Below are 55,253 nucleotides of genomic sequence, written 5' to 3'. Positions count from 1 at the left end.
CACCGCGCGGTCCAGCACGGCCTGACCGAAGGCGGCGGAGAGTGCGGTCAAGCCGAGAGATGCACCGTGTGTCATCAATGCCTCGTAGTGACGCGCGAACAGCGCAAAGGCCGGCAGCGGCGCGCCGGTCCGGTACGCGTCCGCCGCGGCTTCCAGTGCCTGCTGGAGGTGCTGCACGTTGTTGGCCTGGCTGAAATCTTCGCGCTTGTCGAACCAGCGGGGCACCATCAGTTCCGCGGCCCAGCCCTCGGCGGCGCCGTGCGTGCCGCAGTCGACGGTGGCGCGCACGAACACCTGGGGACAGCGCGTGAGCGTGACGGCGCCGAACTTGAACGGCAGGCGCAGCGTCATCGGCCGCACGCCGAATTCGACGGCCAGCACTCGAACAGGCGGCGCGAAGGATGAAGTCACAGCAGACACGGCGGAAGCCCTAGTGCGCGTCGAGGTTGCCCTGCGCGAAGAAGTGCGCGCGCAGGGTGCGGGCGTAGGAGGCAAAGCGTTCGGTGCCCATCACATCGATCGGGCGAGTGCGCGGCAGATCGATGTCGTAGATGGCGGCGATCGAACCGGGGCGCTCGCTCATCACGATCACGCGATCCGAGAGGAAGATGGCCTCCGGGATGCTGTGCGTGATGAGCAGCACGGTCTTCTTCGATGCGGACCAGATGCGCTGCAGTTCGAGGTTCATCTTCTCGCGCGTCATCGCATCGAGTGCGCCGAAGGGCTCGTCCATCAGCAGCACGGAAGGATCGTGCAGCAACGCGCGGCAGATCGAGGCGCGTTGCTGCATCCCGCCGGAAAGCTGCCACGGGTACTTGTTCTCGAAGCCCGTGAGCCCCGCCATCTTCATCAACTCGCGTGCGCGTTCGCGCGCGGCCGCCTTGGGCAGATGGCGGATCTCGGCCTGCAACAGGATGTTGTCCTCGACGCTGCGCCAAGCCAGCAGCAACGCGCTCTGGAACACGATCCCCACGTCCTTCTGCGGACCCTTGATCGGCTGGCCGGCGAGGCTCAGCGTGCCGCCGCTGATCGGCAGTAGTCCTGCCACCATCTTCAGGAGCGTGCTCTTGCCGCAGCCCGACGGGCCGACGACGGAGACGAATTCGCCTTCGCGGATCGAGAAGTCGAGCGGCTTCAGTGATTCGACCGGGCCGTCCTTGCTTTGATAGGTCTTCGAGACGCCGCGCGCTTCGATCAGTTTTTCATGGGCCATGGAAAGCGGGGAAGTGAGAGCGCGCGGAGGCAGGATCAGTTGGTCGGCAGGAAGTCGAGCGTCACGTAGTCTTCAGGCTTGCCGCGCGTTGCCGCGTCCATGCCGCCGTACTGCACGAGCAGGTCGAGCGAGTCGTTGACGTCCTTCATCGAGACGCGGTACGGGCGCTGGTTGGTCGTGTCCTTGGTGTGATAAAGCGCCACGCTTTGCTTCATGCCGACGATGAGCGTGTCGCGCACGCCGGCCTTCGGGTTGGCCTTCAGCATTGCGTCGACCGCGGCCGCCGGGTCTTTCTCCGCGGCTTCGGCAGCGCGCGTGGAGGCGCGCATGAAGCGCTTCACGAGATCGGGGTTCTCGGTCAGCAGGTTCTTGTTGGTGATGATCCCGGAGCTGATCTGGTTGACGCCGGAGTCGGCGAAGCGGATCGGCGTGACGGACTTGCCCGTCGCGTCCTGCAGCTTGATCGCCTGGTCCATCACGTAGCCAAGCAGCAGGTCTGCCTGCCCGGTTGTCACCGCATTGAGCTTGGTCTGGGCGTCGCCCGAGACGATCTTCACCTGGTCGGCCTGGATGTTGTTGGCCTTCAGGAAGAGTGGCCACATCTGCGACATCGAGTCGCCCGGCGTGACCGCCACTGTCTTGCCGATGATGTCCTTCGGGGTCTTGATGTTCTTCTCGGAGAAGCCCATCACGGACATTGGGCTGACCTGAAACAGCACGCCCGTCGACTTGAGCGGTGCGCCCTTGGCGGCTGCCTTGATCATCGTCGTGACGTCGATGTAGCCGAAGGTCGCCGACTTGGCGGCCACGGCCTGTGCGGTGACGGCGGAGCCCCGGCCTTCCTGGATGTCGAGATCGATACCTTCTTCCGCGTAGTAGCCGCGTTCCTTGCCGAGAAAGAAGGGTGCATGCTCGCTGTAGAGATACCAGTTGAGCATCAGCGTGACCTTGTCCTGCGGCTTGTTCTGCGCGTGCGCGGGAGTCATGGCGAGCGCCAGGGCCGTGGCGGCGCCTGCCAGCAGCGAAGGAAGCAGTTTCTTCATGGTTGTCTCCTGGTTGGATGTTGTTGCGACGGGACTCACTGGGCGTGGCGCTGCGAGGCGTGCCACGGAATCATCAGCCGCTCGACCAGGTCGACGGCCACGAACAGGATCACGCCGATGCTCGAGAGCACCACCAGCGCGGCGAACATCAGCGGCAGGTCGAAGTTGCCGTTGGCCACCTGCAGCACGTAGCCGATGCCGGAATTGGAACCGACGAACTCGCCGACCACGGCGCCGACGACGGCCAGGGTGACTGACACCTTCAGGCCGCTGAAGATCGCGGGCAGGGCCTGCGGCAGGCTGATCTTGAAGAAAGTCTGCAGGCGGCTGGCGCCCATCGAGCGTGCGAGGTCGAGCATGTCGGGCTCGACCGACTTGAAGCCCATCACCGTGGAAACCACCACCGGGAAGAAGCCCAGCAGGAAGGCCGAGATCACCTTCGGAAAGATGCCGAAGCCGAACCACACCACGAAGAGCGGCGCGATCGCGACCTTGGGAATGCTTTGCGAAAACACGAGCAACGGATAGACGAAGGACTCCACCACACGCGAGTAGGCGATCACCATGGCCATCGGGATGCCGATGACGATGGTGAGGCCGAAGCCGCCGAGCGTCGCCAGCGTGGTCTTCCAGCTTTCGGAGAGGAGGCGCGGCCACTCGGCGACCAGCTGTTGCACGACCTGCAGCGGCGGGGGAATGAGATAGGCCGGAATCCTGAACAGGCGGATCGCGAGGTCCCACAGCACCAGCAGCATCAGGATGAGCAGGAAGGGCCGCAATGCAGGCGAAAGCAGGACGTTGCGAAGCATCGGCAGGACTTTGTTGGACCGTGAAACCGGTGGCTTGGATGGCCGCGCCGTGCTTCCAATTCACCGGAAAGTGAATTAAAGATTCTAGAAAGTCCACCGGGCCCGTCAACCGGCGGGCCCCTAGGAGATACCCGTATCAGCGCAGCACGTAGCCGAGGACGAGTTCGGTCATGTGCGACAGACGCTGCGCCATGGCCTTGGGCGCGCGCAGGTTCCGGCCGAAGACGGCCGACAGCGTGTCGTTGTTCGACAGGTAGAAGTAGCAGAGCGAGGCGATCGAGATGTAGAGCTGCACGGGGTCCACGCCGGCACGAAAGAGGTTGTCGCGCTTGCCGCGCTCCAGCACGTCGTCGAGCAACTGGACCAGCGGCGAGTTCATCTCCTGGATGCGCTCGGAGCGCTTGAGGTGGGCGGCGCGATGCAGGTTCTCGCTATTGAGCAGGGTGATGAATTCCGGGTGCTCGAGGTAGTAGTGCCAGGTGAAGGAGATCAGCCTTCGGATGGCCTCGACCGGTTCGACCTCATCGAGATGCAGGCGTTGCTCGGCCTGGCGGATGTCAGCGTAGGTGCCCTCAAGCACCGCGAGGAAGAGATCGTCTTTGCTGCCGAAATAGTAGTAGATCAGCCGCTTGTTCAGTCCCGCGCGCGCGGCAATGCTGTCCATGCGGGCGCCGGCCAGGCCACGCTGTGCGAATTCATCGCGCGCCGAGGCGAGGATCGCGAGTTGCGAGCGGTCGGCATCGCGCGAACGCGGCTCCGCGGGTGCCGTGGGTTGGGCTTTCATGGGAGCGAATTTAACCAATTGGGGAATTAAGGCAAGCTGATGCAAGGCGCGCAGATAATCCGCGCAACCCTATTGCAGCAGAGAGGCGCAACGCACATGAACTCATCACAACCCGCAGGCCACCTGATCGTCGAATGCCTGGTCGAACAAGGTGTCGAACTGGCCTTCGGGGTCCCGGGGGAGAGTTTTCTCGCGGTGCTCGACGGCTTTCATGCCTACGGCGAGCGCATCCGCTTCATCGTCAATCGCCAGGAGGGCGGCGCCGCGTTCATGGCCGAAGCGCACGGCAAACTGACAGGCCGGCCAGGTGTCTGCTTCGTCACGCGCGGGCCGGGCGCCACCAATGCATCGATCGGCGTGCACAACGCCTTCCAGGATTCGACGCCGATGGTGCTGTTCGTCGGCGATGTCGGCAGCGACTTTCGCGACCGCGAGGCTTTCCAGGAAGTCGACTACGGCAGTTTCTTCGGTCCGAGCACCAAGGGTTTCGCCAAGCGTGTGGAGCGCATCGACGACGCGAACCGTATCCCCGAATACATCGCACGCGCCTTCGCCACGGCGATGAACGGACGCCCCGGCCCGGTCGTGGTCGTGCTGCCCGAGGACATGCTGCGCGCCACGACGACGGCTCGGCCGCTGCGGCGGGTGGAGGCGGTGGAGCCATGGAGCGATCCCGGCGCGTTGCGCACCTTGCGCGAGCTTCTGCTGAAGTCGCAGCGCCCGCTGGTGATCGCGGGTGGCGGTGGATGGACGCCGCAGGCCGCGCAGGCCCTCCAGCGCTTCGCGGAGAACTGGAAGCTACCAGTCGCGAATGCCTTCCGCTTTCAGGACACCTTCGACAACCATCACCCGCTCTACGCAGGCGACGTCGGCATCGCGATCAATCCGAAGCTGGCCGAGCGTGTCAGGCAAAGCGATCTGGTCATCGCGATCGGCCCGCGGCTCGGCGAGATGACGACCAGCGGCTACACGCTGCTCGAAGCGCCGAAGCCGAAGCAGACCCTGGTGCACATCCACGCGAGCGCTGAAGAGCTCAACCGGGTCTACCAGGCGGACCTCGCCATCAACGCCGGCATGAGTTCGGCCGCGCGAAGCCTCGAAGTGCTGAGTGCGCCGACCGAGTTGCCCTGGGAGGCTTGGACCGCCGCAGCGAATGCCGACTACCTCGCGAATCTGGAGCCGCAAGCGCTGGCCGGACTTCCGCCGGAGACGCCACGTGGCGCGGTCGACATGGTCGAGGTCGTTGCGCTGCTGCAGAAGCACCTGCCGCCGGACGCGGCCATCACCAACGGCGCAGGCAACTTCGCCAGCTGGGTGCATCGCTACTTCCGCTACCACGGCCTGGCGAAGGGCCACAAGACGCAGCTCGCGCCCACCAGCGGCGCGATGGGCTACGGCGTGCCCGCAGGCATCGCGGCCAGCATCGCGACCGGCCGCATCGCCTTCACCATTGCCGGCGACGGTGACTTCCTGATGAACGGGCAGGAACTGGCGACGGCTTCGCAACATGGCGGCAAGAGCATCATCGTGCTGCTCAACAACGGCATGTTCGGCACGATCCGCATGCACCAGGAGCGGGAGTACCCGACGAAGGTAAGTGGCACAGCATTGCGCAACCCGGACTTCTGCGCCTTGGCCCAGGCCTACGGTTACGCCGCCGAGCGCGTGACCGAGACCGCGCAGTTCGAGGCGGCGCTGCTGCGCGCACTGGCGGCCGATACGGGCACGCTGATCGAGATTCCGCTGGATCCCGAGGTGATCACCACGCGCGGCACGCTCAGCACGATCACCAAGGCGGCGCAGGCTCGGGGGTGAGGGGGCACCCGCATGGGCGAAAAAAAGCCGGCAGATGCCGGCTTTTTGATTCAGGCGGGTGAGGCGCCCGAGGCTTACTTGACGTGCTTGCCGATCAACGAAGCCAGTTCGAACATCGACACTTGCGGCTTGCCGAAGATCTCCTTCAGCTTGGCGTCGGCGTTGATGTTGCGCTTGTTGGCCTTGTCTTGCAGGTTGTTCTTCTTGATGTAGTCCCACAGCTTGCTCACGACAGCGGTGCGCGGCAGAGGCGTCGAGCCGACCACAGCGGCGAGCGCCGGGCTGGGGGTCAGTGCCTTCATGAACGCAGCGTTGGGAGTGCGCTTTTTTGCGGGAGCAGCCTTCTTCGCAGCAGCCTTCTTGGCCGGAGCCGCCTTCTTGGCGGGTGCTGCCTTCTTTGCAGGAGCCGCCTTCTTTGCCGGTGCTGCCGCCTTCTTGGCCGGAGCGGCCTTCTTCGCGGGAGCTTTCTTGGCCGGAGCCTTCTTTGCAGTTGCCATGGTTGATTTCCTTTTTTGGTTGGACACTTTCACCAATGAAAAGCAGTGTCTCCATCGGCATTGCGGATGCTAAAGGAGAAGAAACGCGTTTCCAAGGGAAAAAGCGGTTTTTTCATTGGGAGCTGTTGTTTTTTCAGAGGGGAGAAGAGGCGCGTTTTCCCTAGGGAGTGCGCTTCGATGGCATCAGACTCTGCGCGCCGGCCACGTCGCGAGCACCACGCCGAGCAACGCGAGTGCGAATGCAAGCACCTGGGGGGTCGACAGACTTTCGCCCAGCACGAGCACGCCGACGACGGCGGCGCTCACCGGCAGCATCACCGTGAAGACGCCCGCCTGCGAAGCGGGCACGCCCTTCAGGCCGGTCATCCAGAGCCACACCGTCCAGATGCTCGCTGCCAGTGCGTAGACGACAAGCAGGCTCCAGACGCCGAAGGGGACGGCACCGAAGTCGAAGTGCAGGGCGAACCAGATGCCGAAGGGCGTCGACAGCGCGAAGCCCCACAGGTTGATGAGCGACGAGATGCGCTTGGGTCCGAGCCGTCCCGTGAGCGACTTGCCGATGACCGCATAGGAGGCCTCGCAAACCACGGCGCAGAAGACCAGCAGATTGCCGAGCCATGGCATCTGTGCATACGTTGCATTGCTCGCATGCCCCGTGGCTTGGCCTGGAGCGAGCGCAAGGAGCCCGATGCCGACTGCGGCGCAGGCGATGGCCAACCCGACACGCGGCGTGATCCGCTCGCGCAGGAACATCCAGCTTCCGATGGCCACGACCGCGGGAATGGACGCCATGATCACGCCGGCCGACACCGCGCTCGTGAGGCTCACGCCGAAGAGCATGCAGATCGAGAACATGAAGTTGCCGAGAAAGGACTCGAGGAAGACCAGCCCGCGCGTGTGTGCGGTCATCACGGGCTCTTCCGGTGGCCGCCGAAGCCAATGCGGCATCGCCAACGCTGCGATGCCGAAGCGCAGCCACGCGAGCAGCAACACGGGAAACGCAGCGACCAGCGGCTTGGAAAGCGCGACGTAGCTGCCGACGAGTGACATGCTCAAGGCGAGGCAACCGTAGGCCACCAGGCGGCCCGGTGCAGGGAATGCGGTGTTCAATAGACTGGGAGCGTTGAGAGGACTGATTCGATGATGCCCCAATCCACCAACATGCCTCGGTATGTGTTTGTCTACGGCACGCTCCGCAGCGGGGGGCGCAACGACATCGCACGCTTCCACCCAAAACCGGAGCGCGTGGCCGACGCGCGCATTGCCGGCACCCTGTACGACCTGGGCGCCTACCCCGGAGCGGTGCTGGGTGGACCTGGCGAGGTGTTCGGTGAGATCTATCGCATCACGCCAGAGCTGGAAGCCCAGCTCGATGCGCTAGAGGAGGTCAAGCCGGACGGCTCGGGCGAGTACATCAAGCGCGAAGTGCCGGTCGAACCCGACGCAGGTGGCGAAGGGCTGTCTTGCCTTGTCTATGAGATCCATCCTGAACGCGTCCGTGGCCGCAGAGTCATCGCCGGCGGCGATTGGTTCGGCGTGCGCTAACGCGTCGACCTGCGGTTTTCACGCACGAAAAGTTGATTGCGCATTGCGGAATGCTCGAGTGCTGCGCCGCAATATTTTTTCTCAATACAAGAAAATTTATTTCGTATTGAGAAAAAGTCGTGTAACTCATTGATTTTGCTTGATCAAAAATATGTCTTCTATAAGACATAAGAGTCACGACCTTGCCGTACAGTTACTCCCACGGCGCGACAACGCCACCTCTCAATCAACCCTCGGAGTGACCATGCCCCAGACCATCACAGAACAACTGAGCCGCGAACAACAGATTGCCGCCCTCGAAAAAGAATGGGCTACCAATCCTCGCTGGAAAGGCATCAAGCGCGGCTACAGCGCGGCCGACATCGTGCGCCTGCGCGGATCCTTCCCGATCGAATACACGGTCGCTCGCCGCGGCGCCGAAAAGCTCTGGGACCTCGTGAACAACGAACCGTACGTCAACTGCCTCGGCGCCCTGACCGGCGGCCAAGCGATGCAGCAGGTCAAGGCGGGCGTCAAGGCGATCTACCTGTCGGGCTGGCAAGTCGCCGCCGACAACAACAGCTACGCCTCGATGTATCCAGACCAGTCGCTGTATCCGGTGGACTCCGTGCCGTCCGTGGTCGAGCGCATCAACAACACCTTCCGCCGCGCGGACGAGATCCAGTGGTCCAAGGGCACGAATCCCGGCGACCAGGGCTACGTCGACTACTTCGCTCCGATCGTGGCCGACGCAGAAGCAGGCTTCGGCGGCGTGCTGAACGGCTTCGAACTGATGAAGGCCATGATCCGCGCCGGCGCCGGCGGCGTGCACTTCGAAGACCAACTCGCCTCGGTCAAGAAGTGCGGCCACATGGGCGGCAAGGTGCTGGTTCCGACCACCGAAGCCGTGCAGAAGCTGATCGCCGCACGGATGGCCGCCGACGTCTGCGGCACGCCGACGCTCGTCATCGCACGGACTGACGCCGAAGCTGCTGACCTGCTGACCAGCGATTACGACGAAAACGACAAGCCCTTCCTGACTGGCGAGCGCACGGCCGAAGGCTTCTACAAGACCAAGAAGGGCATGGACCAAGCCATCTCGCGCGCCATCGCCTACGCCCACTATGCCGACCTGGTGTGGTGCGAGACCGGCACGCCCGACCTGGAGTTCGCCCGCAAGTTCGCCGAAGCCGTGCACAAGGTGCACCCCGGCAAGATGCTGGCGTACAACTGCTCGCCGTCGTTCAACTGGAAGAAGAACCTCGACGACGCGACCATCGCCAAGTTCCAGCGCGAACTGGGTGCGATGGGCTACAAGTACCAGTTCATCACGCTGGCCGGCATCCACTCGATGTGGTTCAACATGTTCGACCTTGCCCAGGACTACGTCGCCCGCGGCATGTCGGCCTATGTCGAGAAGGTGCAAGAGCCTGAATTCGCAGCGCGCGACCGCGGCTACACCTTCGTGTCGCACCAGCAGGAAGTCGGTACGGGCTACTTCGACGAAGTGACCACCGTGATCCAGGGTGGCAAGTCGAGCGTGACGGCCCTGACGGGTTCCACGGAAGAAGAGCAGTTCCACTGATTTTCTCGTGCCGGCTCGCCGGCACGAGTGATCAAGAAGCGCCCGTAAGGGCGCTTTTTCGTTGTTGCCCCAATCAATTGTTGGCCCGCAATTCGCGCACGCTGCGGCCGATGCGCTGGCGAAGCAGCGACCGAAGCGTGACGCCATCGGCATAGCCGACCAGTTCGGCGATTTGCTCGAGGCTCTTTTCGCTGGTCTTGAGCATGTGGACGGCCCGCTCGACCCTCAGATCCTGAAAGTACGAGAGCGGGCTCTTGCCCAGGATCCGGTGCATGCGCCGGGCGAGGGTGCGCTTGCTCGTACCTGCTGCCGAGGCGGCCTCGTCGAGCGAAAAGCCGTCCGCGAGGCGGCCGCAGGCCCATCGCTCGAAGCGCTCGACGGTTGGGTCGGCGTGGCTCAGATGGTCCGTGACCACATACGCGGATTGCGAAGGCCGGGAGTCGACGATGAGGTACTTCGCCACGAGGGCCGAGAGTTCCGGGCTCGCCTGGCGCACCAGGAGCAGTGCCATGTCGATATGGCTTAAAGCGGCTCCGGCGGTGACGAAGGCCCCGGAACTCACGAGCATGCGCGATTCGTCGAGCCGAACCGCCGGATAGCGCTGGCGAAACAGAGAGGCCAGCCACCAGGTGGTTGTCGCTTTCTGCTCGTCGAGCAGGCCGGATTCGGCGAGCACGAAGGTGCCTATGCAGGCGGCTGCGATCTTGCCTCCGTGGCCCGCGTGCTCTCGCAGGACTTGGGCGGCATCTGCCACGTCGCGTCGTTGCAGTGCCGTCTGCAATGCGTCCGGCATCTTGTCGCCGATGGCGGGCACGACGATCCAGTCCGCTGCGCCGCCCTCGCTGATCGGGATGACGGGAACCCGAAGACCCTGGAAGGTATGCACCTTCGTCCGCATGGCGACGACGGAGACGTCGAATCGGGCTACGTCGAGAGCCAGCATGCCGGCCAGTTCGTTGGCCGTGCTGAAGACGTCCTGCACCGTGGCAAGACCGGTATCGAACACGCCATCAAGCGCGAGGATGTTCACTTTCATGGCAAAAACGATAGCAAAGATGTCAAAAATGCCAATAGAGCGTTTTGATGGCGGGGCCTAGAGTCACGTCCGGTGAGCGCGATTTCGCCCACCGTATCCACCGGAGACTCTCATGATCAAGTTCGCATTGTTCGCTCGCCTCGAAGCCAAGCCGGGCAAGGAAGCCGAAGTCCAGCAGTTCCTCGAAGCCGGCCTCGCGATGGCGCGCGACGAAAAGACCACGCCGATGTGGTTCGCCTTGCGCCTGTCGGCCAGCACCTTCGGAATCTTCGATGCGTTCGAAGACGAAGCGGGGCGCCAGGCGCACCTCACCGGCCCGATCGCCCAGGCCCTCATGGCGAAGGCGCCGGACCTGTTCGCCAAGGCACCGACCATCGAGCCGATCGAGGTGCTGGGACTCAAGAACGCAGCCCCTGCATCCTGAGCCGCAGCGGATAGAATCGCCAGTTCCGACTCAGCAGCAACAAGGGCGAGAAAGGCACTTTGGTTATGACACCGCGAACTACGCCGCAAGGATTCAGCGGTCTTTTCCCTGAAGGAAAAGGCCGGTAGGCCGCGCACGCTGGAAATCTCCGGCACATGAACCAAAGCAAAGCGCGGCCCCAGACCGCGCTTTTTGTTTTCTCCTCGAGGTTTTTTCATGATCCAGATCACTCTTCCCGACAACTCGCGCCGCGAGTTTCCCGGCCCGGTTTCGGTAGCCGACGTTGCCAAGTCAATCGGCCCCGGTCTGGCGAAGATGACCGTCGCCGGCAAGGTCGACGGCCGGCTGGTCGATGCGAGTGACTTGATCGACCACGACGCGAAGCTGCAGATCATCACGCCGAAAGATGACGAAGGGCTGGAGATCATCCGCCACTCCACGGCTCACCTGGTGGGGCATGCAGTGAAGCAGCTCTATCCCACGGCGAAGATGGTGATCGGTCCCGTGACCGACGAGGGCTTCTACTACGACATCTCCTACGAGCGCCCCTTCACGCCGGAGGACATGGAGGCCATCGAGGCGCGCATGCGCGAATTGATCGCGCAGGACTACGACGTGGTCAAGAAGATGACGCCACGCGACGAAGTCATCGACGTGTTCAAGTCCCGCGGCGAGGAGTACAAGCTGCGCCTCGTCGAGGACATGCCCGACGAGAAGGCCATGGGCCTGTACTACCACCAGGAGTACGTCGACATGTGCCGCGGCCCGCACGTTCCGAATACGCGTTTTCTCAAGGTTTTCAAGCTCACTAAGCTGGCTGGCGCCTACTGGCGCGGCGACGCCAAGAATGAGCAACTGCAGCGCATCTACGGCACGGCGTGGGCCGACAAGAAGCAGCTCGACGACTACATCCGCCGCATCGAGGAGGCCGAGAAGCGCGATCACCGCCGGCTTGGCAAGGAACTCGACCTCTTCCACATCGACGAAGCCGCGCCGGGCGTGGTGTTCTGGCATCCCAGGGGGTGGGCGATCTGGCAGCAGGTCGAGCAGTACATGCGCCGCGTCTATCGCGACACGGGCTACCAGGAGGTCAAGGGTCCGCAGATCCTCGACAAGAGCCTGTGGGAGAAGACGGGCCACTGGCAGAACTATCGGGAAAACATGTTCACGACGGAGTCGGAGAAGCGCGAGTACGCCCTCAAGCCGATGAACTGCCCCGGCCACGTGCTGATTTTCAAGTCGGATCTGCGCAGCTACCGCGACCTGCCCCTGCGCTACGGCGAGTTCGGGCAGTGCCACCGCAACGAACCGAGCGGTGCACTGCACGGCATCATGCGCGTCCGTGGCTTCACGCAGGATGACGGCCACGTCTTTTGCACTGAGGACCAGATTCTCGAGGAATGCGTCGCCTACACGGCGCAGCTGCAGAAAGTCTATGCCGACTTCGGCTTCGCGGACATCCTCTACAAGGTGGCCACGCGGCCCGACAACCGGGTCGGCTCCGACGAACTGTGGGACAAGGCCGAGTTTGCGGTAATGGAAGCGCTGCGCCGCTCAGGCGTGGACTTCGTCATTTCGCCTGGCGAGGGCGCCTTCTACGGCCCCAAGATCGAGTACACGCTGAAGGACGCCATCGGCCGCCAGTGGCAATGCGGCACGATGCAGGTCGACTTCAACACGGCCGAGCGGCTGGGTGGCGAGTACGTGACGGAAACGAGCGGGCGGTCCTATCCGGTCATGCTCCACCGCGCGATCGTCGGGAGCCTCGAGCGATTCATCGGCATGCTGATCGAGCACCACGCGGGTGCGCTGCCCGCGTGGCTCGCGCCGGTGCAGGTGGTGGTGCTCAATATCAGCGAAGGGCAGGCCGAGTACGCAGCCCAAGTTGCCAAAACGTTGCAGGATCAAGGGCTTAGAGTTTCGCTCGACCTGCACAACGAAAAGATTACGTATAAAATACGGAAGCATTCGTTGCAAAAGCTTCCCTATATCCTGGTTGTAGGTGACAAGGAGAAGGAAGCAGGTGCCGTCGCAGTGCGCGCCCGAGGCAATCTTGACCTCGGTGCCATGTCGGTGGAGGCGTTCTCTCAAAAGGTCGCTCACGACATCCAACACAAGCTTTGAATTTGAACAAGTTCAAAGGCCGATTTGTCGATCAGGCTGCTTGTGGGCGTGGACTCTACGGTGTTAGCTACAGTTTTTGTAGCAAATTGTTTGAAGGATCCTGACCATCGCTACTGCATTTCGCGACCGCCGCCACCGCGAGGAACGCCAACACCGCCTGAACCGGGAAATCATGGCCCCGGAAGTCCGCCTGATCGGGCCCGATAACGAGCCGTTGGGTGTAGTGAGTCTTGCCGAGGCATTGCGCCTGGCTGGTGAACAAGACGTGGATCTGGTGGAAGTTGTCGCGGCGGCCAATCCGCCGGTCTGCCGCCTGATCGAGTACGGCAAGTTCAAGTACCACGAGCAGAAGAAGGCGGCCGAAGCGAAATCGAAGCAGAAGGTCATCGAAGTCAAGGAAATCAAGTTCCGCCCGGGCACCGACGACGGTGACTACAACATCAAGATGCGCAACATCCGGCGTTTCTTGGAAGAGGGCGACAAGTGCAAGATCACGCTCCGCTTCCGCGGTCGCGAGATCACGCACCAGGAACTTGGTCTGGCATTGCTTCAGCGCATTCGCGACGAACTCGGCGACCTGATCGTCGTCGAGCAGTTCCCGAAGCTGGAAGGCCGCCAGATGATCATGATGATCGCTCCAGGCCGAAAGAAGGCGGGCGGAGTTGCAAAGCCGGCGGCTGAGCCCACGGCAGCGCCTGCGGCAGCGTAAGTCGTCGATAGATTTGAAGGGATTTCGCCCTTGCCTGCACTTTAGGGTGCAGGCAAGGGCGGGATAAAGAAGTGTCTCGGGGCCAACAAGTCCGTGGAACATCCGCGGCGCCTCACGAGCACAAACTAAAGGAGCATTCACATGCCCAAAATGAAGACCAAGAGCAGCGCGAAAAAGCGTTTCCGCGTTCGTCCCGGTGGCACCGTCAAGCGCGGTCAAGCCTTCAAGCGTCACATCCTGACCAAGAAGACCACCAAGAACAAGCGTCACCTGCGCGGTGCAACGGCAGTGCACGAGACCAACATGGTTTCGATGGCCGCCATGTTGCCCGGTAGCGGCATCTAACCCAGACGAACAAGGAGTACACACATGCCTCGCGTCAAACGTGGTGTAACGGCTCGCGCCCGCCACAAGAAGGTTCTCGCACTCGCCAAGGGTTTCCGCGGTCGTCGCGGCAATGTTTTCCGCATCGCCAAGCAGGCGGTGATGAAGGCAGGCCAATACGCCTACCGTGACCGCCGTACCAAGAAGCGCGTGTTCCGCCAACTGTGGATTGCGCGTATCAACGCCGCCTCGCGTGAACTGGGCCTGACCTACAGCCAGTTCGCCAACGGCATCCGCAAGGCCGGTATCGAGATCGACCGCAAGGTCCTCGCTGATATCGCCGTGCACGACAAGGCCGCTTTTGCCGGCATCGTGGAGCAGGTCAAGGCCAAGCTGGCTGCTTGATTCTGCACAGCAGGTTGCCGTCTTCCGGATGGCTGGCTGCGCCCACGGCACAAGGGCTGGCGCTTGAAAGGGCTCCAGCCCTTTTTTCATCCTGGCGGCAGCCCGCTTCCTTTTCACCTCGAAGAATTTCCCCATGAACGAGTTGGACTCCCTGGTCGACACCGCACGCGCAGCCTTTGCCGCAGCCTCGGCGCCGGCCGACCTCGAGAACGCCAAGGCTCTGTTTCTCGGCAAGGCCGGCCGCATCACGGAATTGATGAAGGGCATGGCCGCACTGAGCGTCGAAGAGAAGAAGTCTCGCGGCGCTGCCATCAATGTTGCCAAACAGGCGATCGAGGCTGCGCTCACCGAGCGCCGCCAGCGACTCGCGGACGAGGAACTCGCGGTTCAATTGCGAGCCGAGGCGCTCGATGTCACGCTTCCTGGCCGCCAGCGAGTGCCGGGCGGATTGCATCCGGTGAGCCGCACGATGGATCGCATCGAGGCGATCTTCTCAAGCATGGGTTTCGACGTGGCCGACGGCCCCGAGATCGAGACCGATTGGCACAGCTTCACCTCGCTGAACAACCCGCCGAACCATCCGGCGCGGTCGATGCAGGACACCTTCTACGTCGACATGAACGGCGAAGACGGCATTCCCTACAACCTGCGCCCGCACACCAGCCCGATGCAGGTGCGATATGCGCACCAGCAAATCAAAAAGCACGCTGCGCAGTTCGAAGCTGCCTCGGCAGACGCCAGCGGCACGGTCAAGGCTCCAGAGATCCGCGTGATCGCACCCGGCCGCACTTACCGGGTCGACAGCGACGCGACTCATTCGCCGATGTTCCATCAGTGCGAAGGCCTGTGGCTCGGCGAGAACGTGAGTTTCAAGGACCTGAAGGTCGTGTTCACCGATTTCTGCCGGACCTTCTTCGAGAGCGACGACCTGGTGCTGCGCTTCCGCCCCAGCTTCTTTCCGTTCACCGAACCCAGCGCAGAGATCGACATCCAGTTCCAGAGCGGCCCGTTGGCCGGCCGCTGGCTTGAAGTCGCGGGCTCTGGGCAGGTGCACCCGAGCGTGGTGCGCAACATGGGCCTGGACCCGGAGCGCTACATCGGCTTCGCATTCGGCATGGGCCCGGATCGGCTCACGATGCTGCGCTACGGCGTGAACGACCTGCGCCTGTTCTTCGACGGCGACCTGCGTTTCCTGAGTCAATTCCAGTAATTAGAACGAGTACGACGAGATGCAATTTCCCGAGTCCTGGTTGCGCGAATTCTGCGATCCGCAGCTCAGCAGCGCCGAACTGGCCGAAACGCTCACCATGGGCGGCTTCGAGGTCGAAGAGCGCCGGCCGGTCGCGCCGCCCTTCGCCAAGGTGGTGGTCGGCGAGATCAAGGAAGCCGAGCAGCACCCCAATGCCGATCGCCTGCGCGTGTGCCAGGTCGACGCAGGGCAGGGTGCCTTGTTGAACATAGTGTGCGGTGCGCCCAATGCGCGTGTCGGCATCAAGGTCCCGGTCGCGCTGGTCGGCGCCGAACTGCCTCCAGGCGAGGACGGCAAGCCATTCCTCATTCAACTCGGCAAGCTGCGTGGCGTCGAGAGCCAAGGCATGTTGTGCTCGGCGCGGGAACTCAAGCTCAGCGAAGACCATGGCGGGCTGCTCGAACTCGCTGCCGACGCTCCGATCGGTACCGATGTGCGTGAGGTGCTGAAGCTCGACGATTCTTTGCTGACGCTCAAGCTCACACCCAATCTCGCGCATGGACTGAGCGTTCATGGCATCGCGCGCGAACTGGCCGCGCTGACCGGCGCACCGCTCAAGACGCCCGAGATCGCACCCGTCGCGGCGGCCTTGGAGGTCAAGCTGCCCGTCAAGGTTGAGGCTCCCGAGCTGTGCGGCCGTTTTTCGGGGCGCGTCGTGCGCGGCGTCGACACCAAGGTCGCGACGCCCGCATGGATGGTTGACCGGCTCGCCCGTTGCGGTCAGCGCAGCGTGTCACCGCTGGTCGACATCTCGAACTACGTGATGTTCGAGTACGGACAGCCATCTCACATTTTCGACCTCGACAAGATCCATGGCGGACTCAGCGTGCGCTGGGGCAGGCCGGGCGAACAACTGAAGCTGCTCAATGGCAACACGGTCACGGTCGACGAGAAGGTCGGAGTGATCGCTGACGATCGCGAAGTCGAGTCGCTTGCCGGCATCATGGGCGGCGACGCGACGGCCGTGTCCGACGACACGCGCAACATCTACGTCGAGGCTGCCTTCTGGTGGCCCGAGAGCATCCAGGGACGTTCGCGCCGCTTCAATTTCTCGACCGACGCCGGGCACCGTTTCGAGCGTGGCGTCGACCCGAGCCGTACCGTGGCGATCATCGAGCGCATCACGCAATTGGTGGTCGACATTTGCGGCGGAGAGGCCGGCCCCATCGACGACCAGACCCTGCGACTGCCAAAAGCCAAGCCTGTCTCGATGCGCGTGGCACGCGCCGCGCGTGTGATCGGCATGCCGCTCACACAGGCCCAGTGCGCCGACGCGTTGCGACGTCTTGCCCTGCCGGTCGCGGAAGGCGACGGGACGCTGATCGTCACGCCGCCGCCGCATCGCTTCGATCTGCTGATCGAGGAGGACCTCATCGAGGAGGTCGCACGCCTCATTGGCTATAACAACCTGCCGACCACGCCACCGCTGGCGCCGATCACTGCGCGCGTGCGGGCCGAGGCGCAACGTGGCAACGCCGCCGTGCGCCACCGCCTCGCTGCGTTGGGCTACCAGGAAACCATCAACTTCAGCTTCGTCGAAGCCCATTGGGAACAGGATCTCGCCGGTAACGAGAACCCGATCAAGCTGCTGAACCCGATCGCGAGCCAGATGAGCGTGATGCGATCGTCGCTGATCGGCTCGCTGTTGCAGGTGCTCAAGTTCAACCTGGACCGCAAGGCGCCGCGCGCCCGCGTGTTCGAGCTGGGCCGGGTCTTCCTTCGCGACGACTCGGTCGTCACCACCGACAGCACGGTCAAGGGTATCCATCAGCCCATGCGTGTGGCCGGGCTGGCCTGGGGCGATGCGGACGAGGCCCGCTGGGAAGGCAAGGCGCAACGCACCGATTTCTTCGACGTCAAGGGCGACGTCGAGGCCTTGCTTGCACCGCGCGTGGCATCTTTCGAGCCTGTGCAGCACCCTGCATTGCATCCGGGACGCGCCGCGCGCTTGCTGCTCGACGGTCGCGCCATCGGCGTCGTCGGTGAACTGCATCCGCGCTGGCGTCAAAAATGGGACTTCGCCCATGCACCCGTGCTGTTCGAGCTTGAGCTTGACGCCGTGACCGCTCGGCCGGTGCCAGTGGCGCAACCGGTGCCCAAGCACCAGGCGGTTGAACGCGACATCGCGGTGGTGGTCGCTGAAGCGGTCACGCACGACGCACTCATGCAGGCGATCCGCGCCGCTTCGGATGCGAGGCTGTTGCGTGAAATCAGCCTTTTCGACATCTACCGGCCGACGGTTGGTCGCGATGGTGCGGTTGCTTCTGGCGGCCTCGCACAAGGCGAGAAGAGCATGGCCGTGCGCCTCAGTTTCAACTCCGACGCCGCGACGCTGACCGACGAGCAGGTCGAAGCGGCCGTGCGCGCGATCATCGAGCAACTCGGCGCGCGGCTCGGCGCGCGCATGCGGGCATGAACGCCATGGAATTCACGCTCGAGGCCCTCGAAACGCCGGCGCTCACCAAGGCGCATCTGGCCGATCTACTGTTCGAGCAAATCGGCTTGAACAAGCGCGAGTCCAAGGACATGGTCGAGGCATTCTTCGACCTGATCGCCAACAGCCTGATCGAGGGCACGGACGTGAAGATCTCGGGATTCGGCAACTTCCAGATCCGCGTCAAGGCGCCCCGGCCCGGGCGCAATCCGCGGACTGGCGAGGCCATCCCCATCGGCGAGCGTCGCGTCGCCACCTTCCATGCGAGCGCCAAGCTCAAGGAACAAATCCACGGAAGCATCTCCGAAGAAGCGCCGCAAGAGGTCGAATGGAGCCTCGGGTCCGAATAAGTGCTTGGTGCTGCAAGCGAGGGTGGAGTAACCTATGAGGTTTCGCTTGCACTGTATTGATTTCAATGGAGAAAACCCTCCCGCCAATTCCCGTCAAACGCTACTTCACGATCGGTGAGGTGGGGGAGTTGTGCGGCGTCAAGCCGCACGTGCTGCGCTACTGGGAGCAGGAGTTCACGCAACTGCGCCCCATGAAGCGGCGCGGCAACCGGCGCTACTACCAGCACCATGAGGTGCTCATGATTCGCCGCATCCGTGATCTCCTGTACGACCAGGGGTTCACCATCAGCGGAGCGCGCAACAAGCTGCAGGAGCTGGTGCAGTCCGAGCGCGATCGCCGCAAAGCCGGTGATGTGCCGCTGGAAGGCCTTGAGGCGATCGAGATCGATCAGGAAGAGTTCGATGCAGCGGTGCAGGACGAGATGGAAACGCCGCCGCCGCAGGCAGCCCGGACAGTCGATCTGTCGCAATTGCTCCATCTCCGGCGCGAACTGAATGAAATTCGTGAGTTGCTCACCACAAGTCACTGAATTCGCGAGGCTATAATTGAGGGCTTCGGTGTGTGGCGCAGCCTGGTAGCGCACTTGCATGGGGTGCAAGGGGTCGAAGGTTCGAATCCTTTCACACCGACCAGTAATGACAGGGGTTAGCAGCGTAGTAGTTGCTAACCCCTTCGTCATTTTCGTGCCTCGCGTCCTAGCGGCGTCCTAGGTCGCAGGGGAGGTTTGCGCCTTGACAGAGGCAAGTGTCTTGATTCGCCCAGTCGTAGTCCGAGTCGCTTCTGCCGCGTTGCTGGGGGGCCTGCAGCGTGGCGAGCGCTCAATCGGCGACCGCCCCAGCGAATTACGGCTCCCGCGCCGACGTAGCCGTCAGGCGTGTCGGAGGCGGTGGTCTCGGCGATGTCGTCGAGATCCCAATGCACCTCGTCAGGCCGCCGCGCACGGTAGACCATCAGCGCCTTTCTGCGTGCAATCCCGATGAGCCAGGTGGAGAACTGCGAATCGCCGCGAAAGCGCTCGGGGTGGCGCCAGACCTCGTAGAACGAGTCCGCCAGGACTTCCTCGGCCCGCGCGTGGTCGCTCAGCATGTTGAGCACATACGCGTACACCTTGCGGCTGAACGCCTTGTACAGCTGACGAAACGCTGCCTGGTCTTCGCGGCCGATGCGTGCCAGCAGCTTGTTGACCTCGTCGTTGTCCATGCGGGCGGGAGCAGTGCGGTGGCGGTGACGAAATATAACGCGCTAAGTATCTGTCAGGTATGAGAAAAACAGGCCGCCGGCTTCGATGTCAGCCGGCCTGGGTCGCGCGCCTGAGCCAGCTCGGAAATTGCCGGTCGAAGACCTATCTTCTCGAGGCATTCCTGACGGACTTTTTCATTAGGCGGCGAAGCGCCCGCTCCGAGCGGTCAGCGGATCGTGACCCACCGCCACTCGAGCCAGTTGTCCGCCCGGTGTATCGCGTCCACGTTTTCGCGCATCGCCCACGGAATCACCTGGCGATGCAACGGAATGTTGTGCACCTGCTCGTTGTGTTCGCGAAACGCGGCCTTGATCAACACCTCGCGCTTCACCGGATCCTGCTCGACGGCCGATGCGGCCGCGAGTTCGTCGAGCCGGGCGTCCTTGTAGTTGCCCCAGTTGTAGTAGCCGACTCCGTTGTCTCCGCGCGGGCGCAGTACGTTCGACAAGGTGACGTCCGCATCCGTGATCGCACCGCCCCAGCCGAGCAGGTACATCGACACGTCCAGCTTTTCGCCCTTGGCAAAAAAGATGGCCCTGGGCTGGGTGACGACGTCGACCTTTACGCCGATCCGGCTCCACATGGCCGCGAGCGCAACGCAGATGCGCGCGTCGTTGATGTAGCGGTCGTTGGGGCAATCCAGCCGCACCTCGAAGCCCTGCGGGTAGCCCGCCTCCGCTATCAGAGCCCGCGCCCGCGCCAGATCGAAGGGCAGGCGCTGCTCCAGTTGCGCATCGTTGAAGATGCCCAGGGGCGACGGCGCCATGGCGCCGGTCGGCCGCGCCTGGCCGCGCATCACCGAAGTGCGCAGCGTCTCGATGTCCACCGCGTGATAAAGGGCGCGACGCACGCGCACGTCCTTGAAGGGATTGGCGCCCTTGACCGAACTGTAGAGAAGCTCGTCCCGGCCTTGGTCCATGCCGATGAATAGGATGCGGTTCTCGATGCCGTCGACGACCTTCATGCCGTCGGACTCGCGAAGCCGGTCCATGTCCTGCGGCGGAGGGTCCAGCACCAGGTCGAGTTGACCCGCAAGCAGCGCCGCGGTTCGCGTCGAATCGCTCTTGATCGGCGTGTATTCCACTTGCTTCACGTTTCCGTCGAAGCGCCCCCACCAGTTCGGGTTTCGTTTGAAGGTCGTCTTGACATCGGGTTGCCGCGAGACGAGGACGAAAGGTCCCGTGCCGTTTGTATGCAGTGTCGTGTATCGGGTCTCCCCGCTCTTGAAGTTTTGCGGACTGGCGGCATCGTGCTCCTCGCACCAGCCCTTGCTCATGATCTGGACCAGCGTCGCGTGTTCGAGAAAGAGAGGATTGAACTGCGCGAGCGAAAACTCCACCGTCAGCGGATCGACTGCACGCACCTCGCCGAGTCCGGCGGCATAGACGCGGATATTCGACGTCTTGTCCTTCGCGCGTGCCACCGAAAACACGACGTCCTCGGCTGAAAAGGGCTGGCCTTCGTGGAATTTCACGCCGGGGCGAAGCGTCATCCGCCACAGCGTCGGGCTGAGTTGCTGCCATCCGGTGGCAAGAGAGGGGACCAGTCGCAGGGTCCTGTCGCGAGACACGAGCGTCTCGTAGACCTGCCCGTTGATCGAGTTCGTCAGCAGTTCATTTTGCGAGTGCGGGTCGAGCGTTTGCGGGTCGCCCTGGCTGGCCCATCGCAGCGTCTGCGCGGAGGCGAGGCCGGGGGTGGCGCATGCGATGGCGAGGATCCAGCCGAGGGCGGGTAGCGCGTTCGATTGATTCATCACGGTCCTTCTGCGGCTTCGGCGGCTGAGCCGCACACTTTCACGCTAGGGGCGCTCCCAGACGTGTCCGCTTGGCGGCTTCAATCGCATCAGTCCGACACCCGCCACAGGTGAGCGGTCCAGCGGGGGCACGCGCGACGAAACCGGATCCAGAATCGAACTGGGGGGGATTGGCCCTGGATCGCTTCCGGTTTGCGCCCACACATCCGCCAAATAGCGAACGGCTTGTGGCGCCGCAACGCTGGTTCCGTTCATCGAAACCCGCATTCCGCTGCGGGTGCCTGCGCCCAGAGTGCCCGGGCAGCTGAACGCATCGTCGCCCGGCGCGCTCCAATTGACTCCGAATGTCGTGCGCGTCGGAACAAGATTGACCGAAGCCTCCGATGAGTACAGCGTTGGCATCAGGTCCGCGCGATCGGGTCCCCGGCGATAGGCGCCGATGACGTAGGTGAGTCTTCCGGTGGCGATGCCGCTCAGCGTGTTCTGCCGCTGCACATAACTTTCGCCGGCATCGAATTCCACGGGCATGCCGTTCGGAGCGAAGCGCAGATACCGGCAATCGTCGAAGTAGGACTGACGACCCTTGGCGCGCCGGCCGCCAGGCGTGTCGCTGCGCTTGATCCACGCGTCGAAACAGGCCTCTCCCGATCCGAGCTCCACGCGGACGGTCCAGATGCCCGATGGCACCAGCGGCGAGCCGCTTCCCCAGTAGTCTTCTGCGGTCGGTGACAGACTGATCACGATGCTGCTCAGTGCTGCGCCGAAATTTACGTACTCCATCGTGTAGGGAGGAGGCGGCGGCGAAGTGGCCGTGCTTGGGGGCTCCACGGGGACATTCGACGTGACCTTGTCGGTCGAAATGGAGAAATCCGTGCCATCAGGCGAAATGAGCGTCACGCTCACGGGTGCGCACGAGCTTGGGAAATAGATCTCCATGAAGCTTGGAGTCAAGCCGCAGGGTTGGATTCGCCATGCGAGGTCGCACGCGGTTCCAGCCTGAACCTTGAATCTTGCATGGGTGCGCGACTGTCGATAGTTGCCTGCGGCAAGAACGACGCGCATGGGCGTCGAGATGATCCGGGAAAACTCAGTGAGCGCATCGACGAAGCACTCGAATGCCGAACTCCCGTCATGCGGTCCTTCGTGCGGTCCGTAGCTGAGATTCGCCACCACAGGCAGGGTCTCGCCGGGCTGGCGGAGGCTGCGCGCGCGCCACAGGACATAGACGAGGCCCCATGCGGCGTGAACGGTCAGCGTGGAGCCAGCGGGGTCGCCCACTGATATCTCTGGCATCTCGACCGCGATGATCGGCTTTGCGGTCGGCGCTTCGTCGAGGTCGTACCCGCTCGCCATGTCCAGGACGTGTGTTCCGTGGGATTGACGCCGAGCCAGCGGCTTGTAGCCTTCCACCTCCATGTCCAGCACGGATAGATAGGGATCGCGATAGACGCTGTCCTCCGCGTCGCCCGCTGCCTTGGCGTCGTGCACGGCAATGTCGATTCTCGCGGCGGTGAATTCCTTGCCGGGCGTGCCGGGCTCGATCCGCCCGCTGGCATCCTGGACCCACACATACTCGACCCGGGTGAATACCTGGGCGGGGCCGGACGTCGGCCGCCATCTGCGGGCGAATCGCGGATGGGCGAATGCAATGCCTTCGTCCAACACCGCCACGACCACGCGCCGATCCGAAGGATTCATCGACGGATCGGCGCACTGGACTCTCGAACGCTCAGCGCTCCAGGCGGCTTCAGATTCGGAAACCGATCGATCGACAAGCTCCTCCACATCGTCCAGGGTGACGGGCGGTCCCAGTTCGGCGCGGAGGATCGACGCGTTCCAGCGCGCGCTTCTTGTCAACGCGGCCGCGTCTTCCCGCACGAGGATGACGCAGAACTTGAACTCGTCCGGAAGTGCCCCTCCACCAAAGAGACGCGGTACGCGGATTGAGTCATCCTTGTCCACTTCGTCCACAAACGCACGACGAAATAGGCTGACCGTCCAACCCTGCGCGAACTCCACCAGCAAGGGCAGCCACTTCCCCGATCGGAGGAAGGCCCGTTCGCTGCGCAGGGCCCAGTTCAGATACGGCTGGGCAGTTCGCGGGGGCCGCGGCTGGTCAGGACTATCAACTTCATGCGTGATCATGGTCGGTCCGTCGCCGGATACCACTCGGCCTTTGCTGCACTCCACAGCCAGTTGAGGCAAGGCGCGTAGTTGACCTCAACGTTTGGGGCTGTCAGGCGCGCCACGAAGGGCTTCGTGGCAGGCGGCTTGATCACCGGCACTTTGACCGCATCGCCGACCACGTCATAGATCTCCGAGCCGGTGAAGTCCTGCAAGCCATTGAACTGCGTCCCATCGAACTTCCAGGCCTCCACGCTGCCGGTTGCGGGAGTTGTATATCCCGAACCTCCCGCGCTCGGGAGTGGGGCGCTCGCACGCGCGACGAAGTAGCTGCCGATCGTCAAGCCGAGCAACTGCCCCGCCATGCTGTCGACCGGGTAGTGCAATCCCGCCACCGTTCGGTTGATCGCTATGCGGTGCGCCTGCCGCATGAGTTGCTCGCGCAACTGCTGTGTCTGTGCCAGCGTCTTTGTCGGATCGGATACCAGCGCGTGCAGCACGCGGGCCACCGCATGAGCTTCGGTCGAGTGGCCGCTGGGAAGCGAGCCGTGAATGGGCGTCTGCAGGATCGGCTGAATCTGCGGCGAGTACTCGTTCGGCCTTCGCACACACAGTGCGTTCTTGAAGCTCATTTCGGTGTACTTCGCAAGCCGCAGAACGAGACCCAGCAATTCGATGGTGTATCTGTGCCGCGCGGGATAAAGCGGCACGACGGAACCCCAGAACGCGTACTGAGGCGCCATCTGTGCAACTATTTCGCGCGCCCGATCGACCCGCAGGTCGGCATAGCCATTCATCAGGACGAGTTGGCCAGCGAAGATGCTGTCACCAGGACGCAGCATGGAAATCAATGGCTTCCATGTGCCGGCCGGTGGACTCGGTCCCAATGCGGTATTGGGTCTCAAGAGGCTGTAGAGCGTGGCTTCGTACGAGAACGTGGTTCCGGGCGGGACCGGGCTACCGTCCATTGGGGCGTCGATCGAGAAGTAGAGCGAGGAAAGCAGTTCCGACTCAAAGACGAAGCGTCGTATGCGGGTGTCCCAGCGAGAGAGCGGTCCACCGACGGTTTGAGGAATCTCGCCGCTTTGCCAGGCGGTCGGCTGGTAGTCCCAACTGCCCGCAATCCCGTCGCGATGAGCGATGAGGGCGAAGACCGGGGAGCGCCGCGCGCGTTGAGCAGCCCCCTCCGCCCCTTCTGCGCCTTCTGCGCCTTCCGCACCCTCAGCTCCCTCTGCACCTTCCGCACCCTCTGCTCCTTCGAGATAGCTCATGTCGCATCCTCCTCGAGAAATTACCTTGGTATGCCAGCACTCTGCATCGCAGAAGCGACCGTCCTCGCGAGCTTGAACGGCGCAGCCGGGGATCTTTCGAGATACGTGGAAACCTTGAAGGTCGGGTCGATCTTCAAAAGTTCGCGGGCCCACTTCCGTGCCTCTTCCTCGCGGCCAAGTTGCCATAGGGCGGTGATCAGAACGCGCAAGGTCGACGCATGCGTCCGATTGAGGCGCAGCGACGCTTGAGCGAGGTTCACCGCGCGCGGGTATTGGCCCGAGGCCAGCGAAGCCGTCGCGCCCAGAGAGTCGAAGTAGTATTTCAGTGGATCGAGCGGGGAGAGCTTCATCGCCTGCCGGGTGTGGCGCACGGCTTCTTGGCCCTCGTCGCGGAACGCGTGCAGCGTACCCTTCAGCAGCCACCCCAGTGAATCGTTGGGGTTCTCGCGCAGCGCGGCCTCGTAGCGTTCTTCCGCGACGTCGAGGTTCTTCAAAATGTAGGTATTGACTTGGCCTTCGACAACCATCGCCAGCGAGAGCGTCGAATCGCGGTCGAGTGCCCGCCGCGTGTTGTCCAGCGCCTGCTTGCCGTCCGCCATGACGTCATCGGACCATCCCTGCGTGACGCGCAGCACGTGCCACTTTGCCAGCCACGCGTACGGAGCCGCGAGGCGCGGCGCACGATCGATCAACGTCTGCAGCAGCAATCGTGACTGCTGCGAAGCCGTGGGCGAAATGCGATGCATCAATGTGATTCCGGCCAGTAGCAGTGTGCGACTTTCGAGCGTCGGCAATGCCTTGCCGGTTGCGCGCTGCACCTCGTGCGCGCTCATCGCCATGGAGATCTCGCTCACGAGCCGATCCGCCAAGTCATCCTCGCCGGCGATGACGCCGGCAACCGCGCCCTTGAGCGTCTTGGACCAGATGACCTGACTTGAGCGAACTTCGGCGAGTTCGGCATTCAGACGCAACCGGCCACCGCTGATCGCCAAGGAGCCCGAGACGACGTAGTCCGCATGCAGGTGCAGTGCAATCGTGTCGAGGTCCATCTTGCGTCCGCGAAACGCCGTGGTCGACAGGCGAGACACGACGTTGATCTCGGGTGAGCGCGACAGCGCGGCGATCACGTCGTCGACCAGAGCCTGCCCGATCACGTCGTGCTCGGACTGGGCACCGCTGCCGCGGTTGGAAAAAGGCATCACCGCCACCGTCGCCTTCAGGTCCCCGCGCGACGCCGCGGTTTCGAGAGCAGGTCGCTCGCCCGGCGCACCGATCCGAAAGGCGCGCACCGGATCCTCCAGGTGCTTGAGGTAGCACTCGCCGAGGTCTTCGATCTCCGCATCCAGGTCGGCGACGAGTTGGTCGCGCACGTCTGCGGATACGACGATTTCGTCCGGGCCGGCGAGTGACGCGAGTCGTGCGGTGAGATTCACGCCGTGTCCGTAGACGTCGCGCGCGTCCGAGATCAGGGGACTCACGTGCACACCGACGCGCACTCGCATCTTGCGATGGTCCTCGAGTCCTTCGCTCGTCGCGAGACTGAGGCGCTGCAATTCGAAAGCCGCAAGCACTGCGGAGGGCGCCGCAGGAAACTCCATCATGAGTCCGTCGCCCAGACTCTTCACGACGCGCCCACCATACGCGGGCGCGATGCGGTCGGTGGCTTCTGCTGCGTAGACTCGCCAGCGCTGCACCGCATTCGTCTCGTCCTCATGGATCAGACGAACCGATTCGACCACGTCGACGACCACTACGGCGCGCACGACGCGTTCAAAACCGCCATCGAACCGGGGTTGGGCTGGCATTTTTTCCTCGATCGGATTGTCGAGGGCCGGGCCGATGACCGCAAGCAGGGAAATCGCGTTGCCATTCCAGCGCTCTTCGATGGTTTGCGCCTGGCACCAAAACGAGCTTCGATGCAACGGAACGACTCCCCGAGCGCACCATGGGCGCGCACGATGCCCTGCGAACCGATGCTTGAGGAAGTCGACTGACCGGCTCATGAGTGCTGCTTTCACCGCTTGATGGGCGAGGAATCCCGCAGCGATACCGTAGACGTTTCGCAGGCCTCGCGCATCCATCAAACGGATGAGCCTCAGTCGATAGTGCAAGGATGACCCTCACGGATTCCCTCGCCGCCCAGTGCGCCCGCATCGGCCGTGGCCCTCCATGGCGACGCCATCCGACTCGGTGGCTACGAGATGCGCTTCATTGCCACCGATCAAGAGTTCACCCAGGTTGAAGCGTGCGATTGCTGACCATGCACGGGCTGTTGGTCAACCTCGATCACGAAAGGGCGCAAGCGGACGCGCCCACAGCGCCGGACGTGCTCGGAGCCAGCGCGGGCCTTTGTAGCTTCGCCTTGATTGACACGCCCGCAAGGCAGCGCGAAACTGCAGTCATCCATCTCTCAGCCGCGCGGCACGATCCGGTTCGGGATCGTGATTGCATTGGCACGCCGAGTCGTTGCTGAAGCGACCACGAGTCGACGAACGTTTTCCCTGTCACACACTGGAGCTCTACGATGACCTCTCAAAGACAAGTCCTGATCGCCGCATGCACGGCACTGCTGCTCGGGTCGAGTGCTGGAATCGCAGGCGCCGAGACGCCAGCCCACCAGCGGGTGGACCTCGAAGACGCACGAGGCGGCTCGACGGTTGTGTCTGTCGTCGGCGAGGTCACGGCGATCGATCTCGCCAACCGCATCGTGTCGATCAAGGGCCCCAAGGGCAACATCGGCGAGATGAGGGTCGATCCGGCAGTCAAGAATCTGGACCAGGTCAAGGTCGGCGACCGCGTTCGCCTCAGCTATCGAATCGGCGTCGCACTCGCGCTGGTGAAGGGCGGAGACGGCATTCGCGAGAAGGTGGAAACCGACTCGGCCGCGGTTGCCGCGCGTGGCGCGAAGCCGGGGGGCGTGGTCATGAAGAGAACCACCATCGTCGCCAATGTCGAGAGTGTGGATGCCAAGCGAGGCGTTGCCACGCTCAGGGGCCCGAGCGGCGATTTCGTGGACGTGAAGGTGCGCGATCCGAAGGTCTTGCACGAAGTCAAGGCAGGGGATCAGGTCGTCGCGAGCTTCACTGAAAGTGTGGCGCTGCGCGTCCAGCCTGCGCCGGCGAAATGATGGCGCGGCTTGCCGGCATGCGCAGGTGTTCGATCTGGGCATCCGCAGCGCGGCCCGGCGCACGCGGACTGGACAAGCTCCATCAGGCGTTGATGCAATCCCGCAGCACCCCGTAGGCGCGACCGGTCGCTACGATGGGGGACGGTTCCGATCCCGTCCAACCCGAGGGTGCTCATCATGGCTGACGAGAAGTTTGATTCCGATTCGCTTCCAGGCGTCGTTTCGTCGGCCGCTTCGGATCTGTCGAGCCTGCGGCCCAGCCTGGTCGAGAACGCCCTGACTCAGGCGCTGCCTCTGCCTGACATCATGTTTGGCGGCGCGGTTCTCGTCGTGGTGATCATGTTCCATGCCTTCTGGATCCGCGTCATCACGGGCTCCTATCTCAAGAGATCGAACGCGCTGAAGTCGCGCGCTTCGTTGTGGCAGGCCGACTTGCTGTTCACCCTGACCGTGATGATGCTGCTCGCGCTGCATCTGGCCGAGGTGGTGGTCTGGTCGGCAGCCCTGATCTTTGGCGACATCGTCGCGAACTGGTCGACCGCCGCCTACTTTGCGGCCAACTGCTACACCGCGCTGGGCGAGCCGTTCTCGCTGCCTCAGGCATGGCGCATCGTGCCGCCGATCATCGGGATGTCGGGGATCTTCACCTTTGCGTGGACGGCCAGCGTGCTCGTCAATTTCGTCTCACGCTACAACGACCTGCGCGAGTTCATGACCGGGCATCGACGGGCCGCGCACGAATCCTGAAGCGCAGGCTCAGCCGATCCTGCACCTGCATTGCGCCGCCGAGAATGGAGAAGGGCACGATGCCGAAGTCGGACTGCTTGAGTTCGAGCGTTCCCTCGACGCTCATCGCGCCCTCCACAGTCTCCATTTGCGCCGGCACATCAAAGCTGCGGCGGACCCCGTGCAGCGTGATGGTGACGTCGAGCCGCAACCCTGTCGGCGTCTTCTCCCCGCCGCTGATGTGAATGAGCGCGTAAGGAAAGCGTTGCGTCTCGAGCACCTTGTCGAGCATGTTCGAGCGCGTGCCGGCGATGTCGGACTCGGTGGGCTGCGTGTCCAATCTGCCTTCCGCGCGAAGTACCGGCTCGTCGACCGACAACTCGGCCAGGGGGACAAAGAAATCGGCAATTCTTTCGTCCGGGGCGATGTAGCCCTGGACGCCACGGCTCGCAACGACGTGATCATGTCCGAGGTGCGCGAGCGATCCGCCGCGACGCACCAGGACGGAGACGAGTGATTGTTCGGGGTCCACGCGATAAACCGGCTTGCCCTGCGCCGCTGCTTCTTGATAGCGCTTGATAGGAAAGCCCTCCGGGGCGCTTCCCTTCGCAAGCGTCGGGGCTGGCTCCGGCGCTGTCACACGCACGGGCGGCGCGCAAGCCGCGATCAGCATCACGAGTGCGATGGCGTAGCCTAGGCGCAGCATTCACGAGGCCTTGCGCAGCCGCACGCGGAACTTCACCGCGACCTCGGGCCCGATCACATCCGTGGCGGTCCACTCGCCGGTGCCGATGCCGAATGGCGATCGCTTGACGGTGAATTCGCCTTGCATCGTCACGCCGTCGGACGCCTCGCTCCATCTGAAGGGCACCTCCACCGGCTGTTGCACTCCCTTCAGCGTGAGCACGCCGCGGGCGACGTAGCTGCCAGCCTGCGCAGGGGTCTGCCGGATATCGGTCGAGTGGAACTCCGCCTGCTGATGGCGGGCAAAGTCGAACCATTCGGCCCCGGCAATGGCCTTGTTGATGTCCGCGCTGGCCATGTCCGCACTCGCGACCCTGATGGTGACATCCAGGCGGCCGCCGGCAGGCTTCGCCGGGTCGAAGTCGAGCCGCGTGTCGAACTCCTTGAAGGTGCCTGGAGCCGGCGATTTCTCGAAGGTGGCTGCGAACTCGAGCCGGCTGTTCGCAGGGTCCATTTTCCATTCGGCGGCGAGCGCGAAACCTGGCGCAGAGCAAGCCAAAACGGCGAGAAGACTGGCGAGCCCTTTCATTTCACGAGTCTCCTCGAAGGCAGCATTCGCCTCAGCACGTTGTTTCGCTTGACGAAGTGATGCCGCAGCGCGGCGCCGATATGCAGCATCAGCAAAGCGACCAAGGCAATGCCGAGTGCGAAGTGCACGAGCGCCACGACTTCTGCCGTGTGCTTGTCAGGTGCAATCAAGGCCGGCAGCGGCAGCTGCCAAAAGATGCGAAACGGGATGCCCGCCGCGGAGTTGATGACCCAGCCGGTGAGTGGCATCGCGATCATCAGGACATAGAGCAGGGCGTGGCTCCATCGTGCCGCAGCGCGCTCCCACGCGGGGGTGTCTGCCGGAAGCGGCGGCGTCGGCCTTGCCAGACGATTTAACAGCCGTGCGATGACCAAGGCGAGAATCAGCATGCCGATGGACTTGTGCCAGACGAAGAGATTGATCTTTGTCGGCGAAAGCCGCCACCCGACGGCCAGCCAGCCCATTGCGAACTGGATGAATATCAGCACCGCGATCAGCCAATGGAAGAGCCTGATCGACGCGCTCCAAGCGGCGTCGGTCTTCGCTTTCCCGGACGGGGCCGATGAGGGAGGAGTTCGCATCGCGCCCAGTGTCGCAGTTTGGGGCCATCTTGGACAACCCGCCTTCGCCTTGTCGCGCCGATCGAGCCGGCACACTTCAAAGTTGCCCCCTAGCTGCAGGACGCCTCGGCGAGCGGCATGGACGCCTCGATGTCATTCGCAGTCAGTGTGATGGGCGTGCACGGCGACGCGCGGTAGCGCTCCACGGCCTTCGCCTCGATCACGTCGAAATGGGCCTCGCAAGCCTTGAGCAGGCTGATCTCGTCGTTGCTTGCGCCAAAAAGGTTGTGCAGTGCGTCGTCGGCGATGCGGGCCATGATGCGAGGTCCGTCGAAGCCGTCGGGATAGATCGCGAACCGGACAGTCTCCGTGTCGAGACAATGGATCGCTTCGCAGTTCATGGTGAGCTCCTTTTTTCTTGGCTCATGGATTTCACGCTTTCACGGCCGAACGGATGCGCGCCATACTCGCAATGCAGGGACAGAAGCCGCCTACAGAAAGACATCTCCCATGAGCGATCCCTTCGATCTGAAGCGTTTCGTGGATGCCCAGGCCGGCGTGATCGACGGCGTTGTCGATGAACTGCGTGCGGGCAGAAAGCGCAGCCACTGGATGTGGTTCGTCTTCCCTCAACTGCTGGGACTGGGGCGCAGCGATATGGCGCGGCGCTATGCCATCGCTTCACTCGATGAGGCGCGCGCCTACCTGGCGCATCCGGTGCTGGGGCCAAGGTTGCGGGAGTGCAGCGAACGGGTCCTGGCGGTGGATGGCCGCACGGTGCACGAGATCTTCGGCGCGCCGGACGATCAGAAATTCTGGTCGTCCATGACGCTGTTCGCCGTGACAGTCCCTTCGGCGGCGGTCTTTCGTTCGTGCCTGGAGAAGTACTTTGCAGGTCAGTCCGATCAGGCGACCTTGGCCTTGATCGGCTAGTTCAACTGTCCGTTGAGATAGGGCTCGGGGTCGACCGGCACGCCTTGTTTGCGGATCTCGAAATGCAGCTTGACGCGGTCGGCGTCGCTGTTGCCCATCTCGGCAATCTTCTGGCCCTGTCGCACCACGTCCTTCTCTTTCACGAGGATGGTCTGTGCGTGCGCGTAAGCGGTCAGGAAGGTGTCGTTGTGCTTGACGATGACCATGTTGCCATAGCCGCGCAGCTCACCTCCGACATAGACGACGCGGCCGTCCGCCGACGCGACGATCGGGTCTCCGAGGTTCCCGGCGATGTCCAGCCCCTTGTTGCGGCTGCCGTCGAAGGTCGAGAGCGTGCGGCCGCTCGCCGGCCGGATAAAGATTGCTTGCGGTTTCGGCGCGGGCGCCGTCGCCTGCGGCGGGGCGACCTGCCCCGCAGGCGGCAAGGGATAGAAGGGCTGTGTCGGTCCTTGCCTTTGCTGCTGCGGTGCGGTAGTGCAGGCGGCCAGGACGGCTGCGGCAAACACCGCGACACCGGCGCGAAGAAGGTAGTTCTGTTCTTGCATGGGTCTTTTTGAAACGGATTCAGCAAAAAGGGTTCCCGCGGTCTCGCAACCGGGCCGTATTTTTAGCACGGCGCTGAAATTGCTGGCGTCATCATTTTCTGCAGCGATGGCTGGCGCGCGAGCACCGCGCTGCGGGGGCCGGCGTCCACGATCTTTCCGGCCTCCATCAGCACGACGGTGTCGAATCGATCGAGCAGGCTCAGCCGATGAATCGACGCAATCACGCAAGCATCCGGAAATGCTGCACCGATGCGTTCGAGCACGCGGCCCTCGGTGGCCGCATCCAGCGCGCTGGTGGGCTCGTCGAGCAGCAGCAACGAGCTGCCCTGGGCGGCGAGCACGCCGCGCGCCAGACACAGCCGCTGCCGCTGGCCGCCCGAGAGGTTAAAGCCGCGTTCGGAGAGGGGCGTATCGAGTTCACCATGTGTTGCCTTCAACACATCGTCGAAAGTGCTCACGCGCATTGCGGCCCGAAGCTGTTCGTCGTCGAAGGGCTGACCGAAGCCGAGGTTCTCGCGCACGCTCGCTTCGAACACTTCGGTTTCTTGCGGGATCAGTGTGGCGATCGCGCGCAGGCGCGACCAGGGTTGTGGTTGGCCATCGATGGCCACGGTGCCGCCATGCGGCGCATAGAGCCCGGCGAGCACACGCAGCAAGGTGCTCTTGCCTCCGCCGCTGGGGCCGACCAATGCGATGCGCTCGCCGCGGCGCAGCGCTAGCGACACCTCGTGCAACCCGCTGCGTGCGGTCTCGCCGGGCGCCTGAGTGCCGCGTGGGTTGTAGTTCCACACCAGGCCTTCGACCTGCGCAGTGCTCCAGCGGGCATCGCGGTCGACGTGCTCTTCCGCGAGATCGGCCGCGCGCGCTGGCGCCTGCCAGATCGGCGCCGCGCTGGTGTAGTCGGTGTGCATTCGTGCGAAGAACTGGAAGTTGGCCGCCATCGATGAAACCACGCTCGCGGCCTGCTGCGCATACTGGTAGATCATGAAGACCGAGCCCAGCATCACGGCTTGTCCCGGCGCGCGCGATTGCCAGACGTACACGACGACCAGTCCCCATGTCAGTGCCAATCCCATCAGGTCGACGGCACACCATTTGCCTTCGTTCAGCACGACGGTCCGCTTGAGCGGCTCAGAGATCGCTTCCATGCGTCGTCCCAGCAGCCCTCTCGAAGCGGCCGACAGCCGCAGTCCGATCACCGTCGATGCGTTGCCCAGGAAATCGAGGAGTGTCGCGACATAGCGCCGGTCGGCATCGTTCTCGGCGCGTGCGAGGCGCATCAGCGCGCGGTCGAAGCGCACGATGATGACCGCGATCACGATATAGCCGATGATGGCCATTGCACCGCTGGCGCGTGACAGAAGCGTCAACGCGACCAGCGGCCCGATGAAGTTGACGATGTTCGTCAGATAGATGAACTGGTTCTGCGCGAAGTCCGACAACGCCCGGCTGGCCTGATGCACCCGGTGCTGCAGCTCGCCGGAGTGGTGCCCGTCGTGCCAGACGAGCGGCGCGGCTGCGATGCGGGCGTAGAGCGCATCGGCGAGCCTTTCACGAACGCGCAGGCCCACGTTGCGTTCGAGAATTCGCCCCGGACCGTGAATCACCCAAGAGAGGATGTAGACGCCCGCCACCGCCGCGATCCATTTCCCGGAGCTCTCTATGTCTCCGGTCTGCAGCGCATTGATGGCCTGCGCCGCGAGCCACGGCATCGTGAGGCGCAGGATCTGCGACCCGGTCAACAGTGCCGTCGCGGAGAGCATTTGCGGCCGCGCGCCCTCTGCGTACTGCCAGAGCGCCGCATAGAGTTCACGGACGGCGTTGCCGGGTGCGCTGCTGCTCATGCCTTGGCGCCTGCTCTATTTCTGCGGAATCGGCGTCGCACGATCGATGGGAACCGCGGTGACGCTGTTCTTGGGAGATCCGTCAATGAGGAGATCGGAATAGGTCAGGTAGACGAGCGTGTTGCGCTTCGCGTCGACCATGCGCACGACGCGCAACCGCTTGAAAAGGATCGACAGGCGCTCGCTGTAGACCTCCTCGCGCTTCGGCAATGGCTGAGTCACGCTGACGGGCCCGACCTGGCGGCAGGCGATTGAGGCCTCGGCCTTGTCCTCGGCCAGTCCAAGCGCGCCCGAGACCCCGCCCGTCTTCGCGCGTGACACGTAGCAGGTGACGCCGCTCACCTTGGGGTCGTCATAGGCCTCGACCACGATCTTGTGGTCGGGTCCGATGAACTTGAAGGCTGTGTCCACTTCGCCGACAGGTTCGGCGCGCGCCAGCGCCGCCGTCGCCGTCAACAAGAGGAGAACCGGGAGCAATGGAAAGGGCCGAATGCACGTCATGCGATGTCCACCGTGTGCACGCGGTCGAAGCTGCCGCGGCGCCGGTCCTCGAAATAGCGCTGCAGCGCCTCCTTGACCGTGCGGAACGCGATCTCCTCCCAGGGAATCTCTTCCTCGGTGAAGAGCCGGGCCTCGATGGTCTCGTGGCCCGGATCGAACCTGTCGCTCAAGAGTCTCGCGCGGTAGAACAGGTGCACCTGCCCGACGCGCACGACGCTCATGACCGCGAAGAGGCCTTCCATTTCGTACTGGGCACCGGCTTCTTCATCAGTCTCCCGCGCCGCGCCTTGCTCGGTCGTCTCGTTGAGTTCCATGAAGCCGGCTGGCAAGGTCCACTTGCCCCAGCGGGGCTCGATGTTGCGCTTGCACAATAGAACCCGATCGCCCAGCACGGGGATGGTGCCGACCACGTTCAGCGGGTTCTCGTAGTGGATCGTGTTGCAGGCCGGGCAGACCGCGCGTTCCTTGGTGTCGCCGTCGTCCGGAACACGGTAGACGACCGCGGTGCCGCAGTTCTTGCAGTGCTTGATAGGGACGCGCAAAAACATGAGGCGTTCAGATGACCTTGACAGTCAGCGTAGGCAGGCCGGTGATCTCGCCGACGAGCGTGTCGCCGGCCACCACCGCGGCGACGCCTTCAGGGGTGCCAGTGAAGATCAGGTCGCCGGGCTGCAGTTCCCATGCGGCCGAGAGGTGCTCGATGGTCTCGCCGATGTTCCAGATCAGCTTGCTCACATTGCTGCGCTGGCGGTCGGTGCCTCCCACCTGCACGGAGATCTCGGCCTTCTCGACATCACCAGCCTGCGCGACCGGGACGATCGGGCCGATCGGCGCGCTTTGCTCGAAGCTCTTGCCGATGTCCCATGGGCGGCCTTGCTTCTTCATGTCGTTCTGCAGGTCGCGGCGCGTCATGTCCAGGCCGACGGCGTAGCCGAAGATGTGCTTGTGCGCATCGGCAGCCTTGATGTTCTTGCCACCCGTTCCGATGGCCGCCACGAGCTCGATTTCGTGGTGCAGGTTCTTGGTGAGGGTCGGGTAGGCCATGGTGCCGGTCGTGCCGGCATCCACCACCACGACGGCATCGGCCGGCTTCATGAAGAAGAAGGGCGGCTCGCGACCGGTGAAGCCCATTTCCTTGGCGTGTTCCTCGTAGTTCCGGCCCACGCAATAGATGCGGTGCACCGGGAAACGCGTGGTTTGGCCGACCACGGGAATCGACACGACAGGGTGGGGGGTGAAAACGTACTCGGAAGCCATGGAAAAAACGTCCTTTTCAGCGAAAACGGCAGTGTGCCAGAGGGCGGCGCCGGATGCCCCGGGGAATGGCCTCAGGGGCTGCGCGAGGCTATGCTTGCCGGATGATGAAGCTGCACAACTATTTCCGATCTTCCGCCTCCTTCCGCGTGCGCATCGCGCTCAACCTGAAGGGGCTCGACTACGAATACGTCCCCGTGCATATCGCGCGCGGGGACCACAAGACCGGGCCTTTCGCCGCCATTTCGCCGGACAAGCTGGTGCCCCTGCTAGAGGACGACGGCGAGCGCCTCACGCAGTCAATGGCAATCATCGAATACCTCGACGAGATCTACCCCGAGCCGGCACTGCTGCCGCACGACCCGGTGGGCCGCGCGCACGTGCGGGCGCTGTCGGAATCGATCGCCTGCGAGATCCATCCGTTGAACAACCTGCGCGTGCTCAAGTACCTCGTGCGCGAACTCAAGCTCGACGACGACGCCAAGAACGCCTGGTACCGCCACTGGGTGCGCGAAGGCATGGTCTCTTTCGAGCGCCAGCTCGCGCAATACCCCGAGGGCACCTACTGCTACGGCGACACGCCGACCATGGCCGACTGCTGCCTGGTGCCGCAGGTCTTCAATGGCCAGCGCTTCGACTGCGACTTCAGCGGCCTCCCGCGCACCATGGCGGCGTTCGAGGCCTGCATGCAGCTCGACGCTTTCCAGCGGGCACAGCCTTCGCGTTGCCCCGACGCCGAAGCGTGATCCATCCGGACTGGCTCGTCCCCGACTGGCCGACCGCGCCCGGCGTCCACACGCTGTGCACCACGCGGGCGGGGGGTGTCTCAGCCGGCAGCTACCAGGGCCTGAACCTTGGCGACCACGTCGGCGACGAGCCCGATCACGTTCGCGCCAACCGCTCCATGCTGCACCAGGCCATCGGCGCACGGCCGGTGTTTCTCCAGCAGGTGCATGGAACCTGGGTGACGCCGCTGGACTCGTCGAGCGTCGACGGCGCGGCGGCGGACGCCTGTACGACTGTCGAAAGCGGCATCGCCTGCACGATCATGGTGGCCGACTGCCTGCCGGTGCTGTTCACCGATGAAACGGGCAGCCGCGTCGCTGCTGCGCATGCGGGGTGGCGAGGGCTCGTCTCGGGCGTTCTGGAACGGACAGTCGAATCTTTCGACGCCGATGGCGGCGCCCGGAGAATCAAGGCCTGGCTCGGCCCCTGCATCGGGCCGGACGCCTTCGAAGTCGGCGACGAGGTTCGGGCCGCGTTCGAAGCCTCTGCGCCGGAGGCTCGCGACTGCTTCAGGCCCACCGGCTCACCAGGCAAATGGATGGCGGATCTGCCGGCCCTGGCGCGTCAGCGGCTGCGCGCAGCGGGCGTGATGCAGCTTCACGGCAACGACGGCAGCGAATCCTGGTGCACCGTGCACAACCCGTTACGCTTTTTCTCGCATCGGCGCGACCGGGTCAGCGGGCGCTTCGCCGCCTGCATCTGGCGCGACTGAATGCGCGGCGGCGGCTCGAATGGCGGCCTCGCGTTCGGCTGCCTCGCGCTCCTTGATGGCGCGGCGACGGGCTGGCGTCGCCATCAGGTAAACCACCAGTGCCACCGGCGCCAAGCCGTAGAGTAGAAAGGTGAAGACCGCGCCCAGCACGGTGCCGTTGGTGTTGGTGGCCTCTGCGACCGCCATCATCAGGGCAACATAAAGCCAGGCAATCACGACGAGATGCATAGACGATGATTTCAGGAAGGTATCGGGAGCCGCGCTGGTGGGGCTCTCGTGAATGCAGCATACTCAAATCCCGTATTGATGAGGCGAGGCACCAGGAGACATCATGAAACAACAACATGCCACGGCGGCCGACACCTTCGCGCCGTTCCAGCAGGCGCTCACGCAGGGGTGGAGCAAGGCGCTCGAATCATTCCAGTCGCTGGGCATGGGAGGCAACGGGCACGACATGTCCTGGGAAATGCCGAAGTTCTCACTCGCGACCGAGAAGCTGCAGGAGCTGCAGCAGCAGTACATCAACGAAGCCACCGAGCTCTGGCGTCAGGATGTGGCTCACAGGACGATCGGCGACAAGCGCTTCTCCGCAGAGGCCTGGAGCAGCAACCCCGTGTCGTCCTTCGCGGCGGCCGTCTACTTGCTCAACGCACGCACGCTGCTGGGCATGGCGGAGGCCGTCGAAGCCGACGAGAAGACGCGCTCGCGCCTGCGCTTTGCCGTCGAGCAGTGGATGGCGGCGTCGTCGCCCAGCAATTACCTCGCCTTCAATGCCGAAGCGCAGAAGAAGGCGCTCGAGACGCAGGGCGAGAGCATTGCCAAGGGCATCCAGAACCTGCTGCACGACGTGCAACAGGGCCATCTGAGCATGACCGACGAGAGCGCCTTCGAGGTGGGGCGCAACGTCGGCACCACCGAAGGCGCCGTCGTCTTCGAGAACGATCTCTTTCAGCTGCTCGAATACAAGCCGCTCACCGCCAAGGTCTACGAACGTCCGCTGCTGCTGGTGCCGCCGTGCATCAACAAGTTCTACATCCTCGACCTGCAGCCCGAGAACTCGTTGATCCGCTATGCGGTGGAGCAGGGGCATCGTGTCTTCGTGGTGAGCTGGCGCAATCCGGATTCGTCCATGGCCCAGTACACCTGGGACCAATACATCGAGGACGCCGCGATCAAGGCGATCCACGTCACGCAGGAAATCACCGGCCAGGACAAGAAGGGCGGAAAGATCGACACGCTCGGCTTCTGCGTGGGCGGCACCATCCTGAGCACCGCGTTGGCCGTGCTGGCGGCGCGCGGCGAGCAGCCGGCCTCGTCGGTGACCCTGCTGACCACCTTGCTCAATTTCACCGACACCGGTGTGCTCGACATCTTCATCGACGAAGCCTTCGTGCAGTTCCGCGAGATGCAGATGGCCAAGGGAGGCTTGCTGAAAGGCGGCGAACTCGCGTCGACCTTCAGCTTCCTGCGCCCCAATGACCTCGTGTGGAACTACGTGGTCGGCAACTACCTCAAGGGCGAGACGCCGCCGCCCTTCGACTTGCTGTACTGGAACAGCGACGCCACGAACCTGCCCGGCCCCATGTACTGCTGGTACCTGCGCAACACCTATCACGAGAACAAGCTCGCCGAGCCCGGCGCGCTGACCGTCGCCGGTGAGCAGGTGGATCTCGGCAGCATCGAGGCACCGGTGTACATCTACGGTTCGCGGGAGGACCACATCGTGCCTATCGGCGGTGCGTACGCATCGACGCAGGTGCTGACCGGCAAGAAGCGCTTCGTCATGGGCGCTTCCGGCCACATCGCTGGCGTAATCAATCCGCCCGTCAAGAAAAAGCGCAGCCACTGGATTCGCGGGGACGGCAAGCTACCGGCAACGCAGGAACAGTGGCTCGAAGGAGCGACCGAGCACCCCGGAAGCTGGTGGACCGACTGGTCGAACTGGCTAAAGACCCACGCGGGCAAGCAGATCCCTGCCCCCAAGACCTACGGCAAGGGCAGCGCCTACAAGGCGATGGAACCTGCGCCGGGCCGCTACGTCAAGGCGAAAGCCTGACCCTTTTCCTGTCATTTCAATCCACGCATCGGAGAGCACACCATGGAAGACATCGTCATCGTTTCAGCCGCACGCACCGCCGTGGGCAAGTTCGGCGGATCACTGGCCGGCATCCCTGCCACCGAGTTGGGCGCCATCGTGATCAAGGAAGTGCTCGAGCGCGCCAAGGTCGGCAACGACCAGATCGGCGAAGTCATCATGGGCCAGGTGCTGACCGCGGGGAGCGGACAGAACCCGGCGCGGCAAGCCCTGTTGAAGAGCGGCATCGTCAATTCGACGCCCGCGCTCACGATCAACGCTGTCTGCGGTTCGGGCCTCAAGGCCGTCATGCTGGCCGCGCAAGCCGTCGCGACGGGCGACAGCGAGATCGTCGTGGCCGGGGGCCAGGAGAGCATGAGCCTGGCGCCGCACGTGCTGCCGAATTCGCGCAACGGCCAGCGCATGGGCGACTGGAAGCTGATCGACACGATGATCGTCGACGGCCTGTGGGACGTCTACAACCAGTACCACATGGGCATCACCGCCGAGAACGTGGCGAAGAAGTACGACATCAGCCGCGCAGCACAGGACGAATTGGCGCTGGGCAGCCAGACCAAGGCCGCCGCTGCGCAGGACGCCGGCAAGTTCAAGGACGAGATCGTCGCGGTGAACATCCCGCAGAAGAAGGGTGATCCGGTCATCTTCGACAAGGACGAGTTCATCAACCGCAAGTCCAGCGCCGAAGGCCTGGCTGGCCTGCGCCCCGCCTTCGACAAGGCGGGCGGCGTGACGGCCGGCAATGCCTCGGGCTTGAACGACGGGGCCGCGGCCGTACTGGTGATGACCGCCAAGAAGGCGGCCGCGCTGGGCCTCAAGCCGCTCGGCCGTATCGCCAGCTACGCGAGCACCGGCCTCGACCCTGCCTTTATGGGCATGGGCCCGGTGCCTGCTTCGCAGAAAGCGCTGCAGCGCGCCGGATGGAAGCCGCAAGACCTCGATGTGCTCGAAATCAACGAAGCCTTTGCTGCGCAGGCCTGTGCCGTGAACCGCGAGATGGGCTGGGACGTGAACAAGGTCAATGTGAACGGCGGCGCCATCGCCATCGGCCACCCGATCGGCGCGTCCGGCTGCCGGATCCTGGTGACGCTGCTGCATGAAATGCAGCGCCAGAACGCCAAGAAGGGCATTGCGTCGCTTTGCATCGGCGGCGGTATGGGCGTCGCCCTGACGATCGAACGCTGACCCTCAGTCTCGCCCACTTCGTGTGGCTCGGCCGCCCCCTCTCGGGGGGGTAACACCAGCGGACCGGCGGAGCCGGTTCCGCGGTATTCCCGGAACTTGAGGAGACGACTTGAGCGACAACGACGCTGAGCTTTTTCGAGTCATTCGGGACGAATTGTTCGTTGCCGCCGTGGGCGACGTGCTCGACACGATGGGCTACCAGCACCAGTTTCTTCCGGCGGGCATTGCGCCCCTGGAGAAGTCGATGCGCATCGTCGGCCGTGCGATGCCGGTGCTCGAAGCCGACGTGATCAACGACGGCAACCGATCGGCCGGGCCGTTGTCGGGCAAGCCTTTCGGGCTGATGCTCGAGGCGCTGGATGATCTGAAGCAGGACGAGATCTACATCGCTACTGGCGCCTCGCTGCGGTACGCGCTCTGGGGCGGCCTGATGTCGACACGGGCCCGACATCTCAAGGCGGCCGGCGCGATCCTCGACGGCTACGTGCGTGACGCCGACGAGATAGAGCGGCTCGGTTTCAACGTTTTCTGCCGGGGCACCTATGCGCAGGACCAGGGCGTGCGCGGGCAGGTGATCGACTATCGCTGCACCATCGAGATCGAGGGCATCCGCATTGCGCCCGGCGACCTGCTTTTCGGCGACCGCGAAGGCGTGCTGGTTGTTCCGAGAGCGGTCGAGTCCGAGGCGGTGGCGAAGGCGCTCGACAAGGTGCGCACCGAAAACAAGGTGGCCGATGCGATCCGGGGTGGCATGAGTGCCTGCCAAGCGCTGGAGACCTTCGGCGTGATGTAGTTCCTGGGGCTTAGGAAAAACAGAAGGCCTCCTTCTGTAAACGCTGATTGCGCCGCCGCATGCCTGCGGCGACCATGAGGCTTCCCTATAGGTCAAAAAGGAGACATCTTGAAATTGAAATCGACATGGGCGGCTTTCGCTTGGGCGTCCCTGGGTGTCGGGCTGCTCGGCATTCAGACTCACGCTGCCGCGCAAGGCGCGTGGCCCGAGAAACCCGTCACATTGGTGGTGCCCTATTCGGCAGGCGGCCCGACCGACGTAGTGGCCCGCATGCTGGCGATCCCCATGGGCAAGTCACTCGGGCAGACTGTGATCGTCGAGAACACCGTGGGTGCCGGCGGCACGATCGCGCCGGCGCGGGTCGCCAAGGCGGCTCCCACCGGCTACACGATTCTCATCCACCACATGGGCATGGCGACCGCGCCGGCGCTCTACAAGAAGCTGCCATACGACCCGCTCAAGGACTTCGAATACGTCGGACAGGTCCTGGACGTGCCGATGACGCTGTTGTCGCGCAAGGACTTCCCGGCCAACACCTTCCCGGAACTGCTGAAGTACGTGAAGGCGAACAAGGACAAGGTGTCCCTGGCCAATGCCGGCGTGGGTGCCGTGTCGCAGTTGTGCGGGCTGCTGCTCATGAGCCAGATCGGCGTCGATCTCACGACCGTGCCTTACAAGGGCGCCGGTCCCGCGCTCAACGACCTCATGGGCGGACAGGTCGACTTGTTGTGCGACCAGACCACGCAGACGGCGCCGGTCATCAAGGAAGGCAACCGCGTCAAGGTCTTCGGCGTCACCACGCCAAAGCGGCTGTCGAGCATGCCCAATGTTCCGACGCTCGACGAGCAGGGACTCAAGGGCTTCGACGTGCGGGTGTGGCATGGGGTTTACGCACCCAGGGGCACGCCTCCGGCCGTGATCGAGAAAATCAACGTCGCGTTGCGCGCGGCATTGCAGGACGACGTGGTCAAGCAACGGCTGGCTGATCTGAGCTCGGAAATCGTGCCGATGGACAAGGTCACGCCTGAGGCCCTGCACAGCCATCTTGCGTCCGAGATCGCCAAGTGGGGCAAAGTCATCCGGGCCGCCGGCATTCAAGGCGAATGAGGGCTCACCCCAGGCTGCGCGCACTTCGTGTCCGCTTCGCCCACCCCCTGCCGGGGGCAACACCTGCGGCCCGGCGGAGCCGGTTCCGCGGTGTTTCTACAATGAGCTGTGCGGGTTCAGTCGCCGAGTTCGATGAGCACGGGTTGGTGGTCGGAGACGCGTGTTTGCAGGTCGACCTCGACACGGCGCACTCTGGGCGCCATCGCATTGCTCACGAACACGAAGTCGCAGGCGATCGGGTCGGGGCCGTACTGGCGATCGAAGAGGCGGAAGGTGGGGTCGTGCGGGCGATCGGGATGAGCCAGCGGCCACGCATCCTGCAGGCGCTTGTCGGGCGTGCCGCCGACGGGCAATGCGGGGTCGGTGAAGGGCTGCTGTATCTCGTCGTAGGCGGGGTCCGATGCCGCCATGTTGAAGTCGCCGCAGAGGATGGCCTGGGGGGTGTGCAGCTTGGGCTGGAAGGGCGATCCGCGGAGTTCGACGACCGGGGGGGCGGCCGCCTGCTCGCACGCCTCGACGTGCAGGGCGCGCACGGCCCGGGCCTGTGCCAGGCGCTGGGTGGACGAGTAGTACTCGAGGTGCGTGGTCATCACGCGCAGGGAACCTAGCTCCGGGCTGGTCAGCGTGACGACGGTGCACATGCGCGGCATGCTGCTCACGCTCGGGTCGGCGGGCCACGGCAGCAGGTAATGCTGCACGCGGGACACCGGGAGCCGCGTGGCGATCAGGTTGCCGAAGCGCTGGCGGCGGCCGTCGGCGTCGAACTCGTCCACGGCCGCGCCGAAGAAGAGCTGGAAACCCGGCAACAGCCACTGCAACTCGGCGGGCTGGTCGCCGGGGCGTCCCGCCATGCCGTCGAAGCCGGAGGCGATCTCCTGCAGGCACAGCACGTCGAAGTCGCCCATGGCACGGGCGCCCTCGACGATGCGTTCGACGCTCACGACTCCGTCGAGGCCGCAGCACCATTGGGTGTTCCAGGTCACGAGTTTCATTTGATGCCGGCCCTCATGAAGCTCTGCACGAATTGACGCTGAAAGAGAAGGAATGCAATCAGCAGCGGCGCCGAGGTCATCAGGGTCGCCGCGGTGATCACCGACCAGTCGACGCCCTGGTCGACCGACGAGAACACCTGCAGCCCGACCGTCAGCGGCCGCGCGTTGACGCTGTTGGTGATGATCAGCGGCCAGAGGAAATTGTTCCAGTGAAAGCTCACCGACACCAGCGCGAAGGCGGTGTAGACAGGTTTTGCCAGCGGTACGTACACGCGCCACAACGTCTGCATCGCGCTCGCGCCCTCGACGCGGGCTGCCTCGTCCAGTTCCTTGGGAATGCCCATGAAAGTCTGCCGCAGCAGGAAGATCGCGAAGGCGGAGGCAAAGTAGGGCAGCCCGATCGCAACCAGGGTGTCGACCAGGCCGAGCCGGGCCATCGTCTTGTAGTTCTCCACCAGCAAGATGTCCGGCATGATCATCAACTGCACCAGCACGAGGGCGAAGGCGATTCCGCGGCCCTTGAATTCGTAGCGTGCAAAGGCGTAGGCCGCGAGGGTTCCCAGCACGAGCTGCACGACGAGGACCATGCCGACGAGCAGGGTGGTGTTGAGGAAGTAGCGCGCGAACGGTGCGGCTTCCCAGGCGCGACGGAAGTTGTCCAGCGTGAGCGGCGCTGCCAGCGCGAAGCGCGTCGAATACTCGGCCGGATGGAAGGCGGTCCAGACCGCATAGGCGAGCGGCAGGATCCACAGCAGCGCGAGCAGCCATGCGGCCACCGTATCGAGCCAGGTCGGTTCGTTGAAGGCCAGCCGTTGTGCCGGAACGGCAGCGTTCATTTGTAGTGGACCTTCTTGTCGAGCACGAAAAATTGGAAGAGCGCGATGCCGGCCAGGACGACGACCAGCACCACCGTGATCGCCGAGGCGTAAGCCGTATCCCAGAAGCTGAACCCGACCTCGTACAGGTGGTAGAGCAGCAGGATCGACGCGTTGTCCGGCCCGCCGCGGGTGAGCACGAACAGATGGTCGACCATTCGGAAGGCGTTGATGAAGGCATTGACCAGCACGAACAGCGTGGTCGGCATCACCAGCGGCCATTGCACGCGGCGGAAGAAATACCAGCGAGACGCACCCTCGATGGCCGCCGCCTCGCGCAGGCTCGGATTGAGCGTCTGCAACGCGGCCAGGTAGAAGATCATGAAGAAGCCGGCTTCCTTCCAGATCGCGACGAGCGTGACGGCACCCAGCGCGGTCGACGGGCTGCCCAGCCAGTTGTGCGAAGGCAGGCCGAGCGCGCCGGTGATCTGCTCCAGCAGGCCGTACTGCGGCGTGTAAAAGAACAGCCAGATGTTGGCCACCGCGATCATCGGCAGCACGGTCGGCGTGAAGTACGCCATGCGCAGGAAGGCGCGGCCCGCGATGCGTTCGTTGACCCACAGCGCCATGACGAGTGCGAGCGCGATCGACAGCGGAATGGTTGCACCCGCGAACCAGAGGTTGTTGCGCACGGCCTTCCAGAACACCGGGTCGCTGGTCATCACCGCGTAGTTCTCCAGCCCGACCCACACGCCCGGGCGCTTGCCCTTGGGTGTGGAGAAGAAGCTGTCGACCAGCGTCGAGACGGCCGGCCAGTGCGTGAACGCGACCAGCAGCGCCAGCGCGGGCAGCAGCATCAGCCACGCGTGCACCGCGTTGCGCGACGCGGTGCTCCCAGCGGCGATGCCGTGACTGCGCATGGTGGCGGCGTTCCTACTTGAACGAACGCAGGATGCGGTCCGCCTCGCGCTGCGCGTCCTGCATGGCCTGCGCCGGCGTCTTGCTGCCGGTCAGCGCTGCCTGGAGGCCGTCGTTCAGCGCCTTGGTCACGCGCTGGTTGTCGTGCGTGGAGAACTCCGCGACCGACACCGGCAGCTGGTCGCGCGCGACGAGCGCGGCCGGGAAGTCGCGGCCGTACTTTCGCAGTGTGTCGGTTTCATAGGCTGCGGGCGAGACGGCCACGTAGCCGGTGTCCATGCTCCACTGTGCGGCGCGCTCGGGCTGGGTCACCCATTTGGCGAACTTGAAGGCAGCTTCCTGCTGCGCCGGCGTCGACTTCTTGAAGATGTAGAAGTTGCCGCCACCGGTCGGCGAGCCTTTGCGCTTGTTGCCGGGGATCATGCCGACGCCGAAGTCGAACTTCGCATTCGCCTTGATGTTGGTCAGGTTGCCGGTGGTGGTGTAGATGATCGCGGCCTTCTTCTCGAAGAAGTCCTTGGGCGTGGTGCCCCACTCGACCACGCCGGGCGGGTGGATGCCGGCCTTGCCGAGGTCGACCCAGTATTGCAGCGCCTCGACCACCTTCGGATCGTCGAACCGGACGGCGGTGCCGGCTTCGTTCGCGAGGATGGTGTCGTTGGGCGTGGTCAGCGTCTGGAACAGCCAGTACGGGAAACCGCTCGACGGAATCTGCACGCCCCATTGCGCGACCTTGCCGCTCGCGTCCTTCTTCGTCAGCTTGGTGGCGGCGTCCTTGAGTTCGGCCCAGGTCGTCGGCGGCTTGTTGGGGTCGAGGCCGGCTTCCTTGAACAGTTCCTTGTTCCAGTACATGACGACGGTCGAGCGCTGGAACGGAATGCCCCACGTCTTGCCGCCGGTCTGACTGTTCATCATGAAGGCCTTGTAGAAGCCGTTCAGCCAGGCCTTGTCCTCGGCCGTCTTCACGAAGTCGTCGAAGGGGACGATGGCGTCTTCGTCGATCAGCGTGAACATGTCCGTCGACAGCAGCACGGACGTGACCGGCGGCGTGCCCGACTTGTGCGCGGTCAGCGCCTTGACGATGGTTTCCTGGTAGGTGCCCGCGTAGATCGGCGTGACCTTGATGCCTGGGTTTTCCTTCATGAACCCGGCCGCGAATCCGTCGATGGTCTTGGCGATCGGGCCGCCGACGGCCACCGGGTAGTAGAACTGGAGTTCCACCGGTGTCTGTGCGTGCAGCAGGCTCGCGGTGCCGGCGAAAAGGCCGCCGGCAGCCATCAGGTGGACGGCGAGCGTCCGGATGAAAGTCTTGCGTTGCATGGTCGCGTTTTTCCTTGGGAGTGGATTGGAAGTGAGAGATCAATCGATGCGCTGGCCGCTGGCGTCGAAGCCGTGCGCATCTTCGAGCGCCCAGCGCAGGCCGACGCGGTCGCCCGGTTCGGCGTGGTGCTGGCCAGCGGTGCGTACCAGCAGCGCCTGCGATCCGATCCCGCAGCGCAGCACCAGGTCTGCGCCGAGGTATTCCACGCTCTGCACGATGGCAGGGATGCCTTGCGGATCGAGCGCGATGGCCTCGGGCCGCACGCCGAGCATGGCGGCTCGCAGGCCCGTGGCGGCGTCGCTGCCGGCGATGCGACCGTCTTCCAGTGCCACGAGGTTCATCGGCGGCGTGCCGATGAAGCGTCCCGCGAAAGTGGTGGCGGGCCGCGCATAGAGATCGCGCGGCATGCCGGCCTGTTCGACCCGGCCCTGGTTCAGCAGCACGACCTGGTCGGCCATGCTCATCGCCTCGGTCTGGTCGTGCGTGACGTAGACCACGGTGAGCCCGAGTTGGCGCTGGAGATCGCGCAGTTCGCGGCGCATGTCCTGCCGCAACTGCGCGTCCAGGTTGGACAGCGGTTCATCCATGAGACAAACCTTGGCCTGCGCGACTAGGGCGCGGCCGAGCGCGACCCTTTGCTGCTGGCCTCCTGAGAGTTGCGAGGGCTTGCGGTCCAGCAGCGCACCGAGGCCCAGCAGGGCCGCGGCATCGCCCAGCCGCTTTGCAATTTCGCCTGCCGGCGTCTTGCGCACGGACAGCCCGAAGCTGATGTTGTCGGCCACGCTCAGGTGCGGAAAGAGCGCGTAGTTCTGGAACACCATGGCGATGCCGCGCTGGGCCGGCGGCAGGCTCGTCACGTCGCGGCCGTCGATCAGCACCTGCCCGCCGCTGGCGGTCTCCAGACCTGCAACGATGCGCAACGTCGTCGACTTCCCGCAACCGGAAGGCCCGAGCAAAACGCAAAAGGATCCGGGCTCGATATGGAGGTTGACCGCGTGCAAGGCAGTACTTTCGCCCCAGGATTTGGCGATATCGATCAACACAATGGAGGACATCAAACCAGTATATGGACGGCTTGTGACACCCGGTTGCAAAGAAGGGTCAGTGTTTTCCTGATCGGGCGTTGGTGAGAAACTTCGCTACAGTGACCAACGCCTGTTAGGGCTTGCACACACCAAGGAACACATATGAGCAAGAAAGTCGCATACGTCACCGGGGGTATGGGGGGCATCGGAACAGCCATTTGCCAACGCCTCCACAAGGATGGGTTCACCGTCATCGCAGGTTGCGGCCCTACGCGGGACCACGCCAAATGGCTGGCGGAACAGAAGGCGGAAGGCTTCGAGTTCCAGGCCTCGGTCGGCAACGTGGGCGACTGGCAGTCCACCGTCGAGGCCTTCACCAAGGCCAAGGCGGAGCACGGCAGCATCGACGTGCTGGTCAATAACGCGGGCATCACCCGGGACCGCATGTTCCTCAAGATGACGCCAGAGGACTGGAGCTCTGTGATCGAGACCAACCTCAACAGCATGTTCAACGTCACCAAGCAGGTGGTCGGCGACATGGTGGAAAAGGGTTGGGGCCGCATCATCAACATCAGCTCGGTCAACGGCGCCAAGGGCCAGGCCGGGCAGACCAACTACTCGGCGGCCAAGGCCGGCATGCACGGCTTCACGATGGCGTTGGCGCAGGAACTCGCCGCCAAGGGCGTGACGGTGAATACCGTGAGCCCGGGCTACATCGGCACCGACATGGTCAAGGCGATCCGCCAGGAAGTGCTCGACAAGATCGTCGGCACGATTCCCGTCAAGCGCCTGGGCGAACCGAGCGAGATCGCATCGATCATCGCGTGGCTCGCGACCGACGAAGGCGGCTATTCCACCGGGGCCGACTTCTCGGTCAACGGCGGGCTGCACATGCACTGAGGCGCCTTCGCCGCACACTCCAAAAAAAGACCCGCCCTCGCGGGTCTTTTTTTGTTTTCAAGGAGAGGTCGACATGACACCAACAACACCGGCGCAAAAGCCACCGATCTACAAGTCCCTCTACGTCCAGGTGATCGCCGCGGTGATCGTCGGCGTGCTGTTGGGCCACTTCTACCCCTCGCTCGGCGAGTCGATGAAGCCGCTGGGAGACGCCTTCATCAAGCTGATCAAGATGATGATCGCGCCGATCATCTTCTGCACGGTGGTCGTCGGCATCGCCGGCATGGAGGACATGAAGAAAGTCGGCAAGACCGGCGGCCTGGCGCTGCTGTATTTCGAAGTCGTGAGCAGCATCGCGCTCGTGGTCGGGTTGGTGCTCGTCAACCTGTTCCAACCGGGCGCGGGCATGAACGTCGATCCGGCGTCGCTCGACACCCGGGCGCTGGCGGCCTATACCGGCCCGGGCAAGATGGAAGGCACGGTCGACTTCCTGCTGCACGTCATTCCCAACACCGTGGTCGATGCCTTCGCCAAGGGCGAGATCCTGCAGGTGCTGCTGATCGCGGTGCTATTCGGCTTTGCGCTGCATCGCTTCGGCGGTCGCGGCACGCTGGTGTTCGACATGATCGAAAAGGGTTCGCACGTGCTCTTCGTGATCATCGGCTACATCATGAAGCTCGCGCCCATCGGTGCCTTCGGCGCGATGGCCTTCACGATCGGCAAGTACGGCGTCGGCTCGCTGTTCCAACTCGGCAAGCTGATGGCCACCTTCTACCTGACCTGCCTGCTGTTCATCTTCGTGGTGCTGGGGCTGATCGCGCGCTTCCATGGCTTCAGCATCTGGAAGTTCATCAAGTACATCAAGGAAGAGCTGCTGATCGTGCTGGGCACATCCTCTTCGGAGTCGGTCCTGCCGCGCATGATGGAGAAGATGGAAAACCTCGGCGCCCGCAAGACGGTCGTCGGCCTGGTGATCCCGACCGGCTACTCCTTCAATCTCGACGGCACCTCGATCTACCTGACGATGGCTGCGGTCTTCATCGCGCAGGCGACCAACACTCCGATGACGCTCATGCAGGAGATCACGCTGCTCGGGGTGCTGCTGCTGACCTCGAAGGGCGCGGCCGGCGTCACGGGCAGCGGGTTCATCGTGCTGGCGGCGACGCTGTCGGCCGTCGGTCACGTGCCGGTGGCCGGGCTGGCGCTGATCCTCGGCATCGACCGCTTCATGTCGGAGGCGAGGGCACTCACCAATCTGATCGGCAACGGCGTCGCCACCATCGTAGTCGCCAAGTGGACGGATGAGCTCGATATGGAAAGACTGCAGGCGGGCCTGAACAACGAGACCTGGATCGAGGCGCAGGAGCCCGAGGAACTGATCAACGCCCGTACGGAAAAGATGGCTTCCTGATTCCGCTGCTGGCTCGTCTTGCAGAATGCAAGCCGATGCCCCATAGCGTTTCACTGATCAACACCGTTGCGGCCGGTCTCGGGCTCGCGCTCGTCCTCGGCTTCCTGGCGGCGCGGCTGCGCTTGCCGGCGCTCGTGGGTTATCTGCTGGCGGGCGTGATCATCGGACCCTTCACGCCCGGCTTCGTCGCGGATGCGAGCATTGCCGCGCAGCTTGCCGAGATCGGCGTGATGCTGCTCATGTTCGGCGTCGGGCTGCACTTCTCGCTCGACGATCTGCTCGCGGTGCGAAAGATCGCGCTGCCCGGGGCGCTGGTGCAGATCGCGGTCGCCACGCTGCTCGGCGGGGCGCTGGCCACGTGGTGGGGCTGGAGTCCGGGCGGGGCCCTGGTGTTCGGGCTGGCGCTGTCGGTGGCGAGCACGGTCGTGTTGCTGCGCGCGCTCGAGAGCCTGGGCATCCTCGAAACGTTCACCGGCCGCATCGCGGTCGGCTGGCTGGTGGTGGAAGACCTCGCGATGGTGCTCGTGCTGGTGCTGCTGCCGCCATTGGCCGCCGCGCTGGGCGGCACCGGGGGCGCCGGTGACGGTACTCCCTTGTGGCAAACGCTGGGGCTCACGCTGCTGCAGGTCGGCGGCTTCGTCGCGTTGATGCTGGTGGTCGGGCGGCGCGTGTTCCCGTGGGTGCTTTGGCAAGTCACTCGCACGGGATCGCGCGAGCTGTTCACGCTGTGCGTGGTGGCGGCCGCGGTGAGCATCGCGTTCGCATCGGCGGCGCTGTTCGGCGTGTCGTTTGCGCTGGGGGCCTTCTTTGCCGGGATGGTGATGCGCGAGTCCGAGTTCAGTCACCGTGCCGCACAGGAATCGCTGCCGCTTCGCGACGCTTTCGCGGTGCTGTTCTTCGTCTCGGTCGGCATGCTGTTCGATCCTTCGGTGCTGATCGAGCGTCCGCTGCAGGTGCTGGCCGTGGTGCTGGTGATCGTCGTCGGCAAGTCCGTGGCGGCCTGCGCGCTGGTGCTGCTGTTTCGCTACCCCCTCGGCACCGCGCTGACTGTGAGCGCGAGCCTCGCGCAGATCGGCGAGTTTTCCTTCATCCTGGCTGCGCTGGGCGCGGGGCTGGGCTTGCTGCCGCCCGAGGGCCAGAGCCTGTTGCTGGCCGGTGCGCTCATTTCCATCTCCACCAATCCGTTGTGGTTCAGCCTGATCGAGCCGCTGCAGAAATGGCTGCACGCGCATTCGTCCTTTGCGCGCGGGCTGGAGGCCCGGGACGATCCGCTGGCTGAGCTGCCGATGAGCACGGAGGCCAAGTACCTGTCACGTCAGGTGGTGCTGGTCGGCTACGGTCGCGTCGGGCGAAGGATCGCCGCGGCGCTCAAGGCGCACGACATCCCTTTCGTGGTGGCGGAGCAGAACCGCGAACTCGTGGAGAAGCTGCGCAGTGAAGGCATGGCAGCGGTCTGGGGCGATGCGGCGGACCCGGCCGTCCTCATCCAGGCCCACGTCGCCCGCGCGCGCGTTCTCGTGGTGGCCACGGCCGACGCCATGAACGTGCGGCAGATGATCGAGACGGCGCGCACGCTCAACCCGTCGATCGAAACGGTCATCCGCAGCCACAACGAGGATGAAGCCCGTCTGCTCACGCAGGAAGCGGCAGCGACGGTGTTTCTCGGCGAGCACGAGCTGGCCCAGGCCATGGCCCGTGCGGTCTTGCTGCGCGCAGCCAGCGCCTGAGCGGATCAGAGGTCTTCGATCACCAGCGTCCGGTATCGCTGCGCGATCGAATAGGGCACCTGGCGGACGTGGACCATCAGGCGTTCGGCCGTGGCCTCGTTCTTGGTCCTGACCATCAGTGCCGTATGGCCCTCCCGGGCGAGTTGGGTATAGGCGCGGACCGTGGCGGCGTCGGTGCCGGCCGAAGGCAGGGGGCTGTCGGAATCGTGGATGGTGGGCGTGATCTGCTCGAGGACGATGTGCGGCGGGATCAGGTAGACCTCGTCACCGCTGAAGCCGTCCTCGATCAGTTGGTGCCCGACACGGCTGGCATCCTGCGCGTCCGGAAACATCACCACGGAATGGCCCGTAGGGTAGAACGCGCCGCCGAGGGTCGCGGTCATGTGCTTGTCTAGCGTGAAATGCTTCATGTCTCCTCCTCATGATGGATTGGACGATACATCTAGCTTAGGCCTGGCTCCAGCCCAGCGCTGTAGGGAAAGCTTGGTGGCGAAACGGAAATTGCCCCAAAGTGCCTCTTGCGGATTTTCAGGATTTGCGTATTTAATTACGACTGGTCACATTTGTGACGATTCGTGAAAATTGTCGCTAGGCATTATCCGGAGGGGTGAATAGGATCGTTTTGTCTTCTCGCTGTCCATTCCTTTCCCCCGCTAATTCCATGTCGCAATTGCGAAATATCGCGCTCACCGTCCAGGAACTCGAAGAAGGCGAGTTTTATTGGGTATTGATGGAAGCCGCCGACTACGGCGTGGAGGATGCGCTTTCCTACCTGCCGATCGAAGCGGCGGGCGATCCCCACCTCACCTACGCCAATGCCTTGGTCGCAGGTGTCGCAGCGATCCGGAAGATGTTTGGCAAGGACGGTCCCCGCACGACGGATGTGCGCGGACCTTGATTCTGGGGACACCATGCGAAAACTAGGAGCGGCCATCGCCGCAGGCACCGCGGCGTTGATCGTCGCAGGCTGGTTCTATCGGCCTTCCACATCGGCCGAGTGGGCCGCGTGGGTCCAGACGCTGGGCGTGCTGGTGGCCATCCTGTGGGCGGTCCGGCTGCAGATCGCGGCCTCGAAGCAAGGCGAGCGACAGGCCGCGCAGGTTGCCGCCATGTTCGCGAACAACATGCACTGGGTCTTCCGCGAACTGAACGACGCCTGCGGCAAGTGCAGCTGGGACGACTACACGGTGCACCGGCGCATCCTCCACGAGGTTCTTGCGCAAGGTCGCGAGGTGACGTTGCAACTGCTTGATGGGCGCTCGCTGGCCATGGTGAGCAGCCTTCGCACCATTGCCGTCGAAGCGCTCGAAATGACCGAAGGCCATGGCCGGGACGGCAACTGGGTTCGCCTGCACAACTACTTCGATCGCCGGCTGCCGAGCATTTCCGCCTGGATGTCGGCGACGGGCAATCCGCCGGAGAGCAGCGGACCGACGGACTACGCAGGGTTGAGAACGTCCTTCGGCTAGAGGCTCATCCCCAGGTGTCGGTCTGGCGCAAGGCCGCATACAGCGTCTTGAAACGCGCGTGGCGCGCAGCGTACGCGGCTGCGGGCGCCGAGTTCAGTTCGAAGCGCTGTCGCACTTCCGGCCGGCGGCAGACTTCCGCCTCCGCTCCTCCATCCGCCAGCCACGCGAGTCGTGCCGCGCCCATCGCCCCGCCAGCCTCGCCGCCTTCGCATGCGGCGAGCGGCGTTTCGAGAATGTCCGCCAGCAACTGCGCCCACCATGAACTGCGCGCGCCGCCGCCGACGAGAACTAGATCGCCGCTCGGCCTGGCGAGCGTGTCCAACCCGTCGCGCAGGCCGAAGCTCACGCCTTCAACCACGGCATACGCGACCTCGGCCGGTCCGTGAGCGTGCGTCAGTCCGAAGAGCACGCCTTGTGCATTCGCATCGTTGTGCGGCGAGCGCTCGCCTGAAAGATAGGGAAGAAACAGCGGGGCGTGGCGGCGCGCTTCGGCGTTCAAGGTCGCCGCGGCCGCCAACAAGGAGGCTTCATTGCCGAGGCCGAAGCTGCGCGCGGCCCAACTCACCGCACTCGAAGCCGACAGCATCACCGACATCTGGTGCCAACGTCCCGGCAGCGCATGGCAGAAGGCGTGCACCGCGCGGTCGGGATCTGGCGCGAAACGATCGCCGCAGACAAAGATGACCCCTGAGGTGCCGAGCGAGACGAAGCCTTGGCCGGCCGTGACCAAGCCCATCCCGACGGCGCTCGCCGCGTTGTCGCCGCCACCGCCCGCGATCGGTATGTTGGCTGTCAGGCCCCAGCGCGCCGCCAGTTCCGGCTTCAGTCTGCCTGCCACGGCGTTGCCTTCGACGAGGCCGGGCATCTGCTGGCGACTGAGCCCGCAGGCCGCGAGCAGTTCGTCCGACCAGTCGCGCGCGCCCACGTCGAGCCACAAGGTGCCCGAGGCGTCCGACATGTCGCTCGCGAGCGTGCCGCTCAGCCTGTGGCGCAGCCAATCCTTCGGGAGCAGAACGCAGGCCGTCCGCGCGAACAAATCCGGCTCGTTTTCCTGCATCCACAGCAGCTTGGGGGCCGTAAAGCCCGGCATGGCGAGGTTGCCGGCCATCGCGGTCAGGCGCGGCACGCGCGCCATGAGCTCTTCGCATTGCGCGGCGCTGCGGCCGTCGTTCCAGAGGATGGCGGGGCGCAGCACCTCGCCAGCCGCGTCGATGGCCACGGCCCCATGCATCTGCCCCGAGAGCCCGATGGCACGCACGGCCGACAACGCGTGCGCACAGCTTCGATGGAGCGCGGCCATGACGGACTCGAGCGCTTCCCACCATTGCGCGGGCGCCTGCTCCGACCACAGCGGCGCGGGCCGGCTCACGGAAAGCGCCGCGCGGGCCAACGCGACGATGCGATGGTCCTTGTCCAGCAGCAGCGCCTTCAGCTCTGAAGTGCCGAGATCGAGGCCGAGGTACACGGCGGACCTTCAGGCGGGGCTGCCGAAGCGGCTGTCGCTCTGGCGCCGGAACTCGGTCGGCGTCATGCCCTTGATCTCGAGAAAGCGCCGGTTGAAATTCGCGACGTTGTTGAAGCCGACCTGGTAGCAGATGTCGGTCACGTAGTGGTCGGTCTGCATCAGCAGGTGGCAGGCGCTGTTGATCCGCACGCGGTTCACGAAGTCGGTGAAGCTGTTGCCGGTCGAGCGCTTGAAGAAGCGGCTGAAGCGGCTCTCGCTCATGCCCAGTTCGGTGGCGATGTCCGCCATCACGATCGGCTCGGCGAGGTTGGCGGTGATGCGGTTGACGATGACGTTGATCTGGTCGACCTCGGCGTCGCCTTCCACGCCCTGCATCTGCACGTTGGAGAGCAGGCGGTAGTCGGTGCATTGGGCCAGGTCGGCGAGGTATTCGAGGAAGCGCGCAAGGCGCTGCAAACCGTGCGCTGCCTTCACGGCATTCCAGTGCGCCATGGCGCGATCCGCCAGCCCGAAGAACTCGATGCCGTGGCGCGAGCGTTCGAGCAGTTGGAGCGCTTCGCGCAGTTCGGAAATCTCGGCCGCGGCGCGCTCGATGGGTTCGTGTCGGAACTGGATCACACGGTCGCGGCCGGCAGCGCCGCCCTCGGGCGCGTCGAGCGAGATCCAGTTGTGCGGCAGGCGCGGTCCGCACAGCACGAGATGGCCAGGCTGGAAGGGACCGATCCAGTCGCCCACGAAAGCCTTGCCGGAGGTCTCGGTGATGAGGTGCAGCTCGTACTCCTCGTGGAAGTGCCAGCGCACGAGCGGGCTCGGAAAGCCATGGGCCAGGCAGCGCACGAGGCCTGTTTCTTCAGGCGCCTCGTAGCCAAGGGAAGGTGAGCGCGCGATGTCGCGTTCGAGTTCGGGCTCGCGATGCCGGGGCAGGTGTCGTTGGCGTTGCGATGTCATGAAAGGGTCCTTCTCATGCACCTTCAACTCATGACGTTACCACCGTCGACATTGAGCGTTTGCGCCGTGATGTATCGCGCTTCATCGCTGGCCAGGAACACGACGGCGCC

Annotated in this window: 57 protein-coding genes, 1 tRNA gene and 1 pseudogene (2 of these 59 only partly in view); 27 read left to right on the top strand and 32 right to left on the bottom strand. The window is 64.1% G+C overall.

Features of this window, described 5'->3' with window-relative positions; genetic code table 11:
• From QTI04_RS04265 to QTI04_RS04245, 5 genes are all read right to left on the bottom strand, one after another.
• A protein-coding gene (locus QTI04_RS04265; protein WP_286614312.1) for an enolase C-terminal domain-like protein crosses the window boundary here: on the bottom strand, positions 1-411 show its 5' portion. It extends 1,026 nt beyond the left edge of the window; only the first 411 of its 1,437 coding nucleotides appear in the window; its start codon is at positions 409-411; its stop codon lies off the left edge, out of view.
• A gap of 19 nt (positions 412-430) precedes the next feature.
• Positions 431-1,213: an ABC transporter ATP-binding protein gene (locus QTI04_RS04260; RefSeq protein WP_286614311.1), complete on the bottom strand. Its 783-nt coding sequence runs from the start codon at positions 1,211-1,213 to the stop codon at positions 431-433.
• 35 nt (positions 1,214-1,248) lie between these two features.
• Complete coding sequence (locus QTI04_RS04255) at positions 1,249-2,256, bottom strand: ABC transporter substrate-binding protein (RefSeq protein WP_286597743.1); 1,008 nt, start codon at positions 2,254-2,256, stop codon at positions 1,249-1,251.
• Positions 2,257-2,291: 35 nt separating this feature from the next.
• Entirely contained in the window at positions 2,292-3,065 is a 774-nt protein-coding gene (locus QTI04_RS04250; RefSeq protein WP_286597745.1) for an ABC transporter permease, read from the bottom strand.
• Between the two features lie 136 nt (positions 3,066-3,201).
• The gene (locus QTI04_RS04245) at positions 3,202-3,849 is read right to left on the bottom strand and encodes a TetR/AcrR family transcriptional regulator (protein WP_286597747.1); all 648 of its coding nucleotides are present in this window, start codon (positions 3,847-3,849) and stop codon (positions 3,202-3,204) included.
• A 96-nt stretch (positions 3,850-3,945) separates the two neighbouring features.
• Here QTI04_RS04245 and QTI04_RS04240 point away from each other — a divergent pair, with 96 nt between their 5' ends.
• A complete protein-coding gene (locus QTI04_RS04240; RefSeq protein ID WP_286597749.1) occupies positions 3,946-5,664 on the top strand; it encodes a thiamine pyrophosphate-binding protein in 1,719 nt (572 codons plus the stop codon).
• 74 nt (positions 5,665-5,738) lie between these two features.
• On the opposite strand, the gene QTI04_RS04235 is transcribed toward QTI04_RS04240, so the two are convergent.
• Positions 5,739-6,161 (bottom strand): SWIB/MDM2 domain-containing protein, encoded by a 423-nt coding sequence (locus QTI04_RS04235; RefSeq protein ID WP_286568531.1) that lies wholly within the window; start codon positions 6,159-6,161, stop codon positions 5,739-5,741.
• Between the two features lie 183 nt (positions 6,162-6,344).
• Positions 6,345-7,271, bottom strand: coding sequence for a DMT family transporter (locus QTI04_RS04230; protein ID WP_286597750.1), 927 nt, complete (start codon positions 7,269-7,271; stop codon positions 6,345-6,347).
• Positions 7,272-7,301: 30 nt separating this feature from the next.
• On the opposite strand from QTI04_RS04230, the gene QTI04_RS04225 reads away from it, so the two are divergent.
• Positions 7,302-7,706: a gamma-glutamylcyclotransferase gene (locus QTI04_RS04225; protein ID WP_286597751.1), complete on the top strand. Its 405-nt coding sequence runs from the start codon at positions 7,302-7,304 to the stop codon at positions 7,704-7,706.
• Positions 7,707-7,950: 244 nt separating this feature from the next.
• Positions 7,951-9,270 carry an isocitrate lyase gene (gene aceA / locus QTI04_RS04220; protein ID WP_286597752.1) on the top strand — a complete coding sequence of 440 codons (1,320 nt, stop codon included), beginning with the start codon at positions 7,951-7,953 and terminating at the stop codon, positions 9,268-9,270.
• 73 nt (positions 9,271-9,343) lie between these two features.
• Here the strand turns inward: aceA and QTI04_RS04215 are convergent, their stop codons facing one another.
• Complete coding sequence (locus tag QTI04_RS04215; RefSeq protein ID WP_286614310.1) at positions 9,344-10,306, bottom strand: GlxA family transcriptional regulator; 963 nt, start codon at positions 10,304-10,306, stop codon at positions 9,344-9,346.
• A 112-nt stretch (positions 10,307-10,418) separates the two neighbouring features.
• On the opposite strand from QTI04_RS04215, the gene QTI04_RS04210 reads away from it, so the two are divergent.
• The 10 genes from QTI04_RS04210 (at position 10,419) to QTI04_RS04165 (ending at position 18,958) form a co-directional block, all read left to right on the top strand.
• On the top strand, positions 10,419-10,730 hold the full coding sequence (locus QTI04_RS04210; RefSeq protein ID WP_286597754.1) for a putative quinol monooxygenase: 312 nt from the start codon (positions 10,419-10,421) through the stop codon (positions 10,728-10,730).
• Positions 10,731-10,946: 216 nt separating this feature from the next.
• On the top strand, positions 10,947-12,854 hold the full coding sequence (gene thrS / locus QTI04_RS04205; RefSeq protein WP_286614309.1) for a threonine--tRNA ligase: 1,908 nt from the start codon (positions 10,947-10,949) through the stop codon (positions 12,852-12,854).
• Positions 12,855-12,951: 97 nt separating this feature from the next.
• Positions 12,952-13,563: a translation initiation factor IF-3 gene (gene infC / locus QTI04_RS04200; RefSeq protein ID WP_286614458.1), complete on the top strand. Its 612-nt coding sequence runs from the start codon at positions 12,952-12,954 to the stop codon at positions 13,561-13,563.
• A 141-nt stretch (positions 13,564-13,704) separates the two neighbouring features.
• Positions 13,705-13,908: a 50S ribosomal protein L35 gene (rpmI, locus tag QTI04_RS04195; RefSeq protein ID WP_028253491.1), complete on the top strand. Its 204-nt coding sequence runs from the start codon at positions 13,705-13,707 to the stop codon at positions 13,906-13,908.
• Positions 13,909-13,932: 24 nt separating this feature from the next.
• Positions 13,933-14,292 carry a 50S ribosomal protein L20 gene (gene rplT / locus QTI04_RS04190; RefSeq protein ID WP_028253492.1) on the top strand — a complete coding sequence of 120 codons (360 nt, stop codon included), beginning with the start codon at positions 13,933-13,935 and terminating at the stop codon, positions 14,290-14,292.
• Positions 14,293-14,425: 133 nt separating this feature from the next.
• Positions 14,426-15,502 (top strand): phenylalanine--tRNA ligase subunit alpha, encoded by a 1,077-nt coding sequence (gene pheS / locus QTI04_RS04185; RefSeq protein ID WP_286614308.1) that lies wholly within the window; start codon positions 14,426-14,428, stop codon positions 15,500-15,502.
• Positions 15,503-15,521: 19 nt separating this feature from the next.
• Positions 15,522-17,957, top strand: coding sequence for a phenylalanine--tRNA ligase subunit beta (gene pheT, locus QTI04_RS04180; RefSeq protein WP_286614307.1), 2,436 nt, complete (start codon positions 15,522-15,524; stop codon positions 17,955-17,957).
• Positions 17,954-18,325 carry an integration host factor subunit alpha gene (locus QTI04_RS04175; protein ID WP_286597761.1) on the top strand — a complete coding sequence of 124 codons (372 nt, stop codon included), beginning with the start codon at positions 17,954-17,956 and terminating at the stop codon, positions 18,323-18,325. Before pheT ends, QTI04_RS04175 begins: the two co-directional genes overlap by 4 nt.
• Positions 18,326-18,390: 65 nt before the next feature.
• Entirely contained in the window at positions 18,391-18,855 is a 465-nt protein-coding gene (locus QTI04_RS04170; protein ID WP_286614457.1) for a MerR family transcriptional regulator, read from the top strand.
• 26 nt (positions 18,856-18,881) lie between these two features.
• Positions 18,882-18,958 (top strand) — tRNA-Pro (locus tag QTI04_RS04165).
• Between the two features lie 43 nt (positions 18,959-19,001).
• Here QTI04_RS04165 and QTI04_RS04160 read toward each other — a convergent pair.
• The 5 genes from QTI04_RS04160 to QTI04_RS04140 all read right to left on the bottom strand — a co-directional run bounded on the left by QTI04_RS04160 (position 19,002) and on the right by QTI04_RS04140 (position 26,519).
• A complete protein-coding gene (locus QTI04_RS04160) occupies positions 19,002-19,526 on the bottom strand; it encodes an RNA polymerase sigma factor (protein WP_286614306.1) in 525 nt (174 codons plus the stop codon).
• Positions 19,527-19,732: 206 nt separating this feature from the next.
• Positions 19,733-21,319, bottom strand: a complete 1,587-nt coding sequence (locus QTI04_RS04155; RefSeq protein ID WP_286614305.1) for an ABC transporter substrate-binding protein — start codon at positions 21,317-21,319, stop codon at positions 19,733-19,735.
• Positions 21,320-21,364: 45 nt separating this feature from the next.
• A complete protein-coding gene (locus QTI04_RS04150) occupies positions 21,365-23,464 on the bottom strand; it encodes a S8 family serine peptidase (protein ID WP_286614304.1) in 2,100 nt (699 codons plus the stop codon).
• A complete protein-coding gene (locus tag QTI04_RS04145) occupies positions 23,461-24,714 on the bottom strand; it encodes a phosphatase PAP2 family protein (RefSeq protein WP_286614303.1) in 1,254 nt (417 codons plus the stop codon). Before QTI04_RS04145 ends, QTI04_RS04150 begins: the two co-directional genes overlap by 4 nt.
• A 20-nt stretch (positions 24,715-24,734) precedes the next feature.
• The gene (locus tag QTI04_RS04140) at positions 24,735-26,519 is read right to left on the bottom strand and encodes an adenylate/guanylate cyclase domain-containing protein (RefSeq protein WP_286614302.1); all 1,785 of its coding nucleotides are present in this window, start codon (positions 26,517-26,519) and stop codon (positions 24,735-24,737) included.
• Between the two features lie 719 nt (positions 26,520-27,238).
• On the opposite strand from QTI04_RS04140, the gene QTI04_RS04135 reads away from it, so the two are divergent.
• Positions 27,239-27,841, top strand: a complete 603-nt coding sequence (locus QTI04_RS04135; RefSeq protein WP_286614301.1) for a hypothetical protein — start codon at positions 27,239-27,241, stop codon at positions 27,839-27,841.
• 177 nt (positions 27,842-28,018) lie between these two features.
• Positions 28,019-28,588, top strand: coding sequence for a hypothetical protein (locus QTI04_RS04130; protein ID WP_286614300.1), 570 nt, complete (start codon positions 28,019-28,021; stop codon positions 28,586-28,588).
• On the opposite strand, the gene QTI04_RS04125 is transcribed toward QTI04_RS04130, so the two are convergent.
• The 4 genes from QTI04_RS04125 to QTI04_RS04110 all read right to left on the bottom strand — a co-directional run bounded on the left by QTI04_RS04125 (position 28,551) and on the right by QTI04_RS04110 (position 30,801).
• Positions 28,551-29,273, bottom strand: a complete 723-nt coding sequence (locus QTI04_RS04125) for a YceI family protein (protein ID WP_286597791.1) — start codon at positions 29,271-29,273, stop codon at positions 28,551-28,553. The genes QTI04_RS04130 and QTI04_RS04125 overlap by 38 nt on opposite strands.
• A complete protein-coding gene (locus QTI04_RS04120) occupies positions 29,274-29,765 on the bottom strand; it encodes a YceI family protein (protein ID WP_286614299.1) in 492 nt (163 codons plus the stop codon).
• A 71-nt stretch (positions 29,766-29,836) separates the two neighbouring features.
• Positions 29,837-30,421 carry a cytochrome b gene (locus tag QTI04_RS04115; protein WP_286614298.1) on the bottom strand — a complete coding sequence of 195 codons (585 nt, stop codon included), beginning with the start codon at positions 30,419-30,421 and terminating at the stop codon, positions 29,837-29,839.
• A gap of 89 nt (positions 30,422-30,510) precedes the next feature.
• A complete protein-coding gene (locus QTI04_RS04110) occupies positions 30,511-30,801 on the bottom strand; it encodes a hypothetical protein (RefSeq protein ID WP_286614297.1) in 291 nt (96 codons plus the stop codon).
• A gap of 109 nt (positions 30,802-30,910) precedes the next feature.
• Between QTI04_RS04110 and QTI04_RS04105 the strand changes: the two genes are divergently transcribed.
• The gene (locus QTI04_RS04105; protein WP_286614456.1) at positions 30,911-31,333 is read left to right on the top strand and encodes a DUF1810 domain-containing protein; all 423 of its coding nucleotides are present in this window, start codon (positions 30,911-30,913) and stop codon (positions 31,331-31,333) included.
• Here the strand turns inward: QTI04_RS04105 and QTI04_RS04100 are convergent.
• The 5 genes and pseudogenes from QTI04_RS04100 to QTI04_RS04080 all read right to left on the bottom strand — a co-directional run.
• Positions 31,330-31,692 (bottom strand): annotated as a pseudogene (locus QTI04_RS04100) (murein hydrolase activator EnvC); the annotation flags it as partial. The gene QTI04_RS04105 and the pseudogene QTI04_RS04100 overlap by 4 nt on opposite strands.
• 248 nt (positions 31,693-31,940) lie before the next feature.
• Positions 31,941-33,722 (bottom strand): ABC transporter ATP-binding protein, encoded by a 1,782-nt coding sequence (locus tag QTI04_RS04095; RefSeq protein WP_286614296.1) that lies wholly within the window; start codon positions 33,720-33,722, stop codon positions 31,941-31,943.
• A gap of 15 nt (positions 33,723-33,737) precedes the next feature.
• Positions 33,738-34,223 carry a CreA family protein gene (locus tag QTI04_RS04090; RefSeq protein WP_286614295.1) on the bottom strand — a complete coding sequence of 162 codons (486 nt, stop codon included), beginning with the start codon at positions 34,221-34,223 and terminating at the stop codon, positions 33,738-33,740.
• Positions 34,220-34,771, bottom strand: coding sequence for an NUDIX hydrolase (locus QTI04_RS04085; protein WP_286597799.1), 552 nt, complete (start codon positions 34,769-34,771; stop codon positions 34,220-34,222). The genes QTI04_RS04090 and QTI04_RS04085 overlap by 4 nt, the downstream gene beginning before the upstream one ends.
• Before the next feature lie 7 nt (positions 34,772-34,778).
• A complete protein-coding gene (locus QTI04_RS04080) occupies positions 34,779-35,480 on the bottom strand; it encodes a fumarylacetoacetate hydrolase family protein (RefSeq protein ID WP_286597800.1) in 702 nt (233 codons plus the stop codon).
• Between the two features lie 104 nt (positions 35,481-35,584).
• Between QTI04_RS04080 and maiA the strand changes: the two genes are divergently transcribed.
• Both maiA and pgeF read left to right on the top strand, forming a co-directional pair.
• Positions 35,585-36,223, top strand: a complete 639-nt coding sequence (maiA, locus tag QTI04_RS04075) for a maleylacetoacetate isomerase (protein WP_286599232.1) — start codon at positions 35,585-35,587, stop codon at positions 36,221-36,223.
• The gene (gene pgeF / locus QTI04_RS04070) at positions 36,223-36,975 is read left to right on the top strand and encodes a peptidoglycan editing factor PgeF (RefSeq protein WP_286599234.1); all 753 of its coding nucleotides are present in this window, start codon (positions 36,223-36,225) and stop codon (positions 36,973-36,975) included. Before maiA ends, pgeF begins: the two co-directional genes overlap by 1 nt.
• On the opposite strand, the gene QTI04_RS04065 is transcribed toward pgeF, so the two are convergent.
• Positions 36,907-37,203 carry a hypothetical protein gene (locus QTI04_RS04065; RefSeq protein WP_286614294.1) on the bottom strand — a complete coding sequence of 99 codons (297 nt, stop codon included), beginning with the start codon at positions 37,201-37,203 and terminating at the stop codon, positions 36,907-36,909. The two genes, pgeF and QTI04_RS04065, sit on opposite strands and share 69 nt — an antisense overlap.
• A gap of 103 nt (positions 37,204-37,306) precedes the next feature.
• Between QTI04_RS04065 and phaC the strand changes: the two genes are divergently transcribed.
• From phaC to QTI04_RS04045, 4 genes are all read left to right on the top strand, one after another.
• The gene (gene phaC, locus QTI04_RS04060) at positions 37,307-39,031 is read left to right on the top strand and encodes a class I poly(R)-hydroxyalkanoic acid synthase (RefSeq protein ID WP_286614293.1); all 1,725 of its coding nucleotides are present in this window, start codon (positions 37,307-37,309) and stop codon (positions 39,029-39,031) included.
• A 42-nt stretch (positions 39,032-39,073) separates the two neighbouring features.
• Positions 39,074-40,252 (top strand): acetyl-CoA C-acetyltransferase, encoded by a 1,179-nt coding sequence (locus tag QTI04_RS04055; protein WP_286614292.1) that lies wholly within the window; start codon positions 39,074-39,076, stop codon positions 40,250-40,252.
• 109 nt (positions 40,253-40,361) lie between these two features.
• Positions 40,362-41,045 carry an RraA family protein gene (locus QTI04_RS04050; protein ID WP_286597804.1) on the top strand — a complete coding sequence of 228 codons (684 nt, stop codon included), beginning with the start codon at positions 40,362-40,364 and terminating at the stop codon, positions 41,043-41,045.
• 150 nt (positions 41,046-41,195) lie between these two features.
• A complete protein-coding gene (locus QTI04_RS04045; protein ID WP_286614455.1) occupies positions 41,196-42,152 on the top strand; it encodes a tripartite tricarboxylate transporter substrate-binding protein in 957 nt (318 codons plus the stop codon).
• A 116-nt stretch (positions 42,153-42,268) separates the two neighbouring features.
• On the opposite strand, the gene QTI04_RS04040 is transcribed toward QTI04_RS04045, so the two are convergent.
• Genes QTI04_RS04040 through QTI04_RS04020 form a run of 5 tightly spaced genes read right to left on the bottom strand, consistent with a single transcriptional unit; the run spans position 42,269 to position 47,253 of the window.
• On the bottom strand, positions 42,269-43,144 hold the full coding sequence (locus QTI04_RS04040; protein WP_286614291.1) for an endonuclease/exonuclease/phosphatase family protein: 876 nt from the start codon (positions 43,142-43,144) through the stop codon (positions 42,269-42,271).
• Positions 43,141-43,980 carry a carbohydrate ABC transporter permease gene (locus tag QTI04_RS04035; RefSeq protein WP_286614290.1) on the bottom strand — a complete coding sequence of 280 codons (840 nt, stop codon included), beginning with the start codon at positions 43,978-43,980 and terminating at the stop codon, positions 43,141-43,143. Before QTI04_RS04035 ends, QTI04_RS04040 begins: the two co-directional genes overlap by 4 nt.
• Positions 43,977-44,879, bottom strand: coding sequence for a carbohydrate ABC transporter permease (locus QTI04_RS04030; protein ID WP_286614289.1), 903 nt, complete (start codon positions 44,877-44,879; stop codon positions 43,977-43,979). Before QTI04_RS04030 ends, QTI04_RS04035 begins: the two co-directional genes overlap by 4 nt.
• A 13-nt stretch (positions 44,880-44,892) precedes the next feature.
• Positions 44,893-46,197 carry an ABC transporter substrate-binding protein gene (locus QTI04_RS04025; protein ID WP_286614288.1) on the bottom strand — a complete coding sequence of 435 codons (1,305 nt, stop codon included), beginning with the start codon at positions 46,195-46,197 and terminating at the stop codon, positions 44,893-44,895.
• Positions 46,198-46,236: 39 nt separating this feature from the next.
• On the bottom strand, positions 46,237-47,253 hold the full coding sequence (locus QTI04_RS04020) for an ABC transporter ATP-binding protein (RefSeq protein ID WP_286614287.1): 1,017 nt from the start codon (positions 47,251-47,253) through the stop codon (positions 46,237-46,239).
• 132 nt (positions 47,254-47,385) lie between these two features.
• Here QTI04_RS04020 and phbB point away from each other — a divergent pair, with 132 nt between their 5' ends.
• The 3 genes from phbB to ybaL all read left to right on the top strand — a co-directional run bounded on the left by phbB (position 47,386) and on the right by ybaL (position 51,261).
• Positions 47,386-48,123 carry an acetoacetyl-CoA reductase gene (phbB, locus tag QTI04_RS04015; protein ID WP_286597811.1) on the top strand — a complete coding sequence of 246 codons (738 nt, stop codon included), beginning with the start codon at positions 47,386-47,388 and terminating at the stop codon, positions 48,121-48,123.
• Between the two features lie 73 nt (positions 48,124-48,196).
• Entirely contained in the window at positions 48,197-49,534 is a 1,338-nt protein-coding gene (locus QTI04_RS04010; protein WP_286614286.1) for a dicarboxylate/amino acid:cation symporter, read from the top strand.
• A gap of 35 nt (positions 49,535-49,569) precedes the next feature.
• Positions 49,570-51,261: a YbaL family putative K(+) efflux transporter gene (gene ybaL / locus QTI04_RS04005; RefSeq protein ID WP_286614285.1), complete on the top strand. Its 1,692-nt coding sequence runs from the start codon at positions 49,570-49,572 to the stop codon at positions 51,259-51,261.
• Between the two features lie 5 nt (positions 51,262-51,266).
• Here the strand turns inward: ybaL and QTI04_RS04000 are convergent, their stop codons facing one another.
• A complete protein-coding gene (locus QTI04_RS04000; RefSeq protein WP_286597815.1) occupies positions 51,267-51,671 on the bottom strand; it encodes a hypothetical protein in 405 nt (134 codons plus the stop codon).
• 251 nt (positions 51,672-51,922) lie between these two features.
• On the opposite strand from QTI04_RS04000, the gene QTI04_RS03995 reads away from it, so the two are divergent.
• Together QTI04_RS03995 and QTI04_RS03990 are read left to right on the top strand one after the other, a co-directional pair.
• Positions 51,923-52,159: a hypothetical protein gene (locus QTI04_RS03995; RefSeq protein WP_286597816.1), complete on the top strand. Its 237-nt coding sequence runs from the start codon at positions 51,923-51,925 to the stop codon at positions 52,157-52,159.
• A 13-nt stretch (positions 52,160-52,172) separates the two neighbouring features.
• Positions 52,173-52,730, top strand: a complete 558-nt coding sequence (locus QTI04_RS03990) for a hypothetical protein (RefSeq protein WP_286614284.1) — start codon at positions 52,173-52,175, stop codon at positions 52,728-52,730.
• Positions 52,731-52,734: 4 nt separating this feature from the next.
• Here the strand turns inward: QTI04_RS03990 and xylB are convergent, their stop codons facing one another.
• The 3 genes in view from xylB to QTI04_RS03975 are tightly spaced (at most 23 nt apart) and all read right to left on the bottom strand, a layout consistent with a single transcriptional unit that may run on beyond the window.
• A complete protein-coding gene (gene xylB / locus QTI04_RS03985; RefSeq protein WP_286614283.1) occupies positions 52,735-54,195 on the bottom strand; it encodes a xylulokinase in 1,461 nt (486 codons plus the stop codon).
• 9 nt (positions 54,196-54,204) lie between these two features.
• Entirely contained in the window at positions 54,205-55,143 is a 939-nt protein-coding gene (locus tag QTI04_RS03980) for an AraC family transcriptional regulator (protein ID WP_286614282.1), read from the bottom strand.
• A gap of 23 nt (positions 55,144-55,166) precedes the next feature.
• Positions 55,167-55,253, bottom strand: partial view of an L-iditol 2-dehydrogenase gene (locus QTI04_RS03975; RefSeq protein ID WP_286614281.1) — the 3' portion only. It continues 702 nt past the right edge of the window; 87 of the gene's 789 nt are visible here — the last part of the coding sequence; its start codon lies beyond the right edge, outside the window; its stop codon occupies positions 55,167-55,169.

It is taken from the genome of Variovorax sp. J22R115, from assembly GCF_030317005.1.
In the GTDB taxonomy this organism is placed as follows: domain Bacteria; phylum Pseudomonadota; class Gammaproteobacteria; order Burkholderiales; family Burkholderiaceae_C; genus Variovorax.
The sequence above is the reverse complement of the archived record's forward strand: the minus strand, read 5'-3'. Positions and strand labels throughout refer to the sequence as shown.

Coding starts and splice junctions, on each gene's coding strand:
- QTI04_RS04130 (WP_286614300.1), top strand. CDS start 28,019: ATGGCTGACGAGAAGTTTGATTCCGATTCGCTTCCAGGCGTCGTTTCG.
- QTI04_RS04010 (WP_286614286.1), top strand. CDS start 48,197: ATGACACCAACAACACCGGCGCAAAAGCCACCGATCTACAAGTCCCTC.
- QTI04_RS04240 (WP_286597749.1), top strand. CDS start 3,946: ATGAACTCATCACAACCCGCAGGCCACCTGATCGTCGAATGCCTGGTC.
- QTI04_RS04250 (WP_286597745.1), bottom strand. CDS start 3,065: ATGCTTCGCAACGTCCTGCTTTCGCCTGCATTGCGGCCCTTCCTGCTC.
- QTI04_RS04095 (WP_286614296.1), bottom strand. CDS start 33,722: ATGAGCAGCAGCGCACCCGGCAACGCCGTCCGTGAACTCTATGCGGCG.
- QTI04_RS04135 (WP_286614301.1), top strand. CDS start 27,239: ATGACCTCTCAAAGACAAGTCCTGATCGCCGCATGCACGGCACTGCTG.
- QTI04_RS04020 (WP_286614287.1), bottom strand. CDS start 47,253: ATGTCCTCCATTGTGTTGATCGATATCGCCAAATCCTGGGGCGAAAGT.
- rpmI (WP_028253491.1), top strand. CDS start 13,705: ATGCCCAAAATGAAGACCAAGAGCAGCGCGAAAAAGCGTTTCCGCGTT.
- pheS (WP_286614308.1), top strand. CDS start 14,426: ATGAACGAGTTGGACTCCCTGGTCGACACCGCACGCGCAGCCTTTGCC.
- QTI04_RS04260 (WP_286614311.1), bottom strand. CDS start 1,213: ATGGCCCATGAAAAACTGATCGAAGCGCGCGGCGTCTCGAAGACCTAT.
- QTI04_RS04245 (WP_286597747.1), bottom strand. CDS start 3,849: ATGAAAGCCCAACCCACGGCACCCGCGGAGCCGCGTTCGCGCGATGCC.
- QTI04_RS04085 (WP_286597799.1), bottom strand. CDS start 34,771: ATGTTTTTGCGCGTCCCTATCAAGCACTGCAAGAACTGCGGCACCGCG.
- rplT (WP_028253492.1), top strand. CDS start 13,933: ATGCCTCGCGTCAAACGTGGTGTAACGGCTCGCGCCCGCCACAAGAAG.
- QTI04_RS04025 (WP_286614288.1), bottom strand. CDS start 46,197: ATGCAACGCAAGACTTTCATCCGGACGCTCGCCGTCCACCTGATGGCT.
- QTI04_RS04160 (WP_286614306.1), bottom strand. CDS start 19,526: ATGGACAACGACGAGGTCAACAAGCTGCTGGCACGCATCGGCCGCGAA.
- QTI04_RS03995 (WP_286597816.1), top strand. CDS start 51,923: ATGTCGCAATTGCGAAATATCGCGCTCACCGTCCAGGAACTCGAAGAA.
- aceA (WP_286597752.1), top strand. CDS start 7,951: ATGCCCCAGACCATCACAGAACAACTGAGCCGCGAACAACAGATTGCC.
- QTI04_RS04115 (WP_286614298.1), bottom strand. CDS start 30,421: ATGCGAACTCCTCCCTCATCGGCCCCGTCCGGGAAAGCGAAGACCGAC.
- QTI04_RS04255 (WP_286597743.1), bottom strand. CDS start 2,256: ATGAAGAAACTGCTTCCTTCGCTGCTGGCAGGCGCCGCCACGGCCCTG.
- QTI04_RS04000 (WP_286597815.1), bottom strand. CDS start 51,671: ATGAAGCATTTCACGCTAGACAAGCACATGACCGCGACCCTCGGCGGC.
- phbB (WP_286597811.1), top strand. CDS start 47,386: ATGAGCAAGAAAGTCGCATACGTCACCGGGGGTATGGGGGGCATCGGA.
- QTI04_RS04035 (WP_286614290.1), bottom strand. CDS start 43,980: ATGAACGCTGCCGTTCCGGCACAACGGCTGGCCTTCAACGAACCGACC.
- QTI04_RS04175 (WP_286597761.1), top strand. CDS start 17,954: ATGAACGCCATGGAATTCACGCTCGAGGCCCTCGAAACGCCGGCGCTC.
- QTI04_RS04120 (WP_286614299.1), bottom strand. CDS start 29,765: ATGGACCCTGCGAACAGCCGGCTCGAGTTCGCAGCCACCTTCGAGAAA.
- phaC (WP_286614293.1), top strand. CDS start 37,307: ATGAAACAACAACATGCCACGGCGGCCGACACCTTCGCGCCGTTCCAG.
- thrS (WP_286614309.1), top strand. CDS start 10,947: ATGATCCAGATCACTCTTCCCGACAACTCGCGCCGCGAGTTTCCCGGC.
- QTI04_RS04225 (WP_286597751.1), top strand. CDS start 7,302: ATGATGCCCCAATCCACCAACATGCCTCGGTATGTGTTTGTCTACGGC.
- QTI04_RS04125 (WP_286597791.1), bottom strand. CDS start 29,273: ATGCTGCGCCTAGGCTACGCCATCGCACTCGTGATGCTGATCGCGGCT.
- QTI04_RS04235 (WP_286568531.1), bottom strand. CDS start 6,161: ATGGCAACTGCAAAGAAGGCTCCGGCCAAGAAAGCTCCCGCGAAGAAG.
- QTI04_RS04105 (WP_286614456.1), top strand. CDS start 30,911: ATGAGCGATCCCTTCGATCTGAAGCGTTTCGTGGATGCCCAGGCCGGC.
- QTI04_RS04080 (WP_286597800.1), bottom strand. CDS start 35,480: ATGGCTTCCGAGTACGTTTTCACCCCCCACCCTGTCGTGTCGATTCCC.
- QTI04_RS04145 (WP_286614303.1), bottom strand. CDS start 24,714: ATGAGCTATCTCGAAGGAGCAGAGGGTGCGGAAGGTGCAGAGGGAGCT.
- ybaL (WP_286614285.1), top strand. CDS start 49,570: ATGCCCCATAGCGTTTCACTGATCAACACCGTTGCGGCCGGTCTCGGG.
- QTI04_RS04215 (WP_286614310.1), bottom strand. CDS start 10,306: ATGAAAGTGAACATCCTCGCGCTTGATGGCGTGTTCGATACCGGTCTT.
- QTI04_RS04150 (WP_286614304.1), bottom strand. CDS start 23,464: ATGATCACGCATGAAGTTGATAGTCCTGACCAGCCGCGGCCCCCGCGA.
- QTI04_RS03980 (WP_286614282.1), bottom strand. CDS start 55,143: ATGACATCGCAACGCCAACGACACCTGCCCCGGCATCGCGAGCCCGAA.
- QTI04_RS04170 (WP_286614457.1), top strand. CDS start 18,391: ATGGAGAAAACCCTCCCGCCAATTCCCGTCAAACGCTACTTCACGATC.
- QTI04_RS04090 (WP_286614295.1), bottom strand. CDS start 34,223: ATGACGTGCATTCGGCCCTTTCCATTGCTCCCGGTTCTCCTCTTGTTG.
- QTI04_RS04155 (WP_286614305.1), bottom strand. CDS start 21,319: ATGAATCAATCGAACGCGCTACCCGCCCTCGGCTGGATCCTCGCCATC.
- QTI04_RS04030 (WP_286614289.1), bottom strand. CDS start 44,879: ATGCGCAGTCACGGCATCGCCGCTGGGAGCACCGCGTCGCGCAACGCG.
- pheT (WP_286614307.1), top strand. CDS start 15,522: ATGCAATTTCCCGAGTCCTGGTTGCGCGAATTCTGCGATCCGCAGCTC.
- QTI04_RS04210 (WP_286597754.1), top strand. CDS start 10,419: ATGATCAAGTTCGCATTGTTCGCTCGCCTCGAAGCCAAGCCGGGCAAG.
- maiA (WP_286599232.1), top strand. CDS start 35,585: ATGAAGCTGCACAACTATTTCCGATCTTCCGCCTCCTTCCGCGTGCGC.
- QTI04_RS04140 (WP_286614302.1), bottom strand. CDS start 26,519: ATGCCAGCCCAACCCCGGTTCGATGGCGGTTTTGAACGCGTCGTGCGC.
- QTI04_RS04065 (WP_286614294.1), bottom strand. CDS start 37,203: ATGCATCTCGTCGTGATTGCCTGGCTTTATGTTGCCCTGATGATGGCG.
- QTI04_RS04110 (WP_286614297.1), bottom strand. CDS start 30,801: ATGAACTGCGAAGCGATCCATTGTCTCGACACGGAGACTGTCCGGTTC.
- QTI04_RS03990 (WP_286614284.1), top strand. CDS start 52,173: ATGCGAAAACTAGGAGCGGCCATCGCCGCAGGCACCGCGGCGTTGATC.
- QTI04_RS04055 (WP_286614292.1), top strand. CDS start 39,074: ATGGAAGACATCGTCATCGTTTCAGCCGCACGCACCGCCGTGGGCAAG.
- QTI04_RS04040 (WP_286614291.1), bottom strand. CDS start 43,144: ATGAAACTCGTGACCTGGAACACCCAATGGTGCTGCGGCCTCGACGGA.